At 68.0% G+C, this 57671-nt stretch carries 46 protein-coding genes and 1 pseudogene (1 of these 47 running past the window's edge); 27 read left to right on the forward strand and 20 right to left on the reverse strand.

Translation table 11 applies throughout. The features are described from left to right. Positions 1-232: 232 nt before the first annotated feature. On the reverse strand, positions 233-580 hold the full coding sequence (locus tag ACFQXB_RS08140) for a hypothetical protein (RefSeq protein WP_377401915.1): 348 nt from the start codon (positions 578-580) through the stop codon (positions 233-235). A gap of 740 nt (positions 581-1320) precedes the next feature. Between ACFQXB_RS08140 and ACFQXB_RS08145 the strand changes: the two genes are divergently transcribed. From ACFQXB_RS08145 to ACFQXB_RS08175, 7 genes are all read left to right on the forward strand, one after another. Further along, a complete protein-coding gene (locus ACFQXB_RS08145; protein ID WP_377401918.1) occupies positions 1321-2772 on the forward strand; it encodes a sensor histidine kinase in 1452 nt (483 codons plus the stop codon). Continuing rightward, positions 2769-3152, forward strand: coding sequence for a response regulator (locus tag ACFQXB_RS08150; RefSeq protein WP_377401921.1), 384 nt, complete (start codon positions 2769-2771; stop codon positions 3150-3152). The genes ACFQXB_RS08145 and ACFQXB_RS08150 overlap by 4 nt, the downstream gene beginning before the upstream one ends. Before the next feature lie 1050 nt (positions 3153-4202). Beyond that, on the forward strand, positions 4203-5312 hold the full coding sequence (locus tag ACFQXB_RS08155; protein WP_377401924.1) for an ABC transporter ATP-binding protein: 1110 nt from the start codon (positions 4203-4205) through the stop codon (positions 5310-5312). 5 nt (positions 5313-5317) lie between these two features. Next, complete coding sequence (locus tag ACFQXB_RS08160) at positions 5318-6232, forward strand: ABC transporter permease (protein ID WP_377401927.1); 915 nt, start codon at positions 5318-5320, stop codon at positions 6230-6232. Further along, on the forward strand, positions 6225-7028 hold the full coding sequence (locus ACFQXB_RS08165) for an ABC transporter permease (protein WP_377401930.1): 804 nt from the start codon (positions 6225-6227) through the stop codon (positions 7026-7028). Before ACFQXB_RS08160 ends, ACFQXB_RS08165 begins: the two co-directional genes overlap by 8 nt. 17 nt (positions 7029-7045) lie before the next feature. Then, positions 7046-8071 carry an extracellular solute-binding protein gene (locus ACFQXB_RS08170; protein WP_377401933.1) on the forward strand — a complete coding sequence of 342 codons (1026 nt, stop codon included), beginning with the start codon at positions 7046-7048 and terminating at the stop codon, positions 8069-8071. A 101-nt stretch (positions 8072-8172) separates the two neighbouring features. Then, on the forward strand, positions 8173-9831 hold the full coding sequence (locus ACFQXB_RS08175; RefSeq protein ID WP_377401936.1) for an amidohydrolase: 1659 nt from the start codon (positions 8173-8175) through the stop codon (positions 9829-9831). Positions 9832-10083: 252 nt separating this feature from the next. On the opposite strand, the gene ACFQXB_RS08180 is transcribed toward ACFQXB_RS08175, so the two are convergent. The 10 genes from ACFQXB_RS08180 to ACFQXB_RS08225 form a co-directional block, all read right to left on the reverse strand. After that, positions 10084-10899 carry a cyclase family protein gene (locus ACFQXB_RS08180; protein ID WP_377401939.1) on the reverse strand — a complete coding sequence of 272 codons (816 nt, stop codon included), beginning with the start codon at positions 10897-10899 and terminating at the stop codon, positions 10084-10086. 466 nt (positions 10900-11365) lie between these two features. Continuing rightward, positions 11366-12166: a phosphonate ABC transporter, permease protein PhnE gene (gene phnE / locus ACFQXB_RS08185; RefSeq protein WP_377401942.1), complete on the reverse strand. Its 801-nt coding sequence runs from the start codon at positions 12164-12166 to the stop codon at positions 11366-11368. Beyond that, entirely contained in the window at positions 12163-12972 is an 810-nt protein-coding gene (phnE, locus tag ACFQXB_RS08190) for a phosphonate ABC transporter, permease protein PhnE (protein ID WP_377401945.1), read from the reverse strand. The genes phnE (ACFQXB_RS08185) and phnE (ACFQXB_RS08190) overlap by 4 nt, the downstream gene beginning before the upstream one ends. After that, positions 12972-13799, reverse strand: a complete 828-nt coding sequence (phnC, locus tag ACFQXB_RS08195) for a phosphonate ABC transporter ATP-binding protein (protein ID WP_377401948.1) — start codon at positions 13797-13799, stop codon at positions 12972-12974. Before phnC ends, phnE (ACFQXB_RS08190) begins: the two co-directional genes overlap by 1 nt. Positions 13800-13870: 71 nt before the next feature. Then, positions 13871-14818, reverse strand: coding sequence for a phosphate/phosphite/phosphonate ABC transporter substrate-binding protein (phnD, locus tag ACFQXB_RS08200; protein ID WP_377401951.1), 948 nt, complete (start codon positions 14816-14818; stop codon positions 13871-13873). 588 nt (positions 14819-15406) lie between these two features. Continuing rightward, positions 15407-15928, reverse strand: coding sequence for a hypothetical protein (locus ACFQXB_RS08205; protein ID WP_377401954.1), 522 nt, complete (start codon positions 15926-15928; stop codon positions 15407-15409). Continuing rightward, positions 15925-17223 carry a hypothetical protein gene (locus tag ACFQXB_RS08210; RefSeq protein WP_377401957.1) on the reverse strand — a complete coding sequence of 433 codons (1299 nt, stop codon included), beginning with the start codon at positions 17221-17223 and terminating at the stop codon, positions 15925-15927. The genes ACFQXB_RS08205 and ACFQXB_RS08210 overlap by 4 nt, the downstream gene beginning before the upstream one ends. Continuing rightward, complete coding sequence (locus ACFQXB_RS08215) at positions 17220-17972, reverse strand: ABC transporter ATP-binding protein (RefSeq protein ID WP_377401960.1); 753 nt, start codon at positions 17970-17972, stop codon at positions 17220-17222. Before ACFQXB_RS08215 ends, ACFQXB_RS08210 begins: the two co-directional genes overlap by 4 nt. Further along, positions 17969-19021 (reverse strand): FecCD family ABC transporter permease, encoded by a 1053-nt coding sequence (locus ACFQXB_RS08220; protein ID WP_377401963.1) that lies wholly within the window; start codon positions 19019-19021, stop codon positions 17969-17971. The genes ACFQXB_RS08215 and ACFQXB_RS08220 overlap by 4 nt, the downstream gene beginning before the upstream one ends. Further along, positions 19018-20121 (reverse strand): ABC transporter substrate-binding protein, encoded by a 1104-nt coding sequence (locus ACFQXB_RS08225; RefSeq protein ID WP_377401966.1) that lies wholly within the window; start codon positions 20119-20121, stop codon positions 19018-19020. The genes ACFQXB_RS08220 and ACFQXB_RS08225 overlap by 4 nt, the downstream gene beginning before the upstream one ends. A gap of 831 nt (positions 20122-20952) precedes the next feature. Here ACFQXB_RS08225 and ACFQXB_RS08230 point away from each other — a divergent pair. Continuing rightward, complete coding sequence (locus ACFQXB_RS08230) at positions 20953-24276, forward strand: autotransporter domain-containing protein (RefSeq protein ID WP_377401969.1); 3324 nt, start codon at positions 20953-20955, stop codon at positions 24274-24276. Positions 24277-24374: 98 nt separating this feature from the next. Continuing rightward, a complete protein-coding gene (locus ACFQXB_RS08235; RefSeq protein WP_377401972.1) occupies positions 24375-25151 on the forward strand; it encodes a DeoR/GlpR family DNA-binding transcription regulator in 777 nt (258 codons plus the stop codon). 281 nt (positions 25152-25432) lie between these two features. Here ACFQXB_RS08235 and ACFQXB_RS08240 read toward each other — a convergent pair whose 3' ends face one another. The 3 genes and pseudogenes from ACFQXB_RS08240 to ACFQXB_RS08250 all read right to left on the reverse strand — a co-directional run bounded on the left by ACFQXB_RS08240 (position 25433) and on the right by ACFQXB_RS08250 (position 29979). Beyond that, positions 25433-27016 (reverse strand): tannase/feruloyl esterase family alpha/beta hydrolase, encoded by a 1584-nt coding sequence (locus ACFQXB_RS08240; RefSeq protein WP_377401975.1) that lies wholly within the window; start codon positions 27014-27016, stop codon positions 25433-25435. 419 nt (positions 27017-27435) lie between these two features. After that, positions 27436-27725, reverse strand: a pseudogene (locus ACFQXB_RS08245) (transposase); the annotation flags it as partial. Between the two features lie 1345 nt (positions 27726-29070). Then, entirely contained in the window at positions 29071-29979 is a 909-nt protein-coding gene (locus tag ACFQXB_RS08250; RefSeq protein WP_377401978.1) for a LysR substrate-binding domain-containing protein, read from the reverse strand. Positions 29980-30172: 193 nt separating this feature from the next. Here ACFQXB_RS08250 and ACFQXB_RS08255 point away from each other — a divergent pair, with 193 nt between their 5' ends. The 6 genes from ACFQXB_RS08255 to ACFQXB_RS08280 are packed head-to-tail and all read left to right on the forward strand — an operon-like array spanning position 30173 to position 37577. Then, the gene (locus tag ACFQXB_RS08255) at positions 30173-31141 is read left to right on the forward strand and encodes an ABC transporter permease (protein WP_377401981.1); all 969 of its coding nucleotides are present in this window, start codon (positions 30173-30175) and stop codon (positions 31139-31141) included. Next, positions 31141-32043, forward strand: a complete 903-nt coding sequence (locus ACFQXB_RS08260) for an ABC transporter permease (protein ID WP_377401984.1) — start codon at positions 31141-31143, stop codon at positions 32041-32043. Before ACFQXB_RS08255 ends, ACFQXB_RS08260 begins: the two co-directional genes overlap by 1 nt. Beyond that, positions 32040-33056 (forward strand): ABC transporter ATP-binding protein, encoded by a 1017-nt coding sequence (locus ACFQXB_RS08265; RefSeq protein WP_377401987.1) that lies wholly within the window; start codon positions 32040-32042, stop codon positions 33054-33056. The genes ACFQXB_RS08260 and ACFQXB_RS08265 overlap by 4 nt, the downstream gene beginning before the upstream one ends. Next, positions 33053-34096, forward strand: coding sequence for an ABC transporter ATP-binding protein (locus tag ACFQXB_RS08270; protein WP_377401990.1), 1044 nt, complete (start codon positions 33053-33055; stop codon positions 34094-34096). Before ACFQXB_RS08265 ends, ACFQXB_RS08270 begins: the two co-directional genes overlap by 4 nt. Then, the gene (locus ACFQXB_RS08275; protein ID WP_377401993.1) at positions 34093-35667 is read left to right on the forward strand and encodes an ABC transporter substrate-binding protein; all 1575 of its coding nucleotides are present in this window, start codon (positions 34093-34095) and stop codon (positions 35665-35667) included. The genes ACFQXB_RS08270 and ACFQXB_RS08275 overlap by 4 nt, the downstream gene beginning before the upstream one ends. Next, a complete protein-coding gene (locus tag ACFQXB_RS08280; protein WP_377401996.1) occupies positions 35664-37577 on the forward strand; it encodes a CocE/NonD family hydrolase in 1914 nt (637 codons plus the stop codon). The genes ACFQXB_RS08275 and ACFQXB_RS08280 overlap by 4 nt, the downstream gene beginning before the upstream one ends. A 764-nt stretch (positions 37578-38341) precedes the next feature. Here ACFQXB_RS08280 and ACFQXB_RS08285 read toward each other — a convergent pair. From ACFQXB_RS08285 to ACFQXB_RS08295, 3 genes are all read right to left on the reverse strand, one after another. Beyond that, a complete protein-coding gene (locus tag ACFQXB_RS08285) occupies positions 38342-38770 on the reverse strand; it encodes a VOC family protein (protein ID WP_377401999.1) in 429 nt (142 codons plus the stop codon). A gap of 712 nt (positions 38771-39482) precedes the next feature. Then, on the reverse strand, positions 39483-40547 hold the full coding sequence (locus ACFQXB_RS08290) for a ParB/RepB/Spo0J family partition protein (protein WP_377402002.1): 1065 nt from the start codon (positions 40545-40547) through the stop codon (positions 39483-39485). Beyond that, complete coding sequence (locus ACFQXB_RS08295) at positions 40525-41925, reverse strand: AAA family ATPase (protein ID WP_377402005.1); 1401 nt, start codon at positions 41923-41925, stop codon at positions 40525-40527. Before ACFQXB_RS08295 ends, ACFQXB_RS08290 begins: the two co-directional genes overlap by 23 nt. Before the next feature lie 654 nt (positions 41926-42579). Between ACFQXB_RS08295 and ACFQXB_RS08300 the strand changes: the two genes are divergently transcribed. The 12 genes from ACFQXB_RS08300 to ACFQXB_RS08355 all read left to right on the forward strand — a co-directional run bounded on the left by ACFQXB_RS08300 (position 42580) and on the right by ACFQXB_RS08355 (position 54973). Beyond that, positions 42580-43848 (forward strand): replication initiation protein, encoded by a 1269-nt coding sequence (locus tag ACFQXB_RS08300; RefSeq protein ID WP_377402008.1) that lies wholly within the window; start codon positions 42580-42582, stop codon positions 43846-43848. Between the two features lie 167 nt (positions 43849-44015). Then, on the forward strand, positions 44016-44462 hold the full coding sequence (locus ACFQXB_RS08305; RefSeq protein ID WP_377402011.1) for a gamma-glutamylcyclotransferase family protein: 447 nt from the start codon (positions 44016-44018) through the stop codon (positions 44460-44462). 590 nt (positions 44463-45052) lie between these two features. Continuing rightward, complete coding sequence (locus ACFQXB_RS08310; protein WP_377402014.1) at positions 45053-46054, forward strand: TRAP transporter substrate-binding protein; 1002 nt, start codon at positions 45053-45055, stop codon at positions 46052-46054. Between the two features lie 6 nt (positions 46055-46060). Then, entirely contained in the window at positions 46061-46555 is a 495-nt protein-coding gene (locus tag ACFQXB_RS08315) for a TRAP transporter small permease (protein ID WP_377402017.1), read from the forward strand. Continuing rightward, complete coding sequence (locus tag ACFQXB_RS08320; protein ID WP_377402020.1) at positions 46552-47856, forward strand: TRAP transporter large permease; 1305 nt, start codon at positions 46552-46554, stop codon at positions 47854-47856. Before ACFQXB_RS08315 ends, ACFQXB_RS08320 begins: the two co-directional genes overlap by 4 nt. 72 nt (positions 47857-47928) lie before the next feature. Next, positions 47929-48777, forward strand: a complete 849-nt coding sequence (gene purU / locus ACFQXB_RS08325; RefSeq protein WP_377402023.1) for a formyltetrahydrofolate deformylase — start codon at positions 47929-47931, stop codon at positions 48775-48777. Positions 48778-49423: 646 nt separating this feature from the next. Continuing rightward, a complete protein-coding gene (locus ACFQXB_RS08330) occupies positions 49424-50077 on the forward strand; it encodes a TetR/AcrR family transcriptional regulator (RefSeq protein ID WP_377402026.1) in 654 nt (217 codons plus the stop codon). 25 nt (positions 50078-50102) lie between these two features. After that, the gene (locus ACFQXB_RS08335; RefSeq protein WP_377402029.1) at positions 50103-51035 is read left to right on the forward strand and encodes a TAXI family TRAP transporter solute-binding subunit; all 933 of its coding nucleotides are present in this window, start codon (positions 50103-50105) and stop codon (positions 51033-51035) included. A gap of 26 nt (positions 51036-51061) precedes the next feature. Continuing rightward, positions 51062-53005 (forward strand): TRAP transporter permease, encoded by a 1944-nt coding sequence (locus tag ACFQXB_RS08340; RefSeq protein ID WP_377402032.1) that lies wholly within the window; start codon positions 51062-51064, stop codon positions 53003-53005. Next, the gene (locus tag ACFQXB_RS08345) at positions 53002-53874 is read left to right on the forward strand and encodes an amidohydrolase family protein (protein WP_377402035.1); all 873 of its coding nucleotides are present in this window, start codon (positions 53002-53004) and stop codon (positions 53872-53874) included. Before ACFQXB_RS08340 ends, ACFQXB_RS08345 begins: the two co-directional genes overlap by 4 nt. After that, positions 53871-54455 carry a chromate transporter gene (locus ACFQXB_RS08350; protein WP_377402038.1) on the forward strand — a complete coding sequence of 195 codons (585 nt, stop codon included), beginning with the start codon at positions 53871-53873 and terminating at the stop codon, positions 54453-54455. The genes ACFQXB_RS08345 and ACFQXB_RS08350 overlap by 4 nt, the downstream gene beginning before the upstream one ends. Continuing rightward, entirely contained in the window at positions 54452-54973 is a 522-nt protein-coding gene (locus ACFQXB_RS08355; RefSeq protein ID WP_377402041.1) for a chromate transporter, read from the forward strand. The genes ACFQXB_RS08350 and ACFQXB_RS08355 overlap by 4 nt, the downstream gene beginning before the upstream one ends. 6 nt (positions 54974-54979) lie before the next feature. Here ACFQXB_RS08355 and ACFQXB_RS08360 read toward each other — a convergent pair whose 3' ends face one another. The 3 genes from ACFQXB_RS08360 to ACFQXB_RS08370 all read right to left on the reverse strand — a co-directional run. After that, positions 54980-55435: a GNAT family N-acetyltransferase gene (locus ACFQXB_RS08360; protein ID WP_377402044.1), complete on the reverse strand. Its 456-nt coding sequence runs from the start codon at positions 55433-55435 to the stop codon at positions 54980-54982. A 13-nt stretch (positions 55436-55448) separates the two neighbouring features. Beyond that, entirely contained in the window at positions 55449-57107 is a 1659-nt protein-coding gene (locus ACFQXB_RS08365) for a thiamine pyrophosphate-binding protein (protein WP_377402047.1), read from the reverse strand. Between the two features lie 267 nt (positions 57108-57374). Continuing rightward, positions 57375-57671 carry the final stretch of a Bug family tripartite tricarboxylate transporter substrate binding protein gene (locus tag ACFQXB_RS08370; protein WP_377402050.1) on the reverse strand. It continues 786 nt past the right edge of the window, so the window shows 297 of its 1083 coding nt (coding positions 787-1083); its start codon lies off the right edge, out of view; the stop codon is at positions 57375-57377.

The raw sequence follows: 57671 nt of genomic DNA on the forward strand, positions 1-57671 counted from the left end.
CGCCCGCCGGCCAGGCCACCACAAGCTCGATCGAGCGGGGCAGTTCGGGCACCGGCCGGAACGCGATATAGGGGGATCGGATATTGGTGATCCAGGCGGGCATCAGTCAGGCGGCGATGACATGGATCTTGCACAGGGTTTCCACCGTCTTCCCCTGGCCGACAGATCCCGGCTTCAGGGCCAAGCTGTCACCGGCGCCGAAGGCATGGATCGCGTCGCCTCCTCGACGATCTCACCCGTCCGTCCAGGATGTGGCGGACCCTTGATCGACCGGGTGGTGCCGGGTGATCTCGCGGATCTCGGCGCAGATTTCGCCCCTGCCGGCGGCCTCTGCCAGGGCGCTCGACCCGGGTGAAGCCTGCGGTAAAGATACAGCCGCGCCGCTGGAACGCGGATCATTCCCCAAAGCCCTTCCGCGCCAGGGTAAGGCCAGATGCTCGGCCGTCATCGTCTCGCCGTTGTGGAACCTGATCCCTTCACCCAGGCGGAGCGTCCAGGCATTGCCCTCCTGCGTCCGGTCGGTGGCCAGGCCGGGGCGCAGGTGCAGGCCCTGTTCGTCGGGCTCCGACGCATTGATCATCAAAGCCGAAACATGACCGTTGCGGCGAGGATCACTGCGGAAAGACAGACCTACGGGCACCTGTCGCAGGGCGGGGGGATGCGGCGCCGATCCTTGAGCCTGCCGACCACGATCTCTCGGCGACTGCGCCTTTGTGGCGGCGCTTGTTGTGGCGGACGGTCCTGCCTCGGGAGTCCGGTCCGGGAATCCAGGGCGTATCTCCTTGTAGTTCCACGCATCCCGGAACCAGCTGGCATCACGGCCGCCGACGGCGATCAGCCATTCGGCACCGGGCATGCGGTTCAAGAGGGCGGCCGCACCCCCCGGTCGCTGGCTGGCCCGCGGGCACGAAGAAGCGATCGCCCAGCCCAGGCATCCCTCACCGCCTGCAGTTCGGTGGTCAGCCTGGCTTTTCCCGCCCGATCAAGCGCCCTCACTTGTCTTCGGACCCTTCTTTCTGACCCGCGGGCCTGAGGCCGGAAGGATCGCGATCGAACCTTCCGATCCTTCACCGCATGGTGCAGCAAGGCTCGCCCCGCAGAAGAGCACCTGCCATGCGCCGCGCACGGGCATGACAGCCGCGGGCGCCGTGCTTGACGAAGGCTCCGGCCAGGACTGCACCCCCCTTGAACATCGCGGGCCGCGGGATGACCCGAGATACGGATGCGCGCCCTGGCTGCGCCTCAACTGCGGCTTGGGCTTGGCTTCCTGAACGATGGCCTAAATAATGGCAACATGTTGACATGCGTACGGGGACGGAGATGGCCGGAACGTCGGAAGAACTGGAAGCTGAGGTGCTGCGCAACGCTGTCTTCGAAGTGGCGCCACACGGCTATCTCATCCTCGACAGGGACTTCAACATCATCGACGTCAACCAGCAGTATCTGGACCTGACCAGAACCCGGCGCGAGAACCTGGTCGGCGTGGCGATATTCGAGGCCTTCCCCGACAATCCCGATGATCCGACCGCCGATGGCGTGCGCAACCTGCGCGCTTCGCTGGAGACGGCGCGCGCGACGGGGCGCCCGCATGCAATGTCAGTTCAGAAGTATGACATCCCGGTGCGCGGCCCGGCAGGCGGTTTCGAGGAACGTTACTGGAAGCCGTTGAACACGCCTGTCCTGCGCGACGGCAAGGTCGTGGCGTTGATCCACCATGTTGAAGACGTCACCGCAGAGACGCTGTTCCGCCGCGATCAGGCGATCCGCCTGCGTTCTGCCCAGCGGCTCAACGACCTGGCTTTCTGGGAATACGACCCAAGCACGGAGACCATATACATGTCTCGTGCGCTTGCCGTCATGCTGGGACTTCCGGACCGGGAGGGCACACTGCCGGCGGCCGACTTCTTCGCCCTGGTCCATCCTGAGGACCGGGCCGACTTCCAGGCCGCCTTCGAGCGGGACATGAACGCGCCGGAGCATACGGTCATGTCCTTCGCGCACCGCCTGGCGCGGGAAGACGGCACGACGCGGTGGTTGTCGTCGCATGGCGAACTCGTGCGGGATCATCGCGATGCGCTGCCCCGCTTCCTTGTCGTCAGCCTCGACATCACCGCTGCGAAAGAGCGCGAAGAAAAACTGGCAGAGACGCTGGAGGAACGGGACCGTCTGCTGGCACAGAAGGAATCGCTCCTGGGCGAGGTGAACCACCGCATCAAGAACAGCCTTCAGCTCGTGGCCAGCATCCTCAACACCGACGCGCGCCGCGCCGGCGCGGGCGATGTGCGCGAACGGCTTCAGGCGGCGGCCGCACGGGTCCGGGCCGTCACCTCCGTACATGAGATGCTCTACCGTTCCCACGAGGTGACGACCGTTGCCTTCGGCGCGTATCTTCGTGAACTGTGCGAAAATCTTGCCTCCGGCGATGCCGGGACAGCCGGCGTTGAAGTCCGGTGCGATGCCGTTGGTGTGAACCTGCCGGCCGACAAGGCGATCCCGCTCGCGCTGATCGTGAACGAGTTGGCGACGAACGCGATCAAGCATGGCCTTGCGGGTGTTCCGGATGGGATCATCCGGGTCGCGACCGGTCTGGAAGATGGAAAGCTCGTGCTTGAAGTGACCGACAATGGAACAGGAAAGGCGGAAGTTGCCGAACCCGGCCTCGGCACGCGCATCATCGACGGCCTTGTTGCACAACTCGACGCCTCCATGACGACAGCCTCTGCAGAACCAGGGCATCGTGTGGTCGTCCAAATGCCTCTGCAGATCGCATGAGCCTGCGCATTCTGATCGTCGAGGACGAGTTTCTCATCGCGCTTGATCTTCAGGATCAGGTGGAGGATCTGGGCCATCTGGTGACGGCCGTGGTGCGGGACTTCGAAAGCTGCAAGAGCGCCGCACGGAAAGAGCGGCCGGACCTCGCGTTGATGGATCTGCGGCTGGCAAACGGCGCCTCCGGCGTCGATGCATCCCGCTGGCTTCATGATGTTCTGGGCGTGCGCTGCATCTTCATCAGCGGCAATCTCGACGACGAGACCCGCAAGGCCCTGTCGGATGTCGAACCCCTCGCCTTCATCGGCAAACCCATCCTCAAGCATCAACTGATGCGCGAACTGGCCAGGTTCCGTGACCGGCAGGCGCCGGGAACCGAGTAGCCCGCTTCTCGACCCGAGGGATCCGCGAACCCGGAGCAGAGCCTTGTCACGGGCCTCATGATTTACTGCAATGGTCTGACCGCCCACGCACCTTCGATCGGCTGCTAACCTGCGTAACGGCCCGTCCCGGCCGGACGAGCCGCCATGACGTGCCGCGGCATCCCCGAACGGGTTGCCTGCGTGCCTCAGCGACGCCCGACAGGCGATCCTGCTGATGCAGTCACGGCTGCCGCCCTGGCGCCGACGGGCCGCGATGCGGAACAAGGCTCTTGCCAGGCGCGTGCTCCTGCCCGCAGCGCGCAGAAAGGTGGCCTTGACCTTCATCTGGTCATCAGGGGGTGAGGATCTCGACGCAGAACCTCGCAAGAAGCAAGCTGCTTCGTCATCCAGCGGCCATCGGGGAATGCAGGCGCGCAGTGCGGCGGATTCCCCTGCGCAGGCGCGCCGCGCCTCCAACATGCGGCCGCTGTCCGCCTCGGGCTTGCGGGGTGCGGGACGGCCCTGCACCCTCCAGCGCCCTCACCCGCCTTGCGGTGGCCGCGGATACGGGCCGGGCCGTCCGATGCCGGCTGCGACCGGCGCCACCACGGGCACGGTCTCGCGCGTTCCTCCTCCGGACACCGGGCTGGCCGTGTCGCAGGATGGCAGGTGTCGTGGCACGCGAACCGCGGCGGCCCCTTTTGCCGGCGGTGGTTCGGAGGGCCCGCCGCGTGCGGGTGCGGGGCCGCACCGGGATCGGGCACGGGAGCGCCGGGGTTTTCCTGCTCTCGCGCCGCGGACGGGCACCATCGCCGCAGTCCAGGTGCCCCGGCCCCGGCGCATCCTTTCCGCTCGGGGGCCATCAGGATATGCAAGCCAACCCGGGCGTCGTCCACGCGACGCTGAAAACGCGGGCAGTTTGCTGTCCGGCCGCGCGCAGAACCCCGCCGCGCCGCCTCCGGACGGGATCTGCGGCAGCAACAAGTTTTCATTGCCCGCGCGTCGCGTCCTTGTTCATATGACGCAAACGGCCCGACAGAGGCCCGAAGATCAGCGACGGGGGCAAGACGCTTGAGCCAGGACAACGCGGTCACGGTCGAACAGGTGATCAAGAGCTTCGGACAGGGCAGCTTTGCCGTCCGTGCGCTCGACGAGGTTTCCCTTGGCATCCGCAAGGGGGAATTCTTTACCCTTCTCGGCCCCTCGGGCTGCGGCAAGACCACGCTTTTGCGCCTGATCGCGGGGTTCGAGCAGCCGACGGCCGGGCGCATCCTGCTGGAGGGGCAGGATGTGACGGGGCTGCCGCCGAACCGGCGGCAGGTGAACACGGTCTTTCAGTCCTATGCGCTTTTCCCGCATCTCACCGTGCGCGAGAACGTGGGCTTCGGCCTGCGGATGCAGGGGCGCAGCCGGTCCGAGATCGCCGAGCGCACGGCACGGATGCTGGCGCTGGTCCGGCTGGACCATCTGGCCGAACGCCGGACGGCGGCGCTGTCGGGCGGGCAGCAGCAGCGCGTGGCGCTGGCCCGGGCGCTGGCGCCGCAACCCGCCGTGCTGCTGCTGGACGAGCCGCTGTCGGCGCTGGACCTGAAGCTGCGCAAGGAGATGCAGGTCGAGTTGAAGCGGTTGCAGCAGGAAACCGGAATCACCTTTGTCTTCGTCACCCATGACCAGGAAGAGGCCCTGACCATGAGCGACCGGATCGGCGTGATGAGCGAGGGCCGCCTGCAGCAGGTCGCCCCCCCGCGCGAGATCTATACCGCCCCTGTCAATCGCTTTGTCGCCGACTTCATCGGCGAGACGAACTTCCTGCCGGTCACCCCGGCGCCGGGGGGCGTGCGCCTCGGCTGTGGCGCCGTGGTCGCGGCCCAGGGCGAGGGGCCGGTGCTGTGTATCCGGCCCGAACAGCTGCGCGTCACCACCCCCGGACAGGCGGCGGCGGCACGGGGAACGGCAGACCGCGACGGATCGTGGAGCGGGGCGGCGCCGGACGCCATTCCCGCGACCGTGGGGCGGCTGATCTATTTCGGCACCGACATGCACGCACAGCTGCATCTGCCGGACGGCGCCACCCTGACTGCCCGCCTGCCCCTGCCGCCGGGGGGCGAGGCCGCGCTCGCTCCGGGCGACAGGGTCGATGTCACCTTTGCGCCCGGCGCGGCACGGCTGATCGGGGAGTGACGGCAATGCCGCAGGATCCCGCGCACCGCCGCTCTGCCCGCAACGGCTGGCTTCTGTCGGCGCCGGCGCTGGTGCTGCTGTTCTTCGCGGCCTCGGGGCCGCTGCTGATCGTGCTGACCTATTCGTTCCTTCAGAAGGGCGCCTATGGCAACGTGATCTGGGAATTCAGCCTTGATGGCTGGATCGGCATCCTCTTTACCCGCGACATCTTCGACGGCTCGCTGCGGCTGGCCGATGCGCATCTGACGATCGTCTGGCGCAGCGTGAAGCTTTCGCTGCTTACCACGCTCATCGCACTGGTCCTGGGCTTTCCGACAGCCTGGTTCATCGCAACGCGGCCTGCCACGCAGCGGGCGGCATGGCTGTTTCTCATCACCATCCCGTTCTGGACGAACCTGCTGATCCGCACCTTCGCCATCGGCGAGATCCTGCGCAACGAAGGGCTGTTGAACACGCTCCTGCTGCGGCTGGGAGTGATCGGCGCGCCGTTGCAGATGCTTTATACCGACGGGGCGGTGCTGGTCGGCATGGCCTATGTCTATCTGCCGCTGATGGTGCTGCCGCTGTTCGCGGCGATCGAGCGGTTCGACATGCGCCTGCTCGAGGCCGCCTATGACCTCTATGCGAGCCGCCCGAAGGTTCTGCGCCACGTCATCATCCTGCCCATCGTCCGGCCCGGGCTGGTGGCAGGCTCGATTCTCGTCTTCGTTCCCTCGCTGGGGGCCTATGTCACGCCGCGCATCCTGGGCGGGGGCAAGAACATGATGATCGGCAATTTCATCGAGCTTCAGTTCGGACAGGGCCGGAACTGGCCGCTGGGCGCGGCCCTGTCGATGACGCTGTTGCTGATCGTGGGCCTTGCGCTGGTGATCTTCGTGCGGGCAGCGAACCGCGGCAGCGGGGGGCATCACCATGGCTGAGCGCGGCTTTACCGTCTCGCGTCTGCCGGGCTTTGCCGCCGTCGCGGTGGCCGTCTTCGTCTGCCTTTACCTGCCCATTGTCACGCTGGTCGTCTATTCCTTCAACGGCGGCCCCTCGATCGCGGTCTGGCAGGGGTTTTCATTGCACTGGTACGGCGAAGCCTGGAACAACCAGGCGGTCAAGGATGCCACGGCGCGATCGCTGGTGATCGCCACCGCGGCCAGCCTGATCGCCACCACCGTGGCCACCATGGCCGCTCTTGGCACGACGCGGCGGCCACGCTTTCGCGGCCAGGGGCTGATCTATGTGATGATAAACCAGCCCTTGATGGTGCCCGAGATCGTCACCGCCGTGGCGTTGCTGATCTTCTTTGCCTCGATCAAGGTCGCGACCGGCTATCAGGGGCTGGGCTATCTGATCGCGGCGCATTCGGCCTTCTGCACGCCCTTTGCCTATCTGCCCATCCGTGCCCGGCTGGAAGGCATGGACCTGAGCCTCGAGACCGCGGCCGCGGACCTCTACGCCTCGCCCTGGCAGAGCTTTCGCCATGTCACCCTGCCGCTGCTGACGCCGGGCATCGCGGCAGGGGCGATGCTGGCCTTCGTCATCAGCCTGGATGACGTCATCATCACCGAATTCGTGAAATCCGCCGGGCAGGACACGCTGCCCACCTACATGCTGGGCCAGATGCGCCGCGCGATCACGCCCGAGGTCAACGCAATCTCGACCGCGCTGCTGGCGCTGACCGTGACGCTGCTGACGGCCTTCTTCCTACTGAACCGAAAGAAGAACTGACCAACAGGGAGACTGCCATGAAACTGACGCTTGCGACGCTGGCCGCCATGCTGGCAACCACCGGCCTTGCCCAGGCACAGGGGGTTCTGAACCTCTACAACTGGGGCAACTACACCAGTCCGGAACTGCTGGCCAAGTTCGAGGCCGAGACCGGCATCCGGGTTACCGTCACCGATTACGACAGCAACGATACCGCCCTCGCCCGGATCGAGGCCGGCGGCCACGGCTTCGACCTTGTGGTGCCCTCGACCAACTATGTGCCGATCTTCCGCGACAAGGGGCTGATCGCGGAACTCGACCTCGACCGCCTGCCCAATCACGGCAACATCGCCGATCAGTGGGTCGATGTGGACTGGGATCCGGGCCGGCGCTTCACCGTGCCATGGCAATGGGGATCGGTGGGCGTCGCGGTCAATACCTCGGTCTATTCCGGCGACATCCATACATCGGCCATCTTCATCGACGTGCCGGATGAGCTGAAGGGCCGGGTCAATGTGGTGCCCGAGATGACGGATGTGCTCAACCTCGCGATCTTCTATTATGGGGGCGAGCCCTGCACCGAGGATCTGGAGGTGCTGCGGAAGGTGCGCGACGGGCTGGTGGCGGCCAAGCCGCACTGGATCTCGATGGATTACGGCGCCACCGAACGGCTTGCCAACAACGACTGGGCGGCCAGCGTCAACTGGAACGGCTCGACCATGCGCGCGCGCCTGGCCAACCCGGATGTGCAATACGGCTACCCGCGCGAGGGCTATCCGCTGTTCATGGATTCCGTGGCGCTCTTGTCCGATGCGCGGAACGTGGACGAAGCCTATCAATTCCTCGACTTCATCATGGAGCCGGAGAATGCCGCGATGATTTCCGACTTCGCCCGCTATGCCAACGGGATCGAGGGGTCGGAGCCCTTCCTGCCCGAAGACATGCGTGACGCGCCCGAAGTGGCAACGCCCGAGGAGTTCCGGGCCGCCGGACGGTTCGTGCCGACCTGTTCGCCCCGCTTCATGGAGTACCTGTCCGCGATCTGGACAGAGCTTCAGTCCTGACGCGTCGGCCATGCCGACATGCCGGGCGGCGGTTCGGCCGCCGCCCCTGCCCAATCGCCGGCCGACAGGCACGGCCGCCCCAGCCCAGCGAAAGCGCACCAATGACTCCGGACCTGATCGTCACCAATGCCCGCATCCTGACCATGGATCCCGCCCGCCCCCGCGCCGGGGCCATCGCGCTTGGTGGGGGGCGGATCCTTGCCCTGGGCACGCCCGCGGAAACAGAGGCGCTGGCCGGCCCGGCGACCCGGGTAATCGACGGACGGGGTCGCAGCGTGCTCCCGGGCTTTGTCGAAAGCCATCTGCACCTCGTCCTGGGCGGCGCAGAGCTTTCGCATCTGCATCTGACCGGCCTGCATGGGCTGGATGCCCTGCGCGATGCCTTCCGCGGCTTTGCCGCGCGGCACCCGGACCGGCCGCTGCTGATGGCGCAGGGGGCGGATTACGGCATCATCGGCCGCCCGATGACCCGGCATGATCTGGACGCGATGCTGCCCGACCGGCCGATCGCCATCACCGCGCACGATCATCACACGGTCTGGGCCAATACGGCGGCGCTGCGGGCCGCGGGCATCCTGCAGGGGATGGCGACGCCCCATGGCCATGAGGTGGTAATGGGGCCGGACGGCTGTGCGACGGGCGAGTTGCGCGAGTTCGAGGCCTTTTCCCCCGTCATCGCACTTGGCGGCGAGGCGCGGCTCAACCTCGGCATCGCCACGGGGGCCGAACCCTCGCCCTGGCCCGAGCCGGCCGAACGGGCGATAGATCGCGCCAGGGTGCTGCGCGGGCTGCAACATTGCGCCGCCCACGGCATCACCTCGATGGTGAACATGGATGGCAACCGCTATACGCTGGTGCTGCTGCGCGAGTTGCAGGCGCAGGGCGATCTGCTGGCGCGGGTCAAGGTGCCGTTTCACTTCAAACCGCAGATGGATCTGGCCGAGCTTGACCGTGCCACCGAGATGACCGCCGAATTCGACGACGACTGGCTGTCGTCGGGTTTCGTCAAGATGTTCATGGATGGGGTGATCGACAGCCGCACGGCCTTCATGCTGAACGATTATCCCGATCAGCCCGGGCACAGGTCAGAGCCGCTTTTCCCGCCCGACCGCTTTGCCCGGATCGCGACCGAAATCGACCGCCGCGGCCTGCAGATCGCCGTCCACGCCATCGGAGACGGCGCGGTGCGCGCCACCGTCGACGGCTATGCCGCCGCGCGCGCCGCCAACGGCCCGCGCGACAGCCGGCACCGGATCGAACATATCGAACTGATCGATCCGGCCGACATCCCGCGGCTCGGCGCGCTTGGCATCACCGCCAGCCTTCAGCCTGCGCACCCGCCCGGCGCAATGGATTTCCCGCTGGAACCGACCCTCGGCCAGATCGGCGCAGCCCGATGGAAGGACGCCTATCTGTGCCGCACGCTGGCTGAGGCGGGTGCGCCCCTTGCCTTTGCTAGCGACTGGCCGGTGACGGATGTGTCGGTCCTGCGCGGGATCCGGGCGGCCCTGACGCGCGCACCCTTTCCCGGGGCGGGCGACGAACGGCTGGATCTGATGCAGACGCTGCATGCCTATACCGCCGGCGGCGCCTGGGCCGCACATCGCGACCATGTCACCGGCCGCCTGCGCGAGGGGCTGGCGGCCGATCTGGTGATGCTCGACTGCGATCTGGAAAACGTCGCGCCGTGTGAGATCGACCGTCAGGGCGTGGCGCTGACCATCTGCGGCGGGCGCATCACACACGAGATGGCCCTGTAGCGCGAAGACCCGCCGAGACAGGTCCGGTATCCCGGCGATCTGCCGGGCCGGGTCGGGAGGCCTTGCCGGTTTCATGGCTGGCGCGATGCTGCCGGGCCAAGGCAAGGATCAGGGTGGGCGCTTGTCCCGCCCCCGGGGGCGGGAAGGGACGCTGCCGCCCCGGTCGCGTGGCGGCGGCACTTCGCCTGTTGCTGACGATCCTCGCCTTCATCCAGCGGCGCGACGGACGCCGAGCGCCCGTCGCTGCCTGCCTCAGACAAGTGCCATGACGCGGGCGGGACCACCGGTGCCGCCGCGGTGCTTCGGCGCGCCGATGAAGATCGTGGCGCCGGACGCGGGAAGCTGGTCGAGATTGGCCAGCCCCTCGATGCCGAAACGGCCGGAGGGTAGCCACGCGTAATGCACTGCGAAATCCGCCGAATTGCCCGGATCAAGCGACATCGTGTCCACGCCGATAGATCCGGCCCCCGCCTCGGCCAGCAGATCGGTCGCCGCGCGGGAAAAGCCGGGAAAGGCCATGGTCCCGTCCGGCAGGTTGCGCCACGACGGATCCCCGATCCGCGCCGACCAGCCCGAGTGCATCGCAATGCAGGCCCCCTCGGGGATCGCGCCATGAGCCGAGATCCAAGCCTCGATATCGGCGGGTTCCACCATCGCATTCGGATCCTCGGCCGCCCGGTCGGAAATGTCGACGACGCAAAGCGGCGCGATCAGATTTTCGACCGGCAGGGCATCGACCGAGGTTCCGCCTTGGGAAAAATGCAGGGGCGCGTCGATATGGGTTCCGGTATGTTCGAAAATCGTCAGCTTGAAGAGGTGATAGCCGTCGGGCTCAAAATCCTTGTCGGTCTCATAGAGGATACCCGGCTGGCCATCGAACGTGGGAAAATCGCTGTCATAGGCATGGGTAAGGTCCACCACCCGCCCGGACGCCTGCGCCAGCGCAGGCCGTGCCGACAGCGCCCCGGCAGCAAGACCCGCTGCGGCCGTGACCGCCGCGCCGGAAAAGAGGCTGCGGCGCGAGAGCATATGGGCTTTCACGCCCTCTATCAGGCATATGTTGCACATGGGCAGTTCCTTTGCTGGTGCTTCCGTCATTCCCGATTCCTGGATGGAACGGTCGCCGCTTGCTGCCTGTCAAGCGGCGCGCACGGGGTGTCGGGCCGGCTGCCGCGTTTTTGGGCGCGGGCTGCGGACAAATGACAAAGCTCGCGCGGTGCCGGAACCTTCGGTGACGGGGCGGCACCTTGGCGGGCGCGGGCGGCGCCGATCCTTCAGCCCGGTCCGGCCGATCGCGGCCTTGCGCCACGCAGGCCCCGATGCGGCGGGCGCCGCAACGGATGTGAGCGCGCCTTGACGCGCACCCACTCCCGGAACGGCCTGTGCACCTTCCGCTGGTGCCGGAAGCGGCGGCAGGCGGGGCCTTCGACCCGCAGATGTCCGCGGGCCTTCGCCCTGACCCGGGGGGCCGGCGGCGCCCTCGGCGCGCCGGGCGCGGGGGGCGCGCAAGCAGGGGTGGTGCGCTTTCTCTGGCTCAGATGATCGCGTGGCGGACGCGGGCCGAGATCCATTCCGACATCACCACCGTCGCCAGGATCACCAGGATGATGAGGCTGACCTGCGGCCAGGCGAGCACGTTCAGGCTCGCCTGCAGCTGCGCGCCGATGCCCCCTGCCCCGACCAGCCCGAGGATCGCGCTTTCGCGGATGTTGATGTCCCAGCGGAACACCGAGATGCCGTAGAAGGTGGGCAGAACCTGCGGAACGATCGCGTAGTTCAGCACCTGCAACCGGCTGGCCCCGGTGGCCGTGACCGCCTCGATCTGGGCGATGTCGGTTTCCTCGATCGCCTCATAAAGCAGCTTGCCGATGAAGCCGATCGACCGGAAGGCGATGGCCAGGATCCCTGCCAGCAGCCCCGGCCCGAGGATCGACACCAGCAGAAGCGCCCAGATCAGCGAGTTGATCGAACGCGAGGCGACGATCAGGAACAGCGCCAGGGGGCGCGCGACAAACCGCGACGGCGTGGTGTTTGCCGCCGCAAGGAAGGCCAGCGGCACGGCCAGCACGATGCCCAGCAGCGTGCCCAGCGTCGCGATGTTGATCGTGTCGATCAGCGGCTGCCAGAGCCGCTCCAGATAGGACCAGCGCGGCGGCAGCGCCCGGCCGACCAGATCGGCGGCGGCATTCGGTGCGTCATGGACAAAGACCCACATCGTGCGCCGGGTCATCAGGGTCCAGCACCAGACGAACAGCGCCACCAGTGCCAGCCAGCCGGCCCATAGCACCAGTTGCCCGCGCGGGCTGCGGTGCCGCCAGATGTCGGTCGCACTCATTTCAGCATCCTCCGCAGATGGCCCGAGGCATATTCGGCCACCATCACGATGGCGATGATGATCAGCAGGATCGCCCCCGCGCTGTCATATTCATAGCGGTTCAGCGCCGTGTTCAGCGTGCCGCCGATCCCCCCCGCGCCGACGATGCCGATGACCGCCGATTCCCGGAAATTGATGTCCAGCCGATAGAGGCTCAGGCCCAGCAGCCGCGGCATCACCTGCGGCTGGACGGCATAGTTCACCACCTGCCACCAGCTTGCACCGGTGGCGCGGATGGCCTCGGCCTGGGTTTCGTCCATGTCCTCGATATCCTCGGCCAGCAGTTTGGCGATGAAGCCGATCGTGGCGAAGGTCAGCGTCAGGAACCCCGCGAAGGCGCCAAAGCCGAAGAGCGCGACGAAGAAGATCGCCACGATGATCTCCTGCAGCGCGCGGCTGGCGGCAATGAGGCTGCGGCACAGCGCATAAACCCAGCGCGGCGCCAGGTTGCGCGCCGCCCCCAGCCCGACGGGAACCGAAATCAGCACCCCCACCACCGTCGAGGTCAGCGTCATCGTCAGGCTTTCGACCAGGCCGGTCGAGATATCGCGCCAGCGCGAGGTGAAATCGGGCTGCAGGAAGCCGCCGACAAAGCGCGCGCCGCGTTCCCAGCCTTCCGACAGCCGCGCCCAGTTCACCTCGACGCTGCCGATGGCCAGGATCAGGTAAAGCACCGCCCCCACCGTCAGGATCACCCGCCAGGGGCGCGACCGGATCATCTGCGGCGGGCGCTTCCATGCGGTGGGCCAATGGGTCGCGTCGGCCATCAGAGCGCCTCCAGCAGGCGGTCGGTTTCGGCGCGGGTCTGCGCCGCTTCCTCGGCCTCCTCGGCGGGGCCCTTCTGCATCGCTGCCCAGTCCTCGGCGCCATAGATGCGTGTCAGCACATCATCGGTCAGCGCGGAGGGCGGGCCGTCGAACACCACGCGGCCCGCCTGAAGGCCGATGATCCGGTCCGCGAATTGCCGGGCCAACAGCACGTCATGGATGTTGATGATCGCGGGCAGGCCGTCTTCGCGGCAGATCTCGGTGATCAGGCGCATGATCTGGCGGCTGGTGCGCGGATCAAGGCTGGCGGTCGGTTCGTCGATCAGAAGAAGCTCGGGCTCCTGCTCGAGCGCGCGGGCGATGCCGACACGCTGGCGCTGCCCGCCCGACAGCGCATCGGCGCGCTTGTCCACATGCGCCGAAAGCCCGACCCGGTCCAGCAGGCGAAAGGCCCGCGCGATATCGGCGGCCGGAAAGCGGCGCGTGAAGGATCGCCAGAACGGAACATAGCCGAGCCGCCCCGACAGCACGTTTTCCATGACGGTCAGCCGCTCGACCAGGGCATATTCCTGAAAGATCATGCCGATGCGGCGGCGCGCCCGGCGCAGATCGGCGGCACCAAGCGCCGTCACATCCAGATCGTTCAGCAGCACCGTGCCGCCTGTCGGTTCGACCAGCCGGTTGATGCAGCGGATCAGCGTCGATTTGCCCGCGCCCGACGGCCCGATCAGCCCCACCACCTGCCCCCTGGGCAGGTCGAAGCTTACCTCGGACAGCGCCTTGTCGCCGGTCTTGTAGGTCTTGGTCAGGTTCCGGATGCTGAGCATCGCCTGCCCCCTTTCGCGAATAGGATCGGGCGGGGTTTCCCCCGCCCATGGCCCGGGACGTCGGGGCTGGCTCAGTTGCAGTCGTAGCGCACGCCCATCGCGGCATCGATATCGCGCACCACGGCCCAGTGTTCGGCGAAGGTGATCGGGATGAACTGCGTCTCGCCGGATTTCGTGAATTCCTCGGCCAGCGAGGTGCCTTCCCAGTCAAAGCTGAAGAAGGCGTCCTGGATCGCCTGCTGCAGTTCGGGCGTCAGGTTGTGCGCCACGCCATAGCCCGTGGTCGGGAACGTCTCGGAGCGGTAGATCGAGGTGATCTGGTCCATCGACACCACGCCCCGGTCCACCATCCGCGCCAGAACCGAATTGGCGATGGCGGCGGCGTCATAATCGCGGTTCGCAACCCCCAGGATCGAGTTGTCATGCGCGCCCGAGAAGGCGGGGGTGAAATCGACGCCGGCCTCCATGCCATATTCGGCGGCCAGGAGCGCCGAGGGCGCCTTGTAGCCCGAATTCGAGGTCTCCGAGGTAAAGGCCATTGTCCGGCCGCGGATATCCTCGACCGAGGCGATGCCGCTGTCGGGATGGGTGATGAACTCCATCTCGTAGCCAAAGCTGCCATCCTCGGCGGCCATCATCGCAAAGGGGCGGAAGCCCGCGCAGGCGATGGCCAGCGGGTTCGAGCCGGTGTTGAAGCCTGCAACATGCAGCCGGCCGGCACGCATCGCCTCGATCTGCGCGGCATTCGACTGGACGGGGAAGAACTGAACGGGCTTGCCGGTCACCTGCTCCAGATGGACAAGGAAATCCGACCAGGCCTCGGCATAGACGGCCGGATCCTCGACCGGGGTATAGGCAAAGATCAGCTGCGCGGGGTCAACCAGCTGCGCCGGGTCGGTCGGAATATCGGCCACCATGTCGCCATCGGCATCCGTATAGCGCCCGTCCAGCCTGAACTCGGCCTGGGCGGCAGTGCCGGCAAGGCTGACAAGCGCGGCGGTGATCAGCAGATGTTTCATATCGGTTCCCTTCCATCGGTGACGGGCCCCTTTAACGGCCGGAAATGACATTCCCGTGACGAAGGGACAGTTTTCTGTCCCGGCCAGATCATAGAGGCACTGCGCCATGCCGCGCATCGGGCCCGGACCTGGGGCAGGTCTCGTGGTCGATGGCCGGCGGGGCCAGCTGGCCCGGGCTGAAAGCGACACCCTCCTGCAAGGCTGCGCCATGGGCCGGCCGCCGGTCGAGGCTTTGTCCGTGGCACATCTGCCGGACCGGCCTGCGCGATCTTGCAGGCCCTTCGGGCCGAGGCTCCTGCTGGTCGTCCAAGGCGGAAGCGCTGCACGCGCCCGGCACATCACCCGAAGATCCCGCAACACCCTTGCTCCGGCCGCCCTCCCGCCAGGGCCGCGGCGCGAGGGCGATCGCGCCGGAAAGGCGGCACGCCCGCGCGTCCTGCTGATTACGCCCCGGCCAGATGCAGATGAGGGCCTGCGGGCTCCGGCCTCTTTGCCGAAACAATCGGGCCTCCGATCAGCGCCGCGTGGCAAGGCCCCGCTCTGGGCCCGGAGATGGGCTGCGGGCGGACTGCGGGCGCGACCCCGCGCTCAGGCGCAGGAAATGGCGCGGGCGCGGTAGATGTCCTGCGCTGGCAAGGGCAGCAGGCGTTGGGCCATCTCCCGCTTCAGGAATTCCAGCCGGGCGTCCTGATCGGCATCGCGGGACGACAGCGCCCCAAGCGCCACGAACTCCGGCAGGACATGGCCGGGACGGATCGTGACTTCGACACCCCGGTCCCCCAGCGTGAACCGCCAGAGGTAGGGTCCGGGCAGGGCGCTGATCACATCCGCCCCGCCCAGCGACCGGTTCACCTCGTAGCGCCCGTCGGTGAACGCACGGGTGACACATTCCACCGCGTCGCGGCCGCCGGGGCCGGGGAAGGCGGTCAGCACATGGATGTCACGGCGTGGCAAAGGCGGATCGCCAAGCGCGGCGAAACCCGCCTGCATGGCCTTCAAACCATGCACCACTCCGCCCGGAAAGCCGCCGCCGTGAAAGGCAAGCAGCATCTCGAAATCGAATGTCAGGATTCTGCCATCCTCGGCGACCGAAATCTGATCCTGCCTCATGCCGGACTCTCCTCAAGCACAAGTTGCCGCAGATTGGGCAGAAACCGGTCCAGAAACCGCGTCGTCGCCGGCATGAACCGGCTGCCGTGGTGATAACAGGGGTCCAGCGATGTCACGATGATCCGGCCCGGCGTCGTGCAGCTGTCCTCATAGGCAACCGCCCGGCCCGCGCCATCGCGCACCAGAACCTGCGCGCCTTCGGGCGGCGCGAACCAGCCGTGCAGGTGCCAGGTGACATCTGCATCGCCCAGCCCCTCAAGAAGCGGATGCGGTCCCGCAACCCGCACACCCAGCTCGGCCCCCGGGGTCAGCCACCACCACCAGTTCGTTTCCGTCGGGGTGAAGGCAACATGCGGCAGCCAGAGATCGCTTCGGCTTTCGCCCATGGCCACGACGGTTCCACCCGCAGCCAGATGCGCGGCCAGCAGCCCCCGCTGCGCGATCATGCGCTGCGGCGGGGTGCGGCAGGTGACGAACAGGACATCCTCCGGCGTCAGCACCGCGCCGATCTGTTCCGGAGCGATGGCGAGATCGAAGCTGTCGCGGTAGCGCGCGCCCTCGATCGTCTCGATGTGATAATAGGTTCCGGCGTTGACGGCGATCAGGCGCGGGGCCTCGGGCGCGCTGCGGGCGGGTGGAGCCGTGGTGAAGCTGCCGGGCGCGGGCTCGCTCGCCACGCGTGGCGCATCGTCCGGCACACAGGCCCCCCCTGCTGCCCAGTCGATCAGGTTGCCCCAGACCCGCGCGCCGATTCCGTGCATCGTCGCGATCTGCCCCAGATCATTGCCGGCGTGGCTGAAGAACGCCCCGCCCCCCGGTTGCGGCCAGATCCAGTCAACCGGCACCCCTGCCCCGAGCGTGTTCAGGATCACTGCCCCGATCGGCGGCGGGTTCGCCCCCCGTCCATAAAATCCGGCCACGCCCTTGTTCGCCTCAAGCTTCTTCAGGTCAAATCCGGTGAAGATCGGATGCGCCACCTGCGCCGTCAGGGCGAAATCGGACCGCTTCGGCGCCGGAATCGGCTGATAGGGCGCCAGACCCTCGACCAGCGGGCGAAGAAGATGGCCATTGAACACCCAGCGTCCGCCCGCTGCCAGAAACCGGGCCAGGGCCGGGCGCAACGCCATCATCGCATCCTGATCGCACAGCATGCCCGTGACCAGCCCGCGATGGGCCAGCAGCGCGGCCTCGGTCAGTTCTGCCTGCGGCAGGACGGTCACCCGCCCTGCAGCGGCGGCGTCGCGGATGGGTTCTGGGGGCTGGCCATGGCCCGAGTGCAGCCAGATCACGCTCATGCGGCGTCCTTTCCTGTGAATGCGGGCAGCATGGCGATCCGCGATCCAGGCCCTTCGGGGCGCACCCAATGCATGGGAACGCCGTAAAGCTCGGCCATCAGATCCGGGGTGATCATCGCTGCGGCAGGCCCGTGCACGACGGCACCGCCCGGCATCATCAGCACCACTTCATCGGCAACTGCGAGAGCGTGGTTCGGGTCATGCGTCGTGAAGAGGATGGCGCGGTCGCCTGCCCGCCCCAGTGCAGCGATCAGCGACAGCGTGCGCGCCTGATTGCCAAGATCAAGCGCCGAGGTCGGCTCGTCCAGCACCAGCGCATCCGATCCGGTGGCAAGCGCCCGCGCGATCAGGATCATCTGCCGCTGCCCCCCGGACATGCGATCATGGCGCAGATCCGCCAGATGACAGGCTCCCACCTGAACAAGCGCCGCCCGGGCGGCCTCGCGGTCCCGGACGCCGGGCTGGCCGAACAGCCCGAGGCGCGCCGCCCGCCCCATGGTCACCACCTCGAGCCCCGAGAGTTTCGCCTGCGAAGCGCCATGCTGGGGCACATAGCCCACGATGGCAGGTCCGTGGCGGCGGCCGCGATCAAGCGGCTGAAACCCGAGCATCGCGCGCAGCAACGTGGTCTTGCCCCGCCCGTTGGGGCCCAGGATCGCCGTGGTGCGCCCGCGCGGCACCTCAAGCGAAAGGCCCGTGAACAGCCGCAACGCCCCGAAGGACAGGCTTGCCTGCGTGAGTCCGATCATGCCCGCCCTGCCCTTCGAAAATGCTGACGCAACAGGATCGCGAAAACCGGGGCGCCGATCAGCGCGGTCAGCACCCCCAGCGGGATTTCCGCCGCCGTCAGCGTGCGCGCCAGCGTGTCGATCAGCACAAGATAAGCGGCTCCCAGCAGCCCCGAGGCGGGGATCAGCAGGCGGTGGTCCTCGCCCACGATCAGCCGCGCGGCATGGGGCACCACCAGCCCGATCCAGCCGATGATCCCGGCAACGGCCACCGAGGTGCCCGTCATCAGCGTGGCGGCGACGAAGATCAGCCAGCGCTCGCGCTCGGGCCTCACCCCCAGCGCGCGGGCCTCGGCCTCGTCCAGCGCCAGCAGGTTCAGCCGATAGCGCATGGCGCCGACCAGAAGCAGCCCCGCCACCATTCCCGGCACCGCCATCCCCAGCCGTGCCCATGTCGCCGTCGAGAAAGAGCCCATCAGCCAATAGACGATGGCCGGCAGCGAGGCGTTGGGATCCGCGATGAATTGCAGCACCGACACCAGTGCCGCGAAAAAGGCGCCCACCACCATGCCCGCCAGAATGACGGTCAGCACCTCGGTCCGGCCGTCTATACGGGACAGGAGCCCGACAAGCAGCAGCGCCAGCAGCCCGAAGCCGAAGGACAGCCCCAGAAGGATCGCGCCGTGAAAGCCCAGCAGGATCGCCAGCGCGCCGCCAAAGGCCCCGCCCTGGCTGATGCCCAGCACCTGCGGGCTGACCAGCGGGTTCCGGAACACGCCCTGCAATGCAGCCCCCCCGACCGCAAGCGCCGCGCCCGAGAGGGCCGCCAGCAGCACCCGCGGCAGGCGCACCAGCTCGATGATGCGGGCATCCATGGTTTCGGGGCTGCCGGAGAGGTCCTGCACACGTGCCCAGAGGATTTCGACGATGCGCAGCCACGAGACATCGAAACGGCCGGCCCCCAGCGCGTAAAGCATGGCCAGCGAGAGGGCCAGGATCATCACGGGGAAGGCGCCCAGCCGAAGGGCCAGCCGGGCTGGCCGCGGCGCATGTTCGGAAACGGCGCTCATTTCACCGCGAACTGCGCATAATTCGCCTGACCGCCCTGCATCTCCATCCCCAGGATCTCGTCGATCTCGGCATCGGACAGATCGTGGTTGTAAAGAAGCTGGTAGGCCCTGCGCATCTCGGCGCGCAGATCGTAATCGAACAGGTCGGGATGCAGCAGGTTCGCCGTCCACATCCAGGTCAGCGGGCTTTCCTGACTGGGGGGATCCCAGCGATAGCCGCCCAGCGGCATCTTGTAGACGCGGCCGGTCTGCGCCGCAGTGGTCAGCGACAGGATCGGATCCTCCAGGATCCGGTCGATCGTCAGATCGGGCTCGAACGAATTCAGAAAAATCACATCGGGGTTCCAGGTCGCGACCTGTTCGGCGCTGATATCGGCCCAGCCGCCCACCATGTCCTCGGCCGCGTTCCGGCCGCCGGCAAGCATGTGATACCAGGCGTTGTAATTGTCCTCGGTCCCCGAGGCCCTGAGGTTATCCATGGCGCGCAGCAGATAGAGAACCGAAGGGCGCTCTGCCTGGGTCAACCCGGCGCTGCGCGCCTCGAGATCGGCCTGAACCTCGGCGCGCCAGTCGATCAGCGCCTCGATCCGTTCGGGCCGGCCCATCGCGGTGGCGGCCATGGCCATGTAGTCACGGGTGCGCTCTTCGGTGCCGTACATGATGGTCATCAGGTTCAGCCCGGCATTGGTGATCGGATCGATGAAATCCGGGCCGCGCCCCGCCCACTGGATGACCAGATCCGGATTGACCCGGGCCAGCTCCTCGACATTCGGAATGAAGTTCGCCGCGGTGATGTCCGAAGGAATATCCCGCGCCTCGGGGAAGATCCGGCCAAGGATACCCTCGAGGATCGCGGATCTGGCGGTCGGGTTCATGCCCACCAGCCGATCGGTCGCCCCGTCGATGGCGATCAGCGTCGAGGCCATCGGAATGGGGATCGCGGCGATGCGCTGCGCCGGCGCCGGCAGCGACACCTCGCGGCCCTCATGGTCGGTGAAGGTGATCGGCGCGGCATGAAGGGGGCCAGAGCCCAGCAGAGGAAGTACAAGCAGGAAGTGCAGGCGCATCATCAGGTCCTGAGGCTGAACCTCGGCGTCCATGCGTGTGCCCGGATGCGGGATCAGCCGGAGCGCGAGGTCGGGTTGGGCGTAACCTGGCGCGGCCCGGGGGCTCCAGCTTGGGACGACATAACCTTAGTCTTTCTGTCAACTTGAGTCAATCCGATGCGCGGCAGGCCGCGCTGCCGGGCGTGCGGGCGGGTGCCACCCTGCCCTCCGCACCGGGATGCGGAAGGTGGAACGCGCCACCGTCGCGAAAAGCTGCAACAGCCAAAGGCACAATCGGCGCCCGCCATGCCCGCGCTCGTCCGCATCTGCCGGGGTCAGGGCTCTCACCCCGCATCCTTGACGGCAGGACGTCCCGCCGAGGGCAGGGGCACGGCAGAGACCTGCATGGCACAGCCACGTTTCTCTGCGACCGTGGCGGGCCGGAAGTGGCCGGTTCCTCTCGGCAAATGGCCGCGCCAACCGCGAGGACCCGTTCCATCCCCGTCAGGCCGCCGGACCGTCTCGATCGCAGCTGTGCCAGCACGTCGCCCAGCCCGTTGGACCCGTATTCGCCGTCGATCACCAGCCCGTCTGAACCGGTGCCCACAGCCAGTTCCGCCACGCTGCCATCCCGAAGGCCGAGCCAGAGGCCGATCTGCGTTTCGCGGGCCGGAAGCCGGCGCTTGAAGGTGTTTCCGCCGGCCGCCGATCCCGTGCCTCAGGTCGCAAGAGCCCCGGCCGCGCGACGCGTCCCGCCGATGCGCGCCGCCGGGCTGCCAAATGTATAATTTGGAACATTTGTCATTAAAGTTACATCGATCTGCGCGATAGCAGCGCTTGGCACTGCCAGCAGTCCCCTGCCTCTCCAAGCGGAAAGTCAAACAGATGATCAACGAATTCTCCTGTAATCCCAGATCCGCCCGTCCCTGTCGGCGTCTGCTTTGCAGCGCGGCCTTTGCCGCGCTGCTCGTCTCGCCTGCCTCGGTTGCGGCGCAGTCGCATGACGACACCTTGCGCCTGCTGACCTACAACGTGTGGACCCGTTTCAATCAGAATGTGACCGGTCCGGCGCAGTTCCTTGCCAAGGGCGATTACGACGTGATCCTGATGCAGGAGGCGGGCAGCAACAAACGCTATGTCAGCGACCTTCCGGACCTGCTGGAAAATGCGGGTCTGGGAACGTATCAGGGCGCGACTGCGGGCAGTTCCGCCCTGCTGTCGCGCCTGCCCGGCACGATCGGAACCCATCGGCTGCCAGACATCCCCACCCAGGGGCGCGACATCACCTGGGCGCAGATCAAGGGCGCCGGCGGGCGTCCCGGCATCACGGTCGGTGCCGTGCATTTCGACTATGGCGACAGCCCCGCCCGCCGCGTCGCCGAGGCGCAGGCGCTGAACGCCTGGGCAAAAGGCCTGAATGCGCCGCTGATCATGGGCGGCGATTTCAATGCCGGCGATGTGGCCGAACGTGGCCTGCATCGCGCCGAACAACAGTCCTATCTTTTTGCACGCATGCTCATGCGGCCGGGCAGCAATGCGCTGTGGGGGGATCTGGCGCAGCAATACATCCCCGAGGGCCGCGAAGAGCAATATGCCGCCTATGTTGCCGCGATGCAGGCGGTCGAAGAGAACGGGCAGCCGCGTTACATGAACGTGCTTCAGGAATACTTCGCCCAGAACCGCGATGAATTTCCGGGCATCACCAGCATCAACAACATGAGCTGGCGCCAGTGGGAGACCATCATCGCCCATGACATGGCCCGGAACGGGATCACCTTCGACGACGAGATCTATCCCGTCGCCGGCAACACGCCCGTCACCATGAACGTGCTGAAACAGCAGTTCATGCTGCTGCAGACCGAGGCCGAGCGCGAGTTGTTCGCGCCGCATCCGCTGGGCGACGGCCGCAGCACCTGGCCCTCCGTGCTGGAGGATGACGAGAACACCTGGCATGGCTGGGACCGGGTGCGGATCGATCATTTTCTTGCGGCGCGTCCCTTCGGCAAGTGGTTCGCCATCGTCAGTGATCCCAACGATCCCTATCTGGGCACGATCCGCGACATCACGGTGGAACGTCCCGATGGCACCCCGGCGCCGCTGTCGGATCATGATCTGGTGGCACATGAGGTCCGTTGGATCGGCCCCCGGCTGGAAACCTTCGGCGACGATCAGACCCGCCTGGCCTGGGATGCGCAGGCCACCACCTGGGGCGAACGCGGCGGGGAATTCCTGCTCAGCCGCAACAACATGCGCACCGACGTCTATCTGGGGCAGATCGCCGATGCGAACGGCAACCCGATCCTTACCGATCTGACCGAGGCCGAGCGCACCACCCTGCTGGATTGCACGACCAGCGACCCGCGCTTTCAGCAGGCGGTGCTGGACTATTGCATCGACGATCACAGCTTCATCGGCGAAACGCTGGTGGCCGATGGCGGCACGATCCTGATCACCGAGGATGCGGCGCTCGGCAATGCGGACGCCCAGCTGCGGCTGAACGGCGGCGGTCTGGCGATGCTGGGCACCAGCATGACAGCCCTTGATCGCGCGGTGGTCCTGGAGGGGCAGGGCGGCTGGCTGGACGTGCGTGACGAAGCCGGGCGTATCGACGCCAGCGGCGTGATCTCGGGCAGTGGCGATCTGATCAAGCGCGGCGACGGGCAACTGGTGCTCTCGGCGACCAATACCTATTCCGGCGGCACCATGGTCGAGCGCGGGGCGCTGATCGTCAACGGATCGATCGCCGGATCGGGCCTGATGACCGTGGCCGATGGCGCGCGGCTTGGCGGCACCGGCACCACCGCGAGCGTTGCGATCGCCAGCGGCGGAACGCTCGGCGCCGGCAACAGCATCGGCACCCTGACCATCGACGGGAACCTGTCCTTTGCCCAGGGCGCGATCTTCGAGGTCGAGACCGATGCCGACGGCAATACCGACCGCGTCGATGTGACCGGGAGAGCGGTGATCAACGGCGGCAGCGTGCTGGCCCTGTCAGAGGCCGGCGCCTATGCCCTGAATACCGAGTATCAGATCCTGACGGCACCGGGCGGCATCACCGGCACCTTCGACAGCGTCAGGTCCTCGCTGGCCTTTCTCGATGCGCGACTGCGTTATGGCAGCACCAGCCTCGGGCTGAACCTCGAACGCAACGACACCGCCTTTCGCACGGTCGCAACCAGCGGCAACAGCCGCGCCACCGCCGATGCGCTGGAACGCCTTGGCGCGGGCAATGCCCTGTTCGACCGCGTCGTGATGCTGGGCGGCGAGACGGCCCGGGCCACCTTTACCGACCTGTCCGGCGAGATGAACGTGGCGGCCTTCGGTGCGCTGGCCGACCAGAGCGTTCTTGTCGGCGACATCTGGCGCCAGAACGCGCAGACCCCCGCCGAAGGCACGACTGTCTGGATCGGCGCCTATGGCAAGGACGGCACTGCCGCCGGCAGCAGCGATCTGTTTGATGTCAACCGCGACACGGTCGGCACGCTGTTTGGGGTGAACGCGGCCACCGCGGGCGGGGTGAACCTGGGCGGGATGGTCGGATTTGGTCACGGCTCGCTGTCGCTGGATGGCGCCTCGGGCCGGATCGATACCGACGATCTGCATCTGGGGCTGTCGCTGGGCACGCAGATCGGTGCGACCAGCCTGCGCGGAGGGGCCAGTTTCAGCCGCAGCCGCTTGTCGGGCCACCGCGACCTGCGGATCGGCCCTTCGGCCGAACGCGCCTCGGTCAGCGGCACGATGGACACGACCCACCTCTTTGCCGAGGTCGAGCATCGGGTGGCCTTCGACACCCTGCAGTTGATCCCCTTCGCGCGGCTTGGCCATGTGCATGTCGCGGCCGAGGGCCTGCGCGAGACAGGCAGCGCCGCCGCGCTGCGTGTCGAGGACAGCAGCTACAACGCCACCTACGGCGATCTGGGGGCGCGCCTGCAGACCGCTCTTGGCCCGACGGGCGCAACGCGCCTGCGTGCCGATCTTGCCTATCGGACCGTGTTTTCGGGCGACGAGGCAACCGTCGGCCTGGCCTTTGCGGGCGGCGACACGTTCGACATCTCGGCCGTCGGCATGACGGGCGATGTCGCGACTGTCGGTTTCGGCATTGACTACGACCTGAACGACACGACCGTCCTCTCGACACGCTATAGCGGTGCCTTCGGCGAGCGCAACACCGCCTCGGCCATCAGCCTCAGCCTGGGCATGCGGTTCTGAGACCTCCCACCCTTTGACCCCGCGCCGCGGCAATCCTGTTGCCGCGGCGCATGCATTCGGTGAGGATCATCTGACTTTCAATGGACGGACCACGGTGCATGGACGACACCAACAAGAAGGGCCAGAGGCAGGCACGGCTGCTCGGGGAACTCAAGCGCCGGAACTATCTGTCGCTCGAGGCGATCGCGCGGATGTTCGACGTGACCATCCAGACCGCCCGCCGCGATGTGATGGAACTGGAAAGCCATGGCCGGCTGCGGCGGATGCATGGCGGGGCGATCACCATCGACGCGATCTCGCCCGAGGAACTGCGCCATCGCCGGACGCACAACGTCGGACCCAAGGAGCAGATCGCCGCGCGCGTGGCGCAAGAGATCCCGCACGGTGCCGCGGTGTTTCTGGACACCGGCACGACCTGCGAAACCATCGCGCGGGCCCTCGTCCGCCACCGCGGCCTGCGGCTGCTGACCTACAGCCTGCGGATCGCCGCTTATCTGCGCGAAGCAACCGATTTCGTCATCGCCATTCCCGGCGGGTTCGTTCGGCAGGTCGATGGCGGGGTCTTTCGCGAAACGTCACATGATTTCCTGCAAAGCTTCCAGTTCGACATGGCGGTGATCTCGGTCAGCGGGCTGGACTGGACCGGCACCCTTGCCGATGATGACCCGGCCGAGGTCGAGATCGTCCGCACCGCGATGGCCCAGTCACAGACCGCGCTTCTGGCCATCGACGGCAGCAAGTTCGGCCAGCGCGGGCTGGTGCGTCTCGGGCCGCTGACGGACATGGACATCGTGGTCACCGATCACCCGCTGCCGGACCAGATCCGGGATCAGATCCTCGCCGCAAAGGTCCGCTATATTCAGGTCGGCACCTAGCTTGCGGAGGGCGCCGGGCCCGCGGGCAGGAACGTCTCTCCCACGCCCCGCCAGACGAGACCCGGATCGCATGATGCCTTGGATGCCGCACGCCGCATCTCCGCCCGCTTCCGACCCGACTCCAGCGGCCAAGGCGGATGGCGAAGGTCGATCAGTGGGAAGGACAGGGTGCCTCGCAAGCGGCATTTCTCCGCGGACGCGACGCTTTGAACTTCCGAAACCTGCCTTTCACCCGCATGGGGGGAAAAGGGGCCGGTGCCGGCCCCGGTTCCCGCATGGGATCATGGCACGCAGGCAAAGCTTTCGGCGGCGCTTTCGTCTCCGCCCTGATATTGCGGCCATGCGGGATACTGGCACAGCGGGCGGGTGATCGTGCCCGCGTCGTTGCTGTTGACCAGATCGCCCGGCGCCGTTCCTTCCGTCACCCAGGTTTCGAGCACCGAAAAAAGATCGGCGCGGTTCGGCATCCCCTCGGGACCCACGCCGCCATGGTTGATCGAGGGAAAGATGTAGAAGCGCGCGAATTCCGTAACCGCATCCGCGCCCATCGTCTCGTTCACGCGGGTCCAGTAGGCGGCAACTTCCGCGGGGGGAACTTCCGACGCACCCCCGGCATAGAGGATCATCCGCCCCCCGCGATCGCGCAGGCCCGACAGATCGGGGTTGGTCGCATCGAGGATCTGCGACACAGCGACGATCCGGTCGCGCAGGGCGGGATCGTTCGGATCGAAGCCGAGCGTGTCATATTCGGGGTCCTGTGCGATGAAGAACCGGGCATAGCCGTCGCCCAGCGTATAGACGTAGGAGTCATATCCGTCCTGGCTGGGACCGGGCCGGGACGGGACCGGGCGCGATCCGGCAAAGCTGCCCTGCCAGGCTGTATTGCCCCAGGGATAGCCCGCGTGCCCGGTCAGGCCATTGGCGATCTCGAAGTCAAGCTCGACCGGGCGGGCGACGTTCATCACGGCTTCAAGCTGCGCCTCGGTCAGACAGTCGCCGGTCTCACCCTCGGCACAAAGCAGGGAGGACAGATCAGGTTCGCAGCCCTCGAAATCCGCGATCCAGCCATCCTCCAGCCCGTCCTGCGGGTCGCATTGGGCATAGACCGCATCGGTCACCAGCTGCGCGAGTTCCGGCCCCACCCAGCCCGCGCCGCCATTGCGGTAAAAGCCGAGCGAGGATTGCAGATGCGCGATCTTGAGCCCGGTGAGGTTCGCCACCGGATCGCCGACAAGGATGCCGTCGTAATCCTCGGGATGGTCCTGCGCGGCGACCATCGCCTCTTTGCCGCCCTGCGAGAATCCGACGAAATAGCGCAGATCGGCGGGGGTGCCGTAATGCGCCTCGATGATCTGCATCGCGGCGCCATAGGTCTCGTTGACCGAGCGGCGGGCATAGCGCTCGAAGGCCTCCTGGTTCAGCGCGAACGAGGCCCGCCGCACGTCGATATCGGGGCCATGGGGCAGGTCATCGACGCTATGGCCGGAGTCGCCGGAAAAGGTCGCGTGGCCCTTGAACGGGAAGTCCTGCGCGGCGGCAGGCGTCTGCCAGCGCCCGCCCGCCTGCTGCGGGATCGTGCCGTTAAAGCCGCCGCCGCCGAACTGCACCGCATGGCCGCTCCAGTCCTCGGGCAGGACGACGCGCAGATTGATGGGCCAGCCTTCGGGATCGGCGGGCGCGATCTGCGCAAGGATCTCGCAATGGGCGGGGGCGGCCTCGGTCGCGTCAACTTCGGCGGCGCTGGTGATCGTCACCCCGTCAAGGGGCGCCGCGGACATCTCCGCGCAGGCCGTCCGGGCATTGGCGGGCATCGCCGCGGCCAGCATCGCTCCGCCGGCGAGGCCGGCCAGTTGCAGTGGTTTCATGATCTCTCCCCCCTTGGATTTCCGCCCATGGCTCCTCCGGCCGATGGGATGACATGTGCCGCAATCCGCCGCGACTGCGGGCCAACCCGGCCCGATTGCATGCATGATTCGCAACCCTGAGTGTAGTATCCTGGGGTTTTCATGCAATCCGGCGCATGATGCATACATTGCGCCGCCAGGCAGAAGCCCTCTGCGTCGGACTGCGGCCGAGATGCTGCGGAGGCGGAACGTCACGGGTCCTAAAGCTGACCCCGTCCAGCGACCGACGACGACTTGCCTGCTTGCGCAGCGTCTCCACCCAGGATCAGGTCCGCCAGCCGGTAACTTCGCGCCATCTCCGGTGCATCAGCTCCGCCCGCAAGTCACGCTCGCGCCTGAGGGGGGTGAGTGCCAGCATCTCAGGGAGACGGCCTCGGGAAGGCCCGGCGTCGGGAAATCGGATGCCCCCGTCGCCCGCTGCATTGCGTCCCGGCGCTGCATCGGCAGGGTCATGGCCTTCCGGAGGATCCTTCAGCACCACGTTGCGCGCATGGCGTCAGCCAGCAGACGTATCAGTTTCGCGTTCTCATCCTCGAGCTGCTTCAGTCGTTGGGTCCGACAGGTCCATCCCGCCAAACCTGGCCTTCAGCTTCTGGAACCTCGCGGGGCTCGATCCCTGCTTGCGGCACAATTCGCAGATCGGCAGACCGGCCTCCTGCTCCTTGCGCATCCCGATGATCGCGCCGCGGTGAAACGGCTTTTCCCGTGTCGTCTGCTCCTTCAGGCCGGGCAGACCCGGCTTCACGGCGAGGGAACTTCCGGGGGGGCAGGTCCCTCCTCCTGATTGACGATGGCGATTGCACCTGAGCTTGAACAACACCCGGCACCATCTGCGGATCGTGTTCCGGTGGCATCCACCCGAAAGTCACCGCAAATCCTGCGTGACTTCCGAGCTGTTTCCCGTGCCTCACAGATTGTCCTGTCCCGATGACACGGACATCAGCGCCTTTTAAGGCTGCTGGTCTGGTGAACGGTCCCTGGCCGTCCGTATGCCGTGGTATCGCTCTGCCGGCAGGCCGGATTTCGCCCGGGCCAGTCTGCTCCGGATCGACTACGGCTGTCTCATGCGGATGGCGAGGGCCGGCATCATCTCTCCCGCAGCCCCGGCACGACCCGGCAGCCAAACCGGCAGGCAGCCGCGCGGTATCCCGCGCTGTTCGTTGCTGGCCCGTCGCCGCATCGCCCCGCCAGCAGATCAGCCCGACATGGGCCAGCGCCAGAAGGTCGATGGCATATCCGGATCCGCACCTGACCCCCTCGGGCAGGAGCCGGCTGAAGAGGTCTGCGCGGATATCTCCGTCCCGGTCGGCACGCGACGCCCCGGGAAGAAAGCCGCGGCGACCATGTTGCAGGCGGCCGCGATCTCCGCACCACCGGCAGCGCCTGCATCGCCACATCGGCCGCGACGTGAGCCTCATCAGTGCGCCCCAGGCCGAAGCCAGCGCCAGAAGCGCGGTATGGGCCATCTCCGGGCATCGGGGGAACATGCGGGCCACCTTGCCGCGCCAGAGGGGTAACGGATCGGGATCGGCGATGGCCTCGTCGCAGATCCGCTGCGCCAGCGCGCCGCCATCCTCACCGACCTCGGCCGAGATGCCGCGCCACTTCTCCACGTTGGACCTCCAGGCGTCATGAAGCGCGTCGGGGTCCGTCACGCCGATCTGCCGGCCCGCCGCGATCCGGCGCTCCCGCTCACCGGCGGGAAGGCCGGAGCGGGGTCGTCCTGTTCGGGGCCACCCGTTGCGCACCGCGGGTGTCGATCTGGCGCTGCGGCAGGTCGGCGTTCCTGCGCATGAAAGACCGGCTGGTCTGCCGTGCGGAAAGCGGCGCCGGGGCGCGAAGATATGCGCCGCATGCCGCGGGGCGGCTGAAAGCGACGCGGACACCGGGCTTTCCGTGATCAGACCAACGACAACCCTGCCCCGGGACGGGCGGTGCGGCCCCAAGGCAAGCGGCGATGACCTGTCTGCGGACCGGGACGTCATCGTCCCGAGGCCGCCTTGGGCGCTGCGGCATCAGTCCGGGGCGTCGGCCACCAACCGCGCAAGTTGCTGGCCGGCGAAGATCACGAACTGGCGGGCGATCTCCGAAAGCTCGGGCTGCGCCGCATAGGCCAGCACGAAGCGATGCTCCAGCGCCGGGCGGAAGGGGCGGATGACGATCGGCAGATCAAGGCATTCCTGCACCAGAAGCGCGTTGACGATGGACACGCCGATCCCCTGCGCCACCAGCCCGCAGGCCGAGCTGACGGAATGTGTCTCGACCCGCACATTGGGGGTGATGCCCGCCATCGCGAAGGCAAGGTCCAGATCGCGCCGCGGCGCGCGGCGCCAGCCCAGAAGCACCAGTTCTTCCTGCCGCAGGTCGAAGGGCTGCACCTCGGACAGGGCGCACAGCCGGTGACCTTTCGGCATCACGCAGACCGAGGCCGCCGAGACCACATCCGAAAACTCCAGCCCCGGTTCGCTGACCGGAAGACGCAGCAGCCCGATATCCGCCTGCCGGGTCTGAAGCATGCCGCTGATGGCGTCATAGGGGCCGTGCAGGACCTCGAACCGCAGGTCGGGCTGCTGCCGGAGGAAGGCGGCGATGATCCCCGGCAGGATCACCCGCGACATCGAGGCAGGCACCGCGACGCGCAGCACCGTCGCGGGCCCCCTGCCCTGCCGCGCCTCCTCGGCGGCGGCCGAGAGGAAGAAGGCCCGCTCAAGAACATCCTGCGCATGCTGGTCCAGGTGCCGCCCCGCCCGCGTCGGCACCAGCCGCACCCGGTCGCGCACGAACAGCTGAAGGCCCAGATCCTCCTCGAGCTGGCTGATGCGCCTGCTGACCGCCGATTGCGAAATGCCCAGTATCTCTGCCGCCGCCTGGGTCGAGCCGGAGACAAGCACTGCGCGGTAGGCTTCCAGATCCTTGAGTTTCATCGTCCCCCCCCCCGCCGGGATCTATGCGATATGCGGCACGACCTGGCAATCCTTATGCGTGACACGCATGGAATGTCGTGAATTCGTCATATAGTTGCGTGAACGCTTCCCCTCCTGCAACTCTGCTTCGAAGCAGGGAGATCAGCCAAAGGATCATTGCCGTGAGCCAGCCCGAACCCGCAGGCGGAATGCCATGACCGCCTTCGTCATCCGCCGCCTTCTGCAGGCCATCATGGTGCTGCTGGTTACCTCGGTGATCGTATTCGTCGGCGTCTATGCGATCGGCGATCCGCTGGAAATCCTGCTGCCGGCCGATGCCACGCCGGCGGAACGGGCGCAGGTGACGCGCACCCTGGGCCTCGATCAGCCGCTGCCGGTTCAGTATTTCGGCTTTCTGATGCGCGCGCTGCAGGGGGATCTGGGGACCTCGTTCGTCTATAACCAGCCGGCGGTGCAGGTGATCCTGCAGCGGCTGCCGGCGACGCTGGAGCTGGCGTTCTGCGCGCTGTTGCTGGCGCTGGTGATCGGGATACCGCTGGGCCTGCTGGCGGGGCTGCGGCCGGGGACGCGGACCGAGGAAACCGTGATGACCGGCTCGATCCTCGGGTTTTCGCTGCCGAACTTCTGGCAGGGGATGATGCTGATCATGATCTTTGCGGTGATCCTCGGGTGGCTGCCCTCCACGGGGCGGGGGCGGACGGGGACGATCCTGGGCATCGAGACCAGCCTTGCGACGGCGGACGGTATCCGGCACCTGATCCTGCCGGCGCTGAACCTTGCGCTCGCCAAGATCGCGCTGGTGATCCGGCTGACGCGGACCGGCGTGCAGGAGACGATGCCGCTCGATTTCATCAAGTTCGCGCGGGCGCGGGGGCTGTCGGGGCGGCGGATCGTCTCGGTCCATGTGATGAAGAACATCATGATCCCGATCATCACCGTGCTGGGGATCGAGTTCGGGTCGCTGATCGCATTCGCGGTGGTGACCGAGACGATCTTTGCCTGGCCGGGGATCGGCAAGCTGATCATCGACAGCATCAACATCCTCGACCGTCCCGTCGTCGTCGCCTACATCCTTGTGATCGTTGCGATGTTCATCACCATCAACCTGATCGTGGACATCCTGTATTCCGTCCTTGATCCCCGCATCCGGGCGAAACGCTGATGGCTGTGCTCCGACTTCCGGCCCGCATGGGCGAGGGTATTGTCGCAACCTCGGTCAACGGGATCCTGCGCAGCACCAAGGCGACGATCGCGCTGGTGGTTTGCGTGCTCTTGATCGGGGCGGCGCTGTTCGCGCCCTGGATCGCGCCGCAGAACCCCTATGACCTGATGCAGATCGACGTGTTCGACAGCCGGCTGCCGCCGATGTCCGAGGGCTATACCGGCATGATCTATGTGCTGGGCACCGACGGGCAGGGGCGCGACATGCTGTCGGCGATGCTTTACGGGCTGCGCACCTCGCTGGGGGTGGGGCTGATCGCGGGCGGGCTCGCGCTGGCCATCGGCGCCTCGCTCGGGTTGATCGCGGCCTATGCGGGCGGGCGGCTGGACGCGTTCCTGATGCGCTTCGTGGACCTGATGCTGGGCTTTCCGACGATCCTTGTGGCGCTGATGATCCTCGCGGTCTTCGGGCAGGGCGTGTGGAAGGTGATCCTGGCGCTGGTTTTCGTGCAATGGGCCTATTTCGCGCGGGCCGCGCGGGCGGCGGCGCTGGTCGAGGTGAACCGGGATTATGTCGAGGCCGCGCGCTGTCTGGGCCTGTCGCACTGGCGGATCCTGTTCGGGCATCTGCTGCCGAACTGCCTGCCGCCGCTGATCGTCATCGGCACCATTCAGGTGGCCAGCGCCATCGCGGCCGAGGCGACGCTCTCGTTCCTGGGCATCGGCCTGCCGATCACCCAGCCGTCGCTGGGGCTGCTGATTTCCAACGGCTATCAGGTGCTGCTGGCCGGGCTTTACTGGATCAGCGTGTTTCCGGGGCTTCTGCTGCTGCTTCTGGTCTTCAGCATCAACATCGTGGGTGACCGGCTGCGCGAGGTTCTGAACCCGAGGCTGGTGAAATGAGCGGGGATGCGATGCTGGATCTGAGAGAGCTTCAGACACATTTCTTTACCCCCGCGGGTGTGGTGAAGGCGGTGGATGGCGTGAGCCTGACCGTGAACCGGGGCGAGATCGTGGGGCTGGTGGGCGAGTCCGGGTCGGGCAAGTCGATCACCGGGTTTTCGATCATCGGCCTCGTCGATCCGCCGGGGCGCAACGTGGGCGGGCAGATCCTGTTCAACGGCGAGGATCTGCTGGGTGCGCCGGAACGGCGGCTGCGCGGGCTGCGCGGCAACCGGATCGCGATGATCTTTCAGGACCCGATGATGACGCTGAACCCGGTGCTGTCGATCAGGACGCATATGGTGGAAACGGTTCTGGCGCATGAGAAGGTGGGCCGCGCCGAGGCGCTGCGCCGGTCGATCGAGGCGCTGGAGATGGTGGGCATCCCCGATGCCGCGCGGCGGATCGAGAGCTATCCGCACGAGTTTTCGGGGGGCATGCGTCAGCGGGTGGCGATTGCCATCGCGCTGTTGCACCGGCCCGACCTGATCATCGCGGACGAGCCGACGACGGCGCTCGATGTGACCATCCAGGCGCAGATCCTCGCGCAGGTGCAGAAGCTCTGCCGCGAGCTGGGGATGGGGCTGATCTGGATCAGCCATGACCTGGGCGTTGTGGCGGGCTTGGCCGACCGGGTGGCGGTGATGTACGCGGGGAAGATCGTCGAACAGGGGCCGGTGGATGAGGTGCTGGACCGGCCGCGCCACCCCTATACGCAGGGGTTGGTGAATTCGGCGCCGCTGGCCAATGAACGCGGCAAGCCGCTGCGCCAGATCCGGGGCGCGGCGCCGCATCCCCTGCACCGGCCCGAGGGCTGTGCCTTCCGCACCCGCTGCGACTACGCCACCGACCGCTGTGTGCAGGAGCCGCCGGAATCCGAGGGCGTCCACCGCTGGCGCTGTTTTCACCCGCGCAACATGGGTGCCTCTTCCGTGGACAACAATCCTGAACCGACTGTGGGGCGCGCGCCATGAGCGAGATCTTTGCAGAAGCCGTCAACGTCTCGCGCCGCTTTACCACCGAACCGGATCTGGCCGAACGCATCGCGGTCAGGCTGGGGGCGCGGGATACGCGCAAGGTCGTCCATGCGCTGGACGATGTGAACCTGACCATCCGGCGCGGCGAGGTCGTGGGGCTGGTGGGGGAATCCGGGTGCGGGAAGTCCACGCTGGGCCGGATCATCGCCGGGATGCTGCCGCCGAGCGAGGGGATAGTGCGGTTTCGCGGAAAGGATCGGGCCAACTTGCGCGGGCAGGAAGCGCGGCAGGCGCGGCTGGAAACGCAGATCATCTTTCAGGACCCGATGTCGTCCCTGAACCCGCGCAAGCGGGTGGTGGACATCATCGGCGAGGCGCCGGTCGCCCACGGCCTGATCCCGCGGCGGGAGAAAGAGGCACTGGTGGCGGGGCTGCTTGCGAAGGTGGGGCTGGACCCGTCGATGCGCGACCGGTTCCCGCACCAGTTTTCCGGCGGCCAGCGGCAGCGGATCGGGATCGCCCGGGCGCTCGCGGTGAATCCCGAATTCCTGGTCTGCGACGAAAGCATCGCGGCGCTGGACATTTCCATCCAGGCGCAGGTCCTCAACCTCTTCATGCAGCTGCGGCAGGATCTGGACCTCACCTACCTGTTCATCAGCCATGACCTGAGCGTGGTGCATCACATCGCCGACCGGGTGGTGATCATGTATCTGGGGCGCGTGGTGGAAAGCGGGCCGACCGAGGCGATCTTTGCCGAACCCAACCACCCCTATACCGCCGCCCTGCTGGAGGAGGTGCCGCGCATCGACCGGCGGCACCGCAGCTTCCAGCCGGTGAAGGGCGAGATCCCCTCGCCGATCAACCCGCCGCCCGGATGCCATTTCCATCCGCGCTGCCCCTTTGCCATGGACCGCTGCCGGGTGGAACGCCCGGCGCTTGTCCCCGTCGGTGGCGGGCAAGAGGCCGCCTGCCACCTGAACGACCTGGCCGAAAGGCCGCGATTCACACAGACCGATAACAGGGAGATACCAGCATGACGAAATTCCGCGCCGCCCTTGCCGGGCTGCTTCTGGCCACCACCAGCCTGACGCCGGCCCTTGCCGCCGATCTGGTGATCGGACGTTCGACCGAGCCTTCCGCGATCGACCCGCATTTCTCGCGCACCGGCAACAACCAGATGACGGCCGACAATATCTTCGAGCCGCTGCTGCTGACCGATGAAAACCTGCAGATGACCCCCGGCCTCGCGACCGAATGGGAAAACATCGACGAGCTGACCTGGGAAATCCAGCTGCGCGAGGGCGTCAAGTTCCACGACGGCTCGGACTTCACCGCCGATGACGTGGTCTTTTCGCTCGAACGGGTCAAGGACATCCCGAACAGCCCCGCGCCCTTTACGGATATGGTCAGTTCCATCGCCTCGGTGGAGAAGATCGACGATCACGCGATCCGTATCGTGACCCATTCCCCGAACCCGGCCTTGCTGGAACAGATCGGGCGGGTCTTCATCGTCTCGCAGGCCGCGGCCGAGGGCGCCTCGGTCGAGGATTTCAACGCCGGAACGGCCGCCATCGGCACCGGCCCCTACCGCTTCGTCAACTGGCGCCCCGCGGAATCGCTGACGGTCGAGCGGTTCGACGACTATTGGGGCGAGGCGCCGGATTACGGAACGCTCGAATTCCGCTTCATCAGCAACGATGCGGCGCGCACGGCGGCGCTGCTTTCCGGGTCGGTCGATCTGATCGACGCGGTGGCGCCCTCGGACGTGGCGCGGCTGGAAAACACGCCGGGCCTCAAGGTCTATGGCGTGGATTCCGGGCGTCTGGTCTATCTGGCGCTGTCGATGCGGGATGATACGGCGCCGGGCGTGGTGAATGCGCAGGGCCAGCCGATCGAGCCGAACCCGTTCCGTGACGCCAACGTGCGGCGGGCGATTTCGCACATGATCGACCGGCAGCTGATCATCGACCGCATCCTGAACGGGGCGGCCGTCGCCTCGGCACAGATCGTGCCCGAGGTTCTGGGCGGACATGTGCCGGAGTTGCAACCCCAGCCGGCAGATCCGGCGCGCGCGCGGGAACTGCTTGCCGAAGCGGGCTTCCCGGACGGGTTCGGGATCACGCTCTATTCCTCGAACAACCGCTTTCCGGGCGACGGCGACATCGCGCAGGCGATGGGGCAGATGCTGGCCCGCGGCGGGTTGCAGGTGAACGGCGTGGTGACGCAGCCCTACAACGTCTATGCGGGGGCGGCGACCAACGGGGAATACGGGGCGTTTGTCTTCTCGCTCGGGGCCTCCACCCCCAATGCCGAGGCGAACCTGCGCGCGCTGTTGCAGACCCGGGATACGGATGCCGGCACCGGCGGGTTCAACCGGATGCGCTATTCCAACCCGGAATTCGACGCGGCGCTGAACGAGGCGGTGCAGGAGTTCGACCCCGACCTGCGCAATGAAAAGCTGGCCGAGGCGACCCGGATCGCCATGGAGGACCAGGCCATCGTGCCGCTCTATTTCCAGCGGGTCTACTGGGCGTCGAAGGAGGGGATCGACTTCACCCCGAACCTTGCCGAACGCACCGTTGCCACAGACGTAAGGGCTGAAAATTGACCGATACCCTTGTGAACACTGCGCCGGCCACATCCGTGGCCGGCAACCGGAGCGGTTTTCCGGACCTGCCCGATGACGTGACCGTCGATTTCAACGTCATGGTGCGGATGCGCGACGGCGTGCATCTGGCCACCGACGTCTATCGCCCCGCGAACATGACGGGCGCGCTGCCGGTGATCCTTGAACGGACGCCCTATGACAAGGCCGGCACCCCCCGGACCGAGCTTTCGGTGGCGCGGCCCGATCCGATGACCCGGCCCGAACTGGCGGTCAGGCTGGCGCGGCTGGGATATGTCGTCATCTGGCAGGATTGCCGGGGGCGCTATGCCTCCGAAGGGCATTTCACCAAGTATCTGTCCGAGGGCGAGGACGGGTTCGACACGCTGGAATGGATCGTGGCGCAGCCCTGGTGCAACGGCAAGGTCGGCATGATGGGCCTGTCCTATGACGCGCATACGCAGATGGCGGCGGCCTGCCTGAACCCGCCGGGGCTGGTCTGCATGGCGGTGGATTCGGGCGGGTTCTCCAACGCCTTCACCTGCGGCATCCGGCAGGGCGGCGCGTTCGAGCTGAAGCAGGCGACCTGGGCCTATCACCGGGCGATGGAGGGGGGCGCGGCCCTGACCGACCCGCGGGTGAAGCCGGCGGTGGCGGCGGAAAGCCTGACGGACTGGTTCCGGGTGATGCCCTGGGGCAAGGGAAGGTCGCCGGTGCGCTGGAACCCGGAATACGAGGATTACCTGCTGGAGCAGTGGCAGCGCGGAACATTCGACGACTTCTGGAAGAAGGTCGGCATCTATGCGGCGGGCTATTACGACAGCTTCCCCAAGGTCGCGACCATCTTCATGTCAAGCTGGTATGACGCCTATGTGCAGACCACGCTGGAGAATTACGAGGGGCTGAAGGGCGACCCGGACCGGCCGCTCAGGCTCATCATGGGGCCCTGGACGCATGGCAACCGGTCGCGCACCGTCTTCGGCGACGTGGATTTCGGTCCCGCCGCGACCTTTGACGGGCAGGTGGACGAGGACTGGCTGACCTGTCGCATCAAGTGGTTCGACCGCTGGCTGAAGGGCGCCCCGGCGGATGCAGGCGCAAGGGTGCATCTGTTCGTCATGGGCACCGGCCCCGGCGGGCGCACCGGGGCGGGGCATCTGAATCACGGCGGGCAGTGGATCACCGCAACCGACTGGCCCCTGCCCGAGGCCCGGCCGCTCGACCTTTACCTGCGGCCCGACATGGCGCTGGCGGCAGAACCCGCGGCGGGGGAGGCGGCGATCAGCTATGATTTCGATCCCGCGAACCCGGTGCCGACCATCGGCGGGTCGCTGACCTCGGGGGAACCGGTGTTTACCGGCGGCGGCTTCAATCAGGTCGAGGACGCGGCCTTCTATGGCTGCACGCGGCCCGGCATGCCGCTGTCCGCGCGCCCCGATGTGCTGTCCTTCGAAACCGATCCCCTGGCCGAGGATACGCTGGTCGCAGGCCCGGTGGAGGTGGAGCTTTGGGTGACCTCCGACGCGCCCGACACGGATTTCACCGCCAAGCTGGTGGATGTCTATCCGCCCTGCGACGACTATCCGCGGGGCTATGCGCTCAACATCACCGACGGGATTTTCCGCTGCCGCTATCGCAACGGGTTCGACCGGCCCGAACCGATCGGGAACGGCGAGGTGTTCCGCATCACCATCCGGCCCTTCGCCACCGCGAACCTGTTCAAGAAGGGCCACCGCATCCGGCTGGACATCTCGTCCTCGAACTTCCCGAAATATGACGTGAACCCCAATACCGGCGAGCCCGAGGGCACCTCGCGCCGCCGCCGGATCGCGGCCAATACCGTCTTCATGTCCGAAAACCGCCTCTCGCGGCTGAGGATGCAGATCATCGACGCGACGATCCTGAAGGGCTGAGGGATGCGGCCGGACAGCAGGGGCGCGAACGGCCCGGGCCCTTGTCCGGCCGGACCGCCTTGCGCCGGGCCTCGCTGCGGGGCCGGCGCGCCGGGCGCCTGACCTGCGGGACGATGGCCGGCTGTTTCCCGGTCTGGCCCTGATCCGCCGCGCATCACTCCGGCCCGATCCCGGGACGGCTTCCGTCCCCGCCGCCAGCTCGCGCCCGGGCAATCGGCCTGAAGCCGCCCCGCCGCGCTGCCCCCGCCATTGCTTCCCCGAAGGCCCTCCGCCGGTTCCGGCGGGACCGCGCCAGGGTGGCGCGTCCGTCGCTCCCCTCGGCCGCCCTGCCCCGTTGCGGCCCCTGGGAACAAGATCGTCACCCGCCGCATGCGCCATGCAGGATCGGCCCGGTCAAGGCAGGGCTGTGGTCAAGGCAGGGCTGTGGGCAGGGCTGTGGGCAGGGCGCCGATGCGGGGCGCGGCCGAGATATCCGGCGCTGTGCAGGCTGCCGCAGCCCCTGCCCCGCGCGATGCGCCCCGACCCTCCCGGCCACCCGGCAGCAGCAGCGGCCCGTTTCTGCGCCGGCCGGGCCGCGCCCCGGCGGTTGGCGAAGCCGCTCAGGCAGATGGTTGCGCCCGGCGTGGTCCGGCCCTCGGGGCCCATGCCCATGCGGGGCCGGTTGCCGGCCCACACTGCCCCCGTCCCACACTGCACCCGTCCCGCACTGCCCGCACCCCGGTCCGCCCCCGCCCTGCGGCAGGCCGAGGCCCGGCCACGGCCGGTCAGAAGGTGATGACGACCGAAGGGGCGCTCCGCTCTGCCGGGCCATGAAAGACGGCCTCGATATTGTTGCCCGCCGGGTCAAGCAGGAAGGCGGCGTAATAGCCGGGATGATAGGGGCGTTCCCCCGGCGGGCCGTTGTCGCGCCCGCCCGCCGCCAGGCCCGCGCGGTGAAAGGCCTGCACCGCCTCGGGGCTTTCGGCCTGGAAGGCCAGGTGGTGCCGCCCCGTCGGGCGCCCAAGCGCGGCGCTGCTTTCCACCGAGGAGACGAACAGCTCATCCGCCCAGAAGTAATCCGGCGCCGTGCCGCCGATCGGAACCCCAAGCGCCCCAAGTGCCGCCTCATAGAACCGCAGAGCGGCGGGAAGATCCTCGACAACCAGATGAATATGGTCGATCAGACGGCCACGATGCAGCTTCTCGGTTTCCATTGCCTGTCCTTCCGCTTGGTGTCCGGGCTGGCCGCTTTCCGCGATTCTGCGGCGGCGCCCCGGGGAATCACGAGGGGATTGGGCCAAGACTAGACCGATCACCGGCGAAGGTCGACATCTCCGGCGCCCTCGGCCAGTCCGGTTGCCCCCGATCGCCCGCCATCACGGGCCTGTCAGGCGAGGGCCGCCGCGCCGGGAAAGACCCGCCCGCCCTGCCCCGCCGCCCGCAGATCCGCCGGCCATCCGCCCGGTCTCCGATCCCGTGACCGGCGCCCGCGTCAGATGCCGCGGCGGCGCTCCGGGATCCGCCGCCGCCGCATGTCGTCGCCGGCACGGCCACGCCCGCAGCGGCGCGGGGCGCGCGGCAACCGGGCACTTGCCGCGCGCATCGGCCCGCCGGGGTCGCGATCGCCGCGATCAGCAGCCGAGGCTCCGCGCCGCCCTGGCGGCATCCTCGCGGCATCCTCCCGGCGCCGGCGCGCGCCGTTGCGCCGTCAGGGAGGCACCCCGCGCCGCCTCTCGGGGCCGCGCCGCGGGATGTGCCGCACCGGCAAGCTCCGGCGGCTCCGGCCCGCGCCACTCGCGCAGGCCCTGCCCGCGTGCACCGGGCCAGACGGCCCGAAGGGGCGCGTTCCCAAAAAGTTCGACATTCCCGTGCTCCGGAATTCTTGTCCGCATTACGACGCCGAAATGCCGACTACATCGGCACCTTTCAGATCGGCTCCAGAAGCCGCTCCAGTTCCCGCATCACCGTCTCGATGAACGGGCCATCGACCACCCTGCCCCGCAGCCGGATCGAATAGCCGTCGTCGTGGCGCACCCGCTCCATCGTGACGCCATTCGCCAGCGGAATCCGGTCATCCGGCCCCGGCGCGCGCGGCGCCGCGGTCCGGCGCGGCCGCCCCCCGCGCGAGGTCTCGCGGCTGGCCGCATCGGCCCGGGCCAGCACCGGCTCCATCACCGCGATCTCCTTCGCGGGATCGACGCCCATGCCCGTCGCCAGCGCCTCGCGCAGCTTCGGCCCCAGCCCCAGCCGCAGCGCCTGGGCGATCCGCAGCCCCGACCGTTCGGACAGGTCGGTCGGGAAGGACAGCATGTCGCCCAGCTCCTCATGGACCAGCGCGAACGAGCGGATCTTGGACCGCTTGGCCTTCGAGGCCGCGGCAAAGATCGCATCCACCGCATCGTCGGGGCTGCGGAAGGCCCCCTGGTCGGCCGCCACCACCGCGATCCGGCCCCGCTCATAGGGGGTCAGCTGTTCACGCAGCTCGTTCTCCTCGACCATCGCGGCATAGGCGGCGGCGGTCTCCTGTGCCGGCCGGATCAGCGCCCGCACCTGCCCCGGCTCTCCGCTTTCCGCCGCCAGCGCCCGCAGCGCCGTCACCCGCCGCCAGCCCGAGATCAGCCCGTAGCGTTCGCCGCCCAGATCGACCACCTCGATCGGCAGCCGCTGGCCGTTCAGCCGCAGCGAGGTCTTGAGTTCCTCCATATCGGGGCCGGAAACCACCATCCGGTCGCGCACCAGATGTTCCAGAAACACCGCATCCAGCGGCAGGTCGCGGATCAGCCGGCCTTCGGCCTCGGCCCGGCGCAGGGCCTCGGCGGCGGCGGCGGCGGCACGGTCTGCCGGCGGCAACGGCTCGGCGGCCCGGGCGGTCTCGGCCGCGACCTGGGCGATCGGCGCCGCAAAGGGTGACACCGGTTTCGCCGCGAAACCGGTTTCGAGATCCGCGAGATCCGCGGGGCTTGGGGCATCAAGCCGGCGTCGTTTGGCCATGCGCTTTCCTTTCCTGATCATCGCGCCACCAGGCGCCCAGCAGCAATTCCTTGAACTCGGCATAGGTGCGGTCAAAGGCCTCTCGGCCCCGCAGATAGGTTTCGCGGTTGAAGTCGCGCGGATCGGCCTCGTAGATGCCGTTGACCTGCTCGCCCGCCTGCCCCACCAGCGCCGTCACCTCCTGCCGGTAGGCATTCATGAAATCGCCGAAATAGGCCTGGATCACATTGGCAAGGTCGGTCTGCTGCGCCGCATCGAACCGGGTGATGATCGCGCGCACCACGTCCCATTCGAAACGCACCTCGGGCAGGCCGGCGATGCGGCGGCCGGCGTTCTCGCCCTCCTCGATACTGGCGAAGGTGGAATAGAGCATGTCGAAGAACCGCCCGGTCGAGTCGAATTCGAGGAACGAGGCCCCCAGCGGCACCAGCAGGATATCCGCCGCCGCCAGCGAATTGATCGTCAGGTACCCAAGTGCGGGAGGCGTATCGAGGAAGACGATGTCGTAATCCTCCAGCACGCCCGACTTCTGCAGGAAGTTCCCCAGGGCATCCCACAGCGGCCAGCCGCGCAGCGCCATGCGCCAGACCGGGATCTGGAACTCGGCCCAGTAAAGGTTCAGCTGCGCGCCGATCAGATCGACATTAGGCCAGTGCGTCTTGCGGATCAGGTTTCGCGGCGAAACCTGCAAGGCCTCGGTCAGGGTTTCGTCAAGGGGCAGGGGCGCGGCACCCTGGGCGGCGCGCACGACGTTCTCGGCCTGCACCGCCTCGGCGTAATCCCTTGCAATCAATGGGAAAACCGTCTGCCATTCATCCTCGATCCGCCCCCCGAACAGGGAGGTGAGCGAGCCCTGGCTGTCCAGGTCGATCGCCAGAACCCGATAGCCATCCAGCGCCGCCGCCATCGCCAGATGGGCGCAGGTCGTGGTCTTGCCCGACCCGCCCTTGAAATTCGCGATGGCGACCACCTTGGCGGGCAGGCCCTCGGGTCGCCAGGGCCGGTAGGGCTTGGTGGCCGAGCCTTCGCGCGCGAAGTGGTCGCGCAGGGTCAGGACCTCTTCCAGGGTGAAATAGCGGCTGCCGCCCTCGGCCACGCCCTGCGGCAGGGCGGGATTGGCGTTGAGCACCCGGCGCAGATGCGCCGCTGCAACCGGGATCATGTAGCGCGTGATTTCCCAGATCGAGAAACGCCGCAGCCGCTTGGTGCCGTCGGGCGCATAGCCGCGCCGGGCCAGATCCTCGCGGCCGCGGGTGCAGAAGGCCGCCGCCTTGGCGAACCGGGCGCTGTCAACGGGCGGCCCGAGTTTCTCGGCCGTCTTGGCCGGGTCCATGCCAAGATGCGGGGGAAGGGGGGGTGAATCGCTCTTGCGTGCCATATGCTCTGCCTGATGTGCGACCTTGGGCGCGTTGTTTGCCAAAACATGACACATCATGCCTGAAATCGGAACAGGGATTTTCGTGCGCCGCGCCCAGGGCCGGGAGGGGCGGTTTCGCGGCGAAACCCGAGCCTGTGCGGGCTCATCATCGGCAGGAAAGCAGAAAGATCACGATCAACAAGAGTTTTCTCTCTTTGAGAGTCTTTAAGATCTTTGCCCAAGAAAAGCCTCGTCAAAACCGGCTGTTAGAGGGGTTCGGGCGCCCGTTTCCGGGGCCATGGGCACCTGTGTGCGGGACGGAAGGAACCCGTTCACGGGACAAGCGGCACCTGAACCCGGTCGGAGGGGAACCCGAATCCGGGGCGGCCGCCTGGCGGGAATGGGCGCGAAACCGGCCCGAACCGGCGCCGAAACCCGCCGGTTCGGGGCCAAAGGCGCCGCCGCGCGGGGGCGGCATGCCGGCCGCCGGGGCAGGGGTGGGCTCAGGCACCCGGATACGGGATCGCGGAACCGCCAGGGCGCCGCGCATACAAGCACCTGCAAGAGCCTTGCCGTCGGATGCCTTTTGTCGGATAGTCCGGGCCGAATCCGAAGCCGACGCGACAGAATCGGCGGATGCGGCCCGACAGCGGCCGGGGCAGGCGAGAGGGCGGCATGCAGGCCAGCAATGACATCCCGAAAGAGCGGCTGACCGGGGCGCTGCGCCGCGGCTCGGTCAAGAAGAATGTCGCCGCGATCCATGTTTCGGGCAAGCTGACGCTTCTGCAGCGCAAGCTGTCGAATGTGCTGCTGCTCAATGCCTATGACACGCTGATCAGCCAGCCCAAGCACCAGATCGATGCGCGCACCCTGTGCCTGATGATCGGCTACAATTCCAACGATGTGAACACGCTGCGCGATGCGCTGCGGGGCCTCGCCGAGACGGTTGCCGAATGGGACATGCTGGACGACCGGGGGCGGCAGGAATGGGGGGTCAGCTCGCTGCTTTCCTATGCCAAGCTGCGCGGCGGAATCTGCGAATATGCCTATTCGCCGGCGCTGGCGGAAAAACTGCATGACCCCAAGGTCTTTGCGCTGATCAATCTGAACATCCAGCGGCGGTTTTCCTCGGGGCACGGGCTGGCGCTGTATGAAAACTGCTATCGCTTCGTGCGCACCGGCAGCACCGGCTGGTGGCCGCTCGAGACCTTCCGCCGGCTGATGGGGGTGGATGGCAGCGCCTATTACGAGACCTTCAAGCATCTGAACGCCAAGGTCATCAAGCCGGCGGTGGACGAGGTGAACCGCACCTCGAATATCGAGATCACGCCCGAATTCGCCAAGAAGGGCCGCAATGTCACCGAGATCCGGTTCCGCATCCGCGAGAACCGGCAACTGGCGATGTTCGATATCGACGATGGCGAGGCGCTGCGCGCCAGCCCGGTCTATGCCCGGCTGCAGGAGCTGGGCGTTTCCGACCGGCTGGCGCGGCAGTGGATGGCGGAACATGGCGATGCGGCGGTGGCGGCCAAGCTGGATTACGTGCGCGGCCAGCCGGGGGTGAAAAGCCCGGTGGGCTATCTGCGCGCGGCGCTGGAGGGCGGCTATGACCTGCCCGCCGCCGCGCCGCCACCCTCGCCCGAGGCGCTGGCCGCCGCCTCGGCCCGGGCCGAGGCCCAGGCCCGTGCCGCGGCCGAGGAGGCACGCCGCGAGGCCGAGCGCCGCCTGCGCGGCGCGCGCTTTGCCGCCGTCGAGGCGGTGGTTTCGCGGCGAAACCCCACCCAGCGCGATGCCGACCGCCGGCTGTTCCTGAGCCGCCTTGCCGATGAGGTCGATCGCGAGGAATTCCGCCGCCACGGCTGGGCCAGCGCGCTGAACGCGCGGGCGATCTTTGCCTTCTGGGAAGAGAGGGAGCCGGGGATCTTCGACATGCTTGATCCCTGACGCGCCCGGCCTGCCCGGGGATTACCGCCATCGGCAGGCACGCCCGGACGGCGCGCCCCTTGTCGGGGCAGGGCGGATGGGAACCCGTTTGCGGGACGGGGGTTTCGCCACGAAACCCATGGCGCGGCTCCAGATCCCCTGCCGCGCCCGCCCCGACGGGAGATGTCATGCCCCAGCCACCCCGCCCGCTGCGCCTGCTGATCGTGATCCTGCTGGTCGTGCTGGCGGCGGTCGTGGTGATCCGGCACCTGCCCTTCTACCTGCCCCGGCTGGGGCCCGAGGTGGCGCAGCCCGCGCCGGGGGCGCATCTGGTGTTCGGCTATGCGACGCTGGCCTCGCCGCTGGTGCGCTATGTCGTGGTGGGGCGGGCCGTGCCCTCGGAGCCCGGGCGGCTGGCCGGGCTGCGGCGGGAGGGGCGCGATGCGCGGCCCGCGCCCGGGGCGCGGATCGAGGGGCGGGTCTTTGTCGTCAGCGCGCCGGAATTGCGGCGGCTGGACCGCTACGAGCGGCTGGGGACGCTTTACGAACGCGTGCCGGTGGTGCTGGAGGACGGCCGCGGCGCCTGGGTCTATCGCCTGCTTCCGGCCCGGGCCGCGGAGGAGGCCATCCCGTAAACGGGTGCCTGAGGGGGCGGGAGGCCCCGAAGCGGCGCGGGATGCGCGGCGGACCGGAGCGGCCCGGGCCGGAAGCAGGCCGCGCGCGGGATACTGCCGAGTCGGACGCGGCCGACCCCCGGGGCGGGGCGGATCAGGGCCGGGCGCCGCCGCCGCGCGGGGTGCGCGGGATCCCGATCCTCGGATGTGCCGCGCGGTGCAGGGCCGGGATCGGGCAGGGGCGCGGATTTGGCAGAATGTATTCATTTCTGCACATGACCACGGGCGTTTTCGCTGACCTGTTGCGGTTGCGTGAAATTACCTCTAGGCAAATGTATGTTTTTCGCTAAGCTGCGGGCAGAAAGCGGCGAGTCTGCGGCGGGGCCGGGGCCGGGGCTGTCCGGCGCGGTGTGTATACAGAAACCCGCCGCGTCCGGGGCAGCAGCGGCTCTGCGGCAGGGAGAGGGGCTGGCGCGGGCACGGGGGCCTTGCGGAAGGCTCGGGAGGTTTTGACGGGTCAGGAGGCCGGGGCAGGCGCCCCATGCGCCTGACCGTGACGGTAACCGGGGCTGGGCGCGGAGAGGCGCGGCCCCATGAAGGGGGGAGAGAAGATGACGGATCTTGCACACCTGCGCCGCGGCGTGACGGCGGCGGCCCTGGCCGGGGCGATGCTGACGGGCGGTGCGGCCGCGGCCGAAACGCTGCGGCTGGCGCATTTCGTGGCGCCGGCCCATGTGATCACCGGCTCGCTGATCGAGCCGCTGGCCGAAGGCGTTGCCGCCGACAGCGGTGGCGCGCTGACCATCCAGGTCTATCCGGGCGGCGAACTGGGCGCCGGCCCGCAGGAACAGTATGTGCGCGCGCTGCAGGGCGTGGCCGATATCGTCTGGGGGCTGCAGGGCTATACCTCGTCGCAGTTTCCGCGCACGATGATCGCCGAAATGCCCGGCGCGATTCCGCAGGGCATGTCGGGGCATGAATTCCTGTGGAACGGCTATGAGGCGCATCTGGCGCAGGAGTTTCCGGGCACGCGGCCGCTGGCGCTCTGGACCTCGGAGCCCAATGTCTTCATCATGCGCGACCGCGAGGTGCGCCGCCCCGAGGATGTGGCGGGGCTGAAGATCCGGGTGTCGGGCAATATCTCGGGCGCGCTGGTCGAGGCGCTTGGCGCGACGCCGGTGCAGATGCCGGCGGGCGAGATGTACAATGCCCTGCAGACCGGGCTGATCGACGGCATCATCACCGGCGCCAGCGCGATTGCGGATTTCAAGCTGAACGAGGTGGCCAACAGCTATAGCGTCGGGGCGCCCCTGGGCAACATCACCTTCTATCTGGTGATGAACGAGGCCCGCTATCAGGGCCTGTCGGACGAGCTGAAGGCGGTGATCGACGCCAACAGCGGCCGCGCGCTGTCGAAAAGCGCCGAGGACGGCTGGAACGCCCGCGCCGAGGAAACGCTGGAGGCGCTGCGCGCCGATCCCGCCAAGACCGTGGTGGACCTGTCCGACGAGGAAATCGCGGCCTTCGACGCGGTGCTGAGCCCGCTGACCGAAACCCTGGTGGCACAGGTGCCGGGCGGCGCCGAAGCCCTGGCGGCGATGCGCGGCGAGTAGGGCGCGATGCTGGCAAGACTCGACCGGGCGGCGGATCTTCTGATCCGCCTCTGCGCCGGACTGGGCACGATCGGGCTGTTCGTCGTGGTCGTGGTGATCCTGCGCGATGTGGTGGGCCGCAACATGATGCAGCCGCTGGCCGGGGCGCAGGATATCGCGCAGATGGGCATGGTCATCATCGTCTTCGGCGGCATGGCGCTGTGCGACCGGCGCGGCGGCCATGTCGCGGTCGATGTCTTCGAGCGGGTCTTCCCCGGCTGGCTGAACCGCTGGGCCGATATCCTGAGCGCGTTTCTGGGCGCGGCGATCTTTCTGGGCATTGCCTGGACGGTCTATGACTCTTCGCGGATTTCGCAGATGCTGAACCTTTCCACCAATGTGATCCGGCTGCCCAAGGCGCAGTTCCAGTGGGCGCTGTGCGGCTTTGCGCTGGTCACGGCGGCGGGAATGCTGCTGCGCGCGCTGGTGCTGCTGGCCGCCCGGCCGGGGGCGCGGGCATGAGCGCGATGGCGACGGGCCTTCTGGGCATGGGGGTGCTGCTGATCCTGCTGGTGCTGCGGGTGCCGGTGGCCTTCGCGATGTTCGCGGTGGGCTTCGCGGGGATCTGGGCGCTGAACGGGCTGGGCGCCGCGATGAGCCTGATGGCCTCGGAGAGCTTCACGCTGGCCTCCTCGGCAGAGCTGGTGGTGGTGCCGCTGTTCATCCTGATGGGCAATGTCGCCAGCGCCACCGGGATGAGCCGGGCGCTTTATGATGCGGCCTATGCGCTGATCGGGCCGGTGCGCGGCGGGCTCGCCTCGGCGACGGTGATCGGCTGCGGCGGGTTCGCGGCGCTGTCGGGGTCATCGGTCGCCTCGGCGCTGACGATGGGCAAGGTGTCGCTGACCGAGATGGAGCGGTTCGGCTATGACCCGCGGCTGGCGACCGGGGTGGTGGCGGCCGGCGGCACGCTGGGCATCCTGATCCCGCCTTCGACCGGCTTCGTGATCTATGCCATCCTGACCCAGCAATCCATCGGGCGGCTGTTTCTGGCCGGGGTGCTGCCGGGGCTGATGCTGCTGGGGCTGTTCATCCTGACGGTGACGATCCTGTGCTGGCTGCGCCCGGAGCTGGGGCCGCCGGGGCCCCGCAGCAGCCTGCGCAACCTTGCCGTGGCAACGGGGCGGGCGGTGCCGATCCTGGGCATCATCCTTCTGACCATCGGCGGCATCTATGGCGGCATCTTCTCGCCGGTCGAGGCGGCGGCGGTGGGCGCGGCGCTGGTGGTGCTGGCCGGCGCGCTGATGGGCCGGCTGAGCCTGCGCATCCTGTGGGAGGCGGGGCGCGATTCCATCGTCACCACCGCCACGGTGATGCTGATCCTGATCGCCGCGCATATGATCAACCCGTTCCTGGCGCTGAGCCATATTCCGCAGGCGGTGGGCACCTTCCTGGCCGGGCTCGACATGCCGGCGCTGGGGGTGCTGGCGCTGATCCTCCTGTGCTATCTGGTGCTGGGATGCTTCCTCGAAGGGTTCGCCATGCTGGTGCTGACCCTGCCGATCTTCTTCCCGGTCATCCTTCAGCTGGGCATCGACCCGATCTGGTTCGGCGTCCTTGTGGTGCTGACGCTGGAGATGGGGCTGATCTCGCCCCCGGTGGGGATCAACATCTTCATCGTGAAATCGGTCGCGCGCCAGGTGCCGCTGGAGGCGATCTTTGCCGGGGTGGCGCCGTTCTGGCTGGCGATGCTGGTGGCGCTGGGGCTTCTGCTGGCCTTCCCGCAGATCGCGCTGATCCTGCCCGAGACGATGATCCGCTAGGGCGGAACGGCCCCGGCGGGGGCCATGAACAATGGCGGGTGCCGTCCGGCGCCCGGAATGATCGGAGGAATGATGACGGACCATATCCTGACGCTTCAGTGCAAGAACCGCCCCGGGGTGGTCGCGGCGGTGACGACCCGGCTTGCCGCCCATGGCGGCGACATCACCGAGGCGCAGCAGTTCGATGACCGCATGACGGGGCAGTTCTTCATGCGCATGGCCTTTTCCCTGCCCGGCGATGTGGAGGGCTTTGCCGCCGACATGGCGCAGGAAGCGCAGGCCCTTGGCCTGCAATGGCGGCTGCGCCCGGCGGGGCTGCGCCAGAAGGTGCTGATCCTCGTGTCGAAATTCGATCATTGCCTGGGCGACCTGCTGTATCGGATGCGGATCGGCGAGATGAACATGGAGGTGGTGGGGATCGTCTCGAACCATCCCAAGGAGGTTCTGAACCTCACCCTGCACGAGGGCATCCCCTATCACCATTTCCCGATCACCCCCGCCACCAAGCCCGAGCAGGAGGCCCGGATCCGCGCGGTGATCGAGGAGACGGGCGCCGATCTCGTGGTGCTGGCGCGCTACATGCAAGTGCTGTCCGACGAGATGTCGGCCTGGCTGTCGGGGCGCTGCATCAACATCCATCACAGCTTCCTGCCCGGCTTCAAGGGCGCCAAACCCTATCACCAGGCGCATGAACGCGGGGTGAAGATGATCGGCGCCACCGCGCATTACGTCACCGGCGATCTGGATGAGGGCCCGATCATCGTGCAGGATGTGGAACATACCACCCATTCCGACACGCCCGACGATCTGGTCCGCAAGGGCCGCGACATCGAGCGGCGCGTGCTTGCCCGCGCGGTGGCGCTGCATCTGGAGGACCGGGTGATGCTGAACGGCGCCAAGACGGTGGTCTTTCCGGGCTGACCGGGCCGCGGACCGGCGGCGGCGACCCGGTCCGCCCTCGGAGCCCGGACCGGAGGGATCTGGCCCGGGCGTCTCTGGACGGCCGCTGCGGGCCGTGCAACCCCTGGGCCGCGATCCGGCCCGGGGTCGCCGCGCGGGATGGCCCCGGCCGGAACCTGCTGCGGCGCTCGGCCGCGCCCCTGCGGCTTTCGGGACATCCCCCCCTTCATCCTCGGCTTTATCCCCGGCCGCGCCCTGTCCCTGATCCCGCCCGGCTGCTTCGGGGCGACGGGGACGGGGTGGGGCAGGCTGCCCCCCCGGTGCGATCCGCCCGGCGCGATCCGCCCGGTGCGCTGGCCGATGGCCGTGCTGCGGAGGGGGCGCGCCCCGGCGTCGCGGGCATCGCGACGGTGATGGCCCGCCGGTCGCCGGGCCGCCCTTGTTGCAGCCCTGCACGCAGGGCGCGCACGAGCTGCCCCTTCACTCTCCCTTCCCCGCCCGCCGCGGGGCCGGCGCTTTTGCGGCGGGACGGGCCGGCCCCCGGCTTGGCCCATCCCGGTCATTGCCGCCGGGCGCGCAGCCGGGCGGGCAGCCGGCCGGGCAGGGGCTATTTACATGCGCACAAGTTATTTATACAAGTGAACAAGAATCAGGGGCGGGTGTGCATATGCGGGCGAATGTGCGGGAGGCATTGCTTGAGGCGGCGACGCGGCTGTTTTCGCGCAATGGCTACACGGCCGTCTCGCTGCGCGAGATCGCCAAGGAGGCCGGCGCCAATGTCGGCAGTCTGACCTATCATTTCGGATCCAAGGCCAATCTGCTGCGCGAGATCTATGAGCGCCACGCCGGGCCGATGAACCTGCGCCGGACCGAGCTTCTGGGCGAGGCGCGGCGCATCCAGAACCCGGACGAACGGCTGATGGCCATCCTGCGGGCCTATGTGCTGCCGGCCTTCTCCTCGACCTCGGGCCATGACGGGGGCGGGGCCGAATTCACCCGCATGCGGGCCGTCCTGTCGGCCGAGGGCAACGAGGACGCGCGCGAGATCATCGCCGGCGCCTTCGACGAGATCAGCCGCAGCTTTCTGGCCGCCATCGCCGATTGCCTGCCGGGCGCGCCCGCCGACGGGCTGGTCTGGCGCAGCCAGTTCCTGCTGGGCGCGCTTTACTATGCGCTCATCAATCCCGAACGGGTCACGCGGCTGTCGGACGGCAAGGTGAACGGCGCCGACCACGAGATGGCGATCACGCAGATCGTGGAGGCAAGCCATGCGAGTTTCCGCAGCCTGGCACATCGCCCGGCGGCGGCGGAACAACGGTAACGGACGAAACCGGGGAGGAAGGAACATGAGGACAATCAGATCCCTGCTGCTGGCAGGGCTTGTGGCCGGTCTGGGCGCGGTGCCCGCCGTGGCGCAGGAACGCATCTCGATCGGCACGGGCGGAACGGGCGGCCTGTTCTATGTCATCGGCGCCGGCGTGGCCGATGTGCTGAACCAGCACATGCCCGGTGCCACCGCGCGGGCCGAGGTGACGGGCGCTTCGGTCGAGAACATCCGCCGGGTGGCGGCGGGGCAGATGACCTTCGGCTTCTCCTCCTCCTCGACGCTTTACGAGGCGACGGTGGGCGAGGGGCCTTTCGACAGCCCGCTGCCGGTGTCGGGCATCGCCTATCTCTACCCGGCCGTGCTGCAGGTGGCGACCACCGCCGATACCGGGATTACCGCCTTCGAGGGGCTGGACGGCAAGCGCATCAACCTGGGACCGCCAGGATCGAACTCGGCCGTGCTGGTGCAGCGGATGCTTGAGGCCTATGGCATCTTCAACCCCGCCAATGTGCAGTTCCTGTCCTATACCGAGGGCACGAGCGCGCTGATGAACGGCACCATCGATGCGACCGTCGTTCTGGCGGGCGCCCCCACGGCGGCGCTGATCGACCTGGGCGCGCAGCGCGACATGCGGCTGCTGTCGGTCGAGGAAGACCGTCTGGCCGAGATGCTGGCGCGCTATCCCTATTACCAGATCTATGCGATCGAGGCCGGCACCTATGAAGGCCAGGCAGAGCCGGTGATCGCGATCAACGATCCGGCGGCGCTGTTCACCAGCAACGATGCTTCGGACGAGACGATCTATCAGATCACCCGGACGATCTTCGAGAACCTGCCGCAGCTGGGCGAGGTTCACCCGCAGGCCCGCGCCATCGCCCTGGAAACTGCGACCGAACTGCCGGTGGCGCTTCATCCCGGCGCGCAGCGCTTCTTTGACGAGGCGGGCCAGTAGGCCCGCCCGCGACCGCAGGAAAAGCGATGAAAGCGGATTTCAGAAGCCTTGCCCTGCCCGATGACGGGGCGAGCCGGGCCGAGGTGGTGGCCGTCTCGGCGCTTTATTGCGCCCTGTCGGTCGCGGTGACGGCGCTTGTGGTCTATGGCGCCTATTACGGCGGGATCACGGCGCTGGTGCTGCGTTCGCTGTTCTATTCGGCCGTCGCGGCGGCGGGCATGGCAAGTTTCGGCCTGCTGGCGCGCCGCCTGCCGGCCAGGCTTGCCTGCTATGGGCTGGCGCTGATCGCTGCGGTGCCGGGGCCTTATCTGTGGCAGTCCTATTTCGACATCATCATGCGCGGCGCCATGGCGGTGCGGCTGGACGAGGTGATGTTCGTGGGCCTGCTGCTGGTGACGCTGGTGCTGGTGCGGCTTGCGCTTGGCCGGGCGCTGGTGGTCCTGTCGGTGCTGGCGCTGCTTTACGCCTGGTACGGATACCTCATCCCCGGCAAATACGGCCACGGCGGCTATGATCTGTCGCGGCTCGCCTCGACGCTGTTCCTGTCGACCGAGGGGTTCTTTGGCGTGCCGATGGGCGTGGCGGTCGAATACATCTTCCTCTTCGCGCTGCTGGGCACGCTGCTGATGCGGATCGGCACCGGCGAGGTCTTCGTCGATGTGGCGCGGGGCATCACCGGGCGGGTGCAGGGCGGGCCGGGCCTGTCGGCGGCATTGTCGAGCGCGATGCTCGGATCGATCAACGGCAGTGCGGTGGCCAATGTGGTGACCACCGGCACCTTCACCATTCCGCTGATGAAGCGTGTCGGCTATTCGCCCCGGCTTGCCGGTGCGATCGAGGCGGCGGCCTCGTCGGCGGGGCAGATCCTGCCGCCGGTGATGGGCGCTGCCGCCTTCCTGATGGCCGAGATCATCGGCGTGCCCTATGCGCAGATCGCCCTGGCCGCCCTGATCCCGGGGCTGCTTTACGTGCTGGCACTGATGGTGGCGGTGCGGCTTGAAGCCGGGAGGCTGGGCCTTGCGCGCGATACGACCGGGGGGATGGCGCTGCTGAAGGACACGTTGTCGCGGCGCGGCTATCTGCTGTTGCCGCTGGTCGGGCTGGTCACGCTGCTGGCCACGGGCATGACGCCCACCCGCGCGGCGGTCTATTGCCTTGTGTTCGCACTGCTGATCAGCCCGTTCCGGAAGGAAACGCGCATCGGGCTGCTGGATCTGGTGCATGTCTGCCGCAACACGCTGGCGGCCACGCTGCCGATCGTGGCGGCGGTGGCGGCGGCGGGGGTGGTGATCGGGGTGCTGAACCTCACCGGCATGGGGCTGATGCTGTCGGGGCTGATCGTCGAACTGGGCGGCGCGAACATCTGGGCGATCCTGGTGCTGACGGCGCTCGCCTCGTTCGTGCTGGGCATGGGGCTGCCCACCTCGGCGGCCTATCTGCTGCTGGCGGTGCTGGTGGCGCCGGCCGCAACCCGGCTGGGCCTGCCGCCGATCGCGGCGCATATGTTCATCTTCTACTTCGGGCTTGTCTCGGCGATCACCCCGCCGGTGGCGCTTGCGGCCTATGCGGCGGCAAGCATTGCCGGCGCCGATGCCAACGGGACGGCGGTGGAATCGATGCGCCTGGGCTTTGTCAAGCTGCTGGTGCCGTTCCTCTTCGTGACCATGCCGGGCCTGCTGATGCTGGGCGCGGCGCATGAGATCGCCCTCGCCGCGCTTTGGGCGACGATCGGCGTGGTGGGATTGACCATCGCGCTTGCCGGCTGGCTGGTGCGGCGCATGACCGGGGCCGAGCGGCTGCTTTACGGGGCGGGATCGCTTCTCGTGCTGTGGCCGACGCCGGTGGACGCGGCGGATGCGGTGACGCTGGCCGCCCGGCTGGGGGGCATTGCCCTGCTGGCCATTCTGACCTACCGGATGGCGGGTGCCCGCCGTCCCGGACCTGCGATAACTGCAAGAGAAGACGCATGACCAAGGCCCTCCGCTTTCACCCGGACCCCAAGAAGCCCGACATCGCCCTGCCGCCCGGCGCCTGTGACGCGCATTGCCATGTGTTCGGGCCGGCCGCCACCTTTCCCTTCGCGGCCTCCTCGACCTACCAGCCCGAGGATGCGCCCAAGGAAAGGCTGTTCGCGCTGCATCGCCATCTGGGCATCGACCGCGCGGTGATCGTGCAGGCCAGCTGCCACGGCACCGACAACCGCGCGATGATGGATGCGCTGGCGGCAGGCGGCGGGCGTTATCGCGGGATCGCCATGGTCGCGCGCGACATCACCCCCGAGGCGCTGCGGGACCTGCATGACGGCGGCGTGCGCGGCGTGCGCTTCAACTTCGTCACCCATCTGGGTGCCCCCGCCGATCTGGATGCGATCCGCGAGATCACCGCCAGGATCATTCCGCTGGGCTGGCACGCCGTGGTGCATTTCGACGCGCATCGGCTGGATGCGCTGGCGCCCTTCCTGCGGGAGCTGGAACTGCCGGTGGTGATCGACCACATGGGCCGGATCGATGCCTCGGCCGGGCCGGAGCAGCCGGCGTTCCGGCTGCTGCTGGATCTGATGGAGGACCGTCGCTTCTGGGTGAAGGTCTGCGGGTCGGAGCGGATTTCGCGCGCCGGGCCGCCCTTCGCGGATGCGGCGGAATACGGGCGGCTGCTGGTCGAGCGCTTCCCGGACCGGGTGCTCTGGGGCACCGACTGGCCGCATCCGAACATCACCCGCCACATGCCCGATGACGGCGCGCTGGTGGATCTGCTGCAGATCATCGCGCCGCGGCCCGAACAGCGTCAGGCGCTGCTGGTGGACAACCCGACGCGGCTTTACTGGCCCGAGACCGCGTGACGGCCGTGCCCGATCCGCGCGACGCGGCGGCGCCGCTGGACCGGCGCGGCATTGCGGCGCCTGCGCTTTTCCGGTGTTTCGGCGTGATCGGGCTCCTGGGCTTTGGCGGCGTCCTGCCGGTGGCCATGCATGAGCTGATGGAGCGCCGCCGCTGGCTGAGCGCGCCCGAGTTCACCGAGATCCTGTCGCTGTGCCAGGTCCTGCCGGGGCCGAACATCGTCAACTTCTCGGTCATCTTCGGGATGCGCTGTGCCGGCATGGCCGGGGCGCTGGCGGCGGTGACGGGGCTGATGGGGGCGCCGGTCGTCATCGTGCTGGCCCTGGGGGCGCTTTACGCGGGCTTTGCCGATCTGCCGGTGGTGCAGGATGTGGTGCGGCCGGTCGCGGCGGCGGCGGCAGGGCTGGTCTGCGCGGTGGCGGCGCGGCTGTTCTTTCCGGTGCGCCGGCAGTGGCGGGCGCTGGTCATCATCGCGGCGGTGGTGCTGGCCGTCGCGGTGCTGCGGCTGCCGCTGATCTGGGTGCTGCCGGTTCTTGCGCCCTTGGGCATCGCGCTGATGGCCGGGGCGGGGCGCGCAGGATGATGGACCCGCTGATCGCGCTCTGTCTCACGCTGATGGGCCAGTCGCTGCTGGCGGTGGGTGGCCTTTATGTCGTTCTGGGTGATCTGCAGCGCGTCGTGGTCGGTAACGGCTGGCTGGGCGGGGCCGAGTTTTCAGCACTGTTCGCGCTGGCGCAGGTGGCGCCGGGGCCGAACACGATCTTCGTCACGCTGATCGGCTGGCGCATGGGCGGGCTTGGCGGGGCGCTGGCGGCGACGGCCGCCTTCATGGTGCTGCCGCTGACCATCGCGGCGGCGGCGGGCCGGCTCTGGACCCGCTGGGGCGAACGGCGCTGGTTCCTGACCCTGCGCGCGGGCCTTGTGCCGCTGACCATCGGCTTGATGATCTCGAGCGCCTGGCTTCTGACCGATGCGGCCGCGCAGGGCTGGGCGGGCCATGCTGTGGTGGCGGCGGCGGCTGCGGCCTCGCTCTGGCTGCGGATGCATCCGGTTGCGATCCTGGGCTGCGCGGCGCTTCTGGGCCTTCTGGGGATCATCTGACCGCGATCACAGCGTCAGCTTGTAGCCCAGATGGGTGGCGCTGAAGCCCAGCCGTTCATAGAAGCGGTGGGCATCGGTGCGGCTCTGGTCGGTGGTCAGCTGGACCAGGGCGCAGCCGCGCGCCCGGCATTCATCGACCGCATGGGCGATCAGCCGGGCGCCAAGGCCCCGGCCGCGGGCGGTGCTGGCCACCCGCACGCCTTCGATCTGGCCACGCCACGCGCCCCGGCGCGACAGGCCCGGCAGAAAGCTGAGCTGCAGCGTCCCGAGGATCGCCTCGCCCTCGGTCATCACCAGCAGCATCTGGTTCGGATCGCGGCTGATCGCCTCGAAGGCGGCCAGATAGGGGCCGGTTTCCGCCTGCGCCGGATCTTCGCGCGCGGCGCCAAGCGCGTCATCGGCCAGAAGTCCGATGATGGCGCGCAGATCCGCGCGCCGGGCGATGCGAAAGCTGACCTCCATGCGAAGCTCCCCCTCAATGAGCCTTGGGCGGATGCGCGCGGCGCATCACCGGCGAGGTCACATCATCGTCGATATGAAAGTCAAGCACCATGCCCCGGCGCGTTTCGGCAAAGCGGGCGATCTGCGCCTCGAGCCCGGCAAGGTCGGTCACCACGGCGCCGTCAAGGCCGAAGCCGCGCGCCACGGCGCCCAGATCGCCCCGGCCAAAGACCGCGCCCGCATCGGGCAGGCCATCGGCCCGCAGCTTGTGGATCTCCGATCCATAGGCGCCGTCGTTCAGCAGGCACAGAAGGATCGGCAGGCCGTGGCGCCGCACGGTTTCCAGTTCCTGCGCATGCATCAGAAAGCCGCCATCGCCGTCGAACAGCACCACCGGCCGCCCGGGCTTTGCCGCGGCGACGCCGATCGCATAGGACAGGCCGTTGCCGATCGCGCCGAATTCGCGGATCGTGTGGAAATGTTCGGCGGGGCGGCCGCGCATCTGGGCCGCGAAATACGAACAATGCCCCGAGGCGTTCACCATCTCCCAGTCCCGCGGCAGGATCGCGTCGAGCCGGCGGATCACCGCGCGCGGGTCCAGAAGGCCGGGCCGGGCCGGAAAGGGCGTCGCATCGGCGGGGGCGGTCTGCAGGCGTTCGGCCAGCGCCGCGCTGCGGAATCCGGGCGTGGCGGGGGCTTCGGGCAGGGCGGCCAGCAGCGCCTCGACCCCGGCGCGGGCATCGGCCTGCAGGTAAAGATCCGCGACCCGGCGCCCCTGGTTGAAGCCGATGGGCCGGCTGTCGATCTGCACCACCCGGGCCTCGGGCCAGAGCTTGCCGCCATCGGCGGTGTGATGGGTGACGCTGGCCCCCACCGCAAGCACCAGATCGGCTTCGGCAAAGGCTGCGCGAGCGGTGTCGCTGGAAAAGCCGCCGGCGACGCCCAGGTCGAACGGATGGTCATGAAACAGCCCGCGCACGGGCAGGGTGGCGGCCAGAAGCCCGCCGCAGCGATCGGCCAGCGCCACGCAGGCCGCCGCCGCATCTGCCGCCCGCGCGCCGCGCCCGGCCACCACGATGACCCGCCTTGCCGCCGCCACGGCGCGGGCGACTTCGGCAAGCTGCGCGGGATCGGGCTGCATCCTGCCCAGCTTCGGCAGAAGCGTCGTCGAGGGTTGATAGGGTTTCACATCCGGGGCGGGCTGGGCCTGAAGGTCGAAGGGCACGCCGATCACCACCGGACGGCGTTCCTGCCGGGCGATGAAGAAGGCCTCGCGCACCTGATCGGCCATGCGGGCCGGCGACAGGGCGCGGATATAGGTGGCACCGGTTGCGGTGACGAAGGGCGCCTGGTCGATTTCCTGATTATACCAGGCCTGGCGCAGCGGCGCCTCGCCGGCAAAGACGACCAGCGGCAGATGCGCGCGCACGGCCGTGGCCAGGGCCGTCATGATCTGCGTCAGCCCCGGGCCGCAGGTGACCGAGGCGACCCCCACCGCCTCGCCGGCATTGACCGCGGCCATTGCCATCGACACGGCGCAATGTTCGTGCCGCGCGTGGATCAGCCGACAGCCCAGCCCCTCGAGCGCGGTGGCCCAGTGCATGTTGCCGTCGCCCAGCAGCGTGAACAGAAGCCGGGTGCCTTCGGCGTGAAAGGCATGGGCCAGCATGTCGTAGATCCTGGGGTCGGTCATCGGTTGTCCTTTCGGTTTGGCGCCCGCCTCCGGGCGCAGCGTCGGTTCCGGACATGGGTCCGGGGGGCGGCCGGTCGGATCCGCCTGCCGGATGGTCACGCTGGCCCACGCTGTGGCGGGTCGCGCGTGGCCGGACAGCACCGGAACTGTGGCGCCGCAGGTAGCTGCTGCCCGCGGCAGGCGCGCAAGCGGCAAGACAGGGGGTCGTGGTGCCCGTCGGTTCCCCGCGTGAAAGCTGGTCCGGGCGCGAATGCCCGGACCGTTCGTTCAGAACCGTACGTCGTATTCGTCGGCAAGATAGGTCTGCAGCCAGTCGCGGGCCTCGTCGGGCATGGTCGTGGCAAGCTCGTAAAGCCGCACCGCCGCGTCACCGACCGCCATCTGGTATTCGCCCAGAACTTCGCCCTTGTTCTCCTGGAACTCGGGATCCTCGATCATCTCGGCGAAGGCCTGGCGGTAGGTCTCGATGATCTCGGGCGGGGTGCCCTGCGGGATGACCACCGGCTTCTGCGCCGCAAAGCCCGAACCGAACACGGCCTTGTAGACGTCGAAGATGATGCCCGA

Source organism: Halodurantibacterium daqingense (assembly GCF_042666235.1).
GTDB lineage: Bacteria > Pseudomonadota > Alphaproteobacteria > Rhodobacterales > Rhodobacteraceae > Halodurantibacterium > Halodurantibacterium daqingensis.

Coding starts and splice junctions, on each gene's coding strand:
- ACFQXB_RS08175 (WP_377401936.1), top strand. CDS start 8,173: ATGACTCCGGACCTGATCGTCACCAATGCCCGCATCCTGACCATGGAT.
- ACFQXB_RS08165 (WP_377401930.1), top strand. CDS start 6,225: ATGGCTGAGCGCGGCTTTACCGTCTCGCGTCTGCCGGGCTTTGCCGCC.
- phnE (WP_377401942.1), bottom strand. CDS start 12,166: ATGAGTGCGACCGACATCTGGCGGCACCGCAGCCCGCGCGGGCAACTG.
- ACFQXB_RS08305 (WP_377402011.1), top strand. CDS start 44,016: ATGCCCCAGCCACCCCGCCCGCTGCGCCTGCTGATCGTGATCCTGCTG.
- ACFQXB_RS08285 (WP_377401999.1), bottom strand. CDS start 38,770: ATGGAAACCGAGAAGCTGCATCGTGGCCGTCTGATCGACCATATTCAT.
- ACFQXB_RS08250 (WP_377401978.1), bottom strand. CDS start 29,979: ATGAAACTCAAGGATCTGGAAGCCTACCGCGCAGTGCTTGTCTCCGGC.
- ACFQXB_RS08215 (WP_377401960.1), bottom strand. CDS start 17,972: ATGATCGGACTCACGCAGGCAAGCCTGTCCTTCGGGGCGTTGCGGCTG.
- ACFQXB_RS08145 (WP_377401918.1), top strand. CDS start 1,321: ATGGCCGGAACGTCGGAAGAACTGGAAGCTGAGGTGCTGCGCAACGCT.
- ACFQXB_RS08290 (WP_377402002.1), bottom strand. CDS start 40,547: ATGGCCAAACGACGCCGGCTTGATGCCCCAAGCCCCGCGGATCTCGCG.
- ACFQXB_RS08255 (WP_377401981.1), top strand. CDS start 30,173: ATGACCGCCTTCGTCATCCGCCGCCTTCTGCAGGCCATCATGGTGCTG.
- purU (WP_377402023.1), top strand. CDS start 47,929: ATGACGGACCATATCCTGACGCTTCAGTGCAAGAACCGCCCCGGGGTG.
- ACFQXB_RS08235 (WP_377401972.1), top strand. CDS start 24,375: ATGGACGACACCAACAAGAAGGGCCAGAGGCAGGCACGGCTGCTCGGG.
- ACFQXB_RS08315 (WP_377402017.1), top strand. CDS start 46,061: ATGCTGGCAAGACTCGACCGGGCGGCGGATCTTCTGATCCGCCTCTGC.
- phnC (WP_377401948.1), bottom strand. CDS start 13,799: ATGCTCAGCATCCGGAACCTGACCAAGACCTACAAGACCGGCGACAAG.
- ACFQXB_RS08360 (WP_377402044.1), bottom strand. CDS start 55,435: ATGGAGGTCAGCTTTCGCATCGCCCGGCGCGCGGATCTGCGCGCCATC.
- ACFQXB_RS08260 (WP_377401984.1), top strand. CDS start 31,141: ATGGCTGTGCTCCGACTTCCGGCCCGCATGGGCGAGGGTATTGTCGCA.
- ACFQXB_RS08365 (WP_377402047.1), bottom strand. CDS start 57,107: ATGACCGACCCCAGGATCTACGACATGCTGGCCCATGCCTTTCACGCC.
- ACFQXB_RS08265 (WP_377401987.1), top strand. CDS start 32,040: ATGAGCGGGGATGCGATGCTGGATCTGAGAGAGCTTCAGACACATTTC.
- ACFQXB_RS08160 (WP_377401927.1), top strand. CDS start 5,318: ATGCCGCAGGATCCCGCGCACCGCCGCTCTGCCCGCAACGGCTGGCTT.
- ACFQXB_RS08140 (WP_377401915.1), bottom strand. CDS start 580: ATGATCAATGCGTCGGAGCCCGACGAACAGGGCCTGCACCTGCGCCCC.
- ACFQXB_RS08355 (WP_377402041.1), top strand. CDS start 54,452: ATGATGGACCCGCTGATCGCGCTCTGTCTCACGCTGATGGGCCAGTCG.
- ACFQXB_RS08335 (WP_377402029.1), top strand. CDS start 50,103: ATGAGGACAATCAGATCCCTGCTGCTGGCAGGGCTTGTGGCCGGTCTG.
- ACFQXB_RS08150 (WP_377401921.1), top strand. CDS start 2,769: ATGAGCCTGCGCATTCTGATCGTCGAGGACGAGTTTCTCATCGCGCTT.
- ACFQXB_RS08275 (WP_377401993.1), top strand. CDS start 34,093: ATGACGAAATTCCGCGCCGCCCTTGCCGGGCTGCTTCTGGCCACCACC.
- ACFQXB_RS08210 (WP_377401957.1), bottom strand. CDS start 17,223: ATGAGCGTGATCTGGCTGCACTCGGGCCATGGCCAGCCCCCAGAACCC.
- ACFQXB_RS08230 (WP_377401969.1), top strand. CDS start 20,953: ATGATCAACGAATTCTCCTGTAATCCCAGATCCGCCCGTCCCTGTCGG.
- ACFQXB_RS08295 (WP_377402005.1), bottom strand. CDS start 41,925: ATGGCACGCAAGAGCGATTCACCCCCCCTTCCCCCGCATCTTGGCATG.
- ACFQXB_RS08220 (WP_377401963.1), bottom strand. CDS start 19,021: ATGAGCGCCGTTTCCGAACATGCGCCGCGGCCAGCCCGGCTGGCCCTT.
- ACFQXB_RS08320 (WP_377402020.1), top strand. CDS start 46,552: ATGAGCGCGATGGCGACGGGCCTTCTGGGCATGGGGGTGCTGCTGATC.
- ACFQXB_RS08170 (WP_377401933.1), top strand. CDS start 7,046: ATGAAACTGACGCTTGCGACGCTGGCCGCCATGCTGGCAACCACCGGC.
- ACFQXB_RS08340 (WP_377402032.1), top strand. CDS start 51,062: ATGAAAGCGGATTTCAGAAGCCTTGCCCTGCCCGATGACGGGGCGAGC.
- ACFQXB_RS08345 (WP_377402035.1), top strand. CDS start 53,002: ATGACCAAGGCCCTCCGCTTTCACCCGGACCCCAAGAAGCCCGACATC.
- ACFQXB_RS08240 (WP_377401975.1), bottom strand. CDS start 27,016: ATGAAACCACTGCAACTGGCCGGCCTCGCCGGCGGAGCGATGCTGGCC.
- ACFQXB_RS08310 (WP_377402014.1), top strand. CDS start 45,053: ATGACGGATCTTGCACACCTGCGCCGCGGCGTGACGGCGGCGGCCCTG.
- phnD (WP_377401951.1), bottom strand. CDS start 14,818: ATGAAACATCTGCTGATCACCGCCGCGCTTGTCAGCCTTGCCGGCACT.
- phnE (WP_377401945.1), bottom strand. CDS start 12,972: ATGGCCGACGCGACCCATTGGCCCACCGCATGGAAGCGCCCGCCGCAG.
- ACFQXB_RS08225 (WP_377401966.1), bottom strand. CDS start 20,121: ATGGACGCCGAGGTTCAGCCTCAGGACCTGATGATGCGCCTGCACTTC.
- ACFQXB_RS08300 (WP_377402008.1), top strand. CDS start 42,580: ATGCAGGCCAGCAATGACATCCCGAAAGAGCGGCTGACCGGGGCGCTG.
- ACFQXB_RS08270 (WP_377401990.1), top strand. CDS start 33,053: ATGAGCGAGATCTTTGCAGAAGCCGTCAACGTCTCGCGCCGCTTTACC.
- ACFQXB_RS08180 (WP_377401939.1), bottom strand. CDS start 10,899: ATGTGCAACATATGCCTGATAGAGGGCGTGAAAGCCCATATGCTCTCG.
- ACFQXB_RS08205 (WP_377401954.1), bottom strand. CDS start 15,928: ATGAGGCAGGATCAGATTTCGGTCGCCGAGGATGGCAGAATCCTGACA.
- ACFQXB_RS08330 (WP_377402026.1), top strand. CDS start 49,424: ATGCGGGCGAATGTGCGGGAGGCATTGCTTGAGGCGGCGACGCGGCTG.